The organism is Paenibacillus sp. CECT 9249 (assembly GCF_918697855.1).
GTDB lineage: Bacteria > Bacillota > Bacilli > Paenibacillales > Paenibacillaceae > MSJ-34.
Window position 1 is genome coordinate 1 of the sequence record NZ_CAKKLI010000029.1, and the last position, 57,671, is coordinate 57,671.

The window sequence follows — 57,671 nt, forward strand, 5'->3', positions numbered from 1 at the left end:
AAATTCAACAAATGGGTTATGAAGTAGAGCTACGTGAGATAGTCCCAGCATAACTGTAACTTTATGGATATTAATGTTGCTTAGGAAACCTTTTCGGTCCAAGGGACTTTAGCGCTTTAATGTTAAAGAGTTTATTTTCGTACAAAAAGTCGCGGTTTGTGCAATAGGGTTGCATCTAGAGATTGCTATCCGGACCGTACGGCCGTTATGATGCGTCCAAATCGCTTATTTGCTGTTTAGGCGGGCATTGGTTTCGTTATCCGTTCGTCGAGTGTTTGTTCTTGCACTTTTGCCGCGAATATAGGATCGTCTGTCCGCAAACGGTCCGAAATCGGGCCGTTTGTTACAATTAACTGATCCTGAATCTGCGAATTTGTAGAGGAGGGCGGTAGAATGAATGTGAAGAAGCACAGTAATCCATACAGCTGTTTTCGTATTGCTAAGAAAAGTTAACACCGATAGGCGCCAACAAGAAAAAACGACCGGCAACCATAGGCAGTTGCCGGTCGTACTTATTTACTCAGCCGATCGTACAGGAAATCGACGATATGGACGGCCTGCATTCGCTCCCCGAGCTTGGCCCGCTCGATGCCGAGCTTCATTTGCAACAGGCAGCCCGGATTGCTTGTAAGCAAATAATGCGCCCCGGTGTCGGCGACATGCTCCATCTTATGATCCAGTATTTGCGTCGACATTTGCGGCTGCAGCAAATTATAGATGCCGGCCGAACCGCAGCACGTATCGGCGCCGGCAAGTTCCACAAAACGAATTCCCTCGACCCGGCTCATCAGATCGCGCGGCGCGTTGCCTACTCGCATGACGTTGCGCAAATGGCATGAATCCTGATACGTGACGATCGTCGGCGACGGGGGAGCGGCGGCCGGAGGAGCGGTTGCCGCGGCCGCTTCGTTCGATGCTGCCGCCCGCCCTTCCACTGCCGACTCCCCAGCGGCATCCGCGAACTTCGGAATTCGCCCTTTCTCCATAATGATCTGCGACACATCCTTGACGCGGGCGGCGAACCATGCGCCGAGTTCGGCCCACTCCGGGTCGTCCCGCAGCAAATGATCGTACTCGATCAGCAATGCCCCGCAGCCGCCGGCGTTCGACACGATATAATCGACGCCCGCGTCGCGGAAAGCCCGAATATTCCGCTTTGCGAGTTCCTTCGCTTGCTCCATCTCGCCGCTATGCGCATGGAGCGCGCCGCAGCAGTTCTGCGTATCCGGGATGACGACGTCAAACCCGGCTTCGGTCAGCAGCTTGACGGTATTGACGTTCGTTTCCGCAAACAGCACGTCCATGATGCAGCCCCGGAACATTCCGGCCTTGCCCGCGGGACGCCCGCCGGTTGCAGGAACATGCGTGCCGAGCCGCTCCACGACGCCTTGGGACGAGGCGTCGGGCAAGATTGACTCCATCTCGCGCATCGATGGCGGGAACATGCGCAGCGCGCCCGATTTGCGCGCGAACCGGCGCAGGCCGGAGCGCTGGTAGAAAGCGAGCACGCCGCCTACCTTGCGCATGCGGCGCTGCTGCGGGAACAATTGGCGAAACGCCGTGCGGCGCAGCGCCCGAACCCACCAACGGCGCGGCTCGTGCCGCTCGATCGCATCGCGGGTTTGCTCCAGCAGATGCCCGTATTGGACATCGGCCGGGCAGACCGGCTCACAAGCGCGGCAGCCCAAGCATAAGTCCATCTGCGCTTGAAACGACTCGTCCGGGTCCATCATTCCGTCGACGACCGCTTTCATGAGCGCGATACGGCCGCGCGGCGACGCCGCTTCGATGCCGGTCTCCTGAAACGTCGGACAAGCCGGCTGGCAAAATCCGCAGCGCATGCAATTCGTCAACTCGTCGTAGCTCAACGTCAGCTTCATACGCTCCGCCAATTCCTTGTTCTTCCCCGTTGCAACGGAATTCGGCCTCGTCGTCGTATTCATCGCTGCACCACCACTCTTTTACGGGTTTCTTTGGCGAATATTTTGCCCGGATTCATAATATTGTTCGGATCGAACGCGTTCTTAATATTTTTCATTAATGCAATGCCCGCTTCGCCGACCTTCCATTCCAAATAAGGGGCTTTCACCGCACCGACCCCATGCTCCCCGGTGATCGTTCCTCCCATCTCGATCGCCGCCTCGAAGATTTCGGCGAAAGCGAGCTCCACCCGTTCGATTTCTTCCGGATCGCGGGCGTCGGTCGTACAGGTCGGATGCAAGTTGCCGTCGCCGGCATGGCCGAACGTGCAAATATGCACATTGTACTTGCGCGCGATCTCGTTAATGCGCACGACCATGTCGGCAATCCGGGAACGGGGTACGGTCGCATCCTCCAAAATCGTCGTCGGGCGGATCCGCGCCAATGTAGACAAGGCGCTGCGCCTTGCCTTCATCAGTTTCTCCGCTTCCTCCGCCGTCTCGGCAATCTGCACGTCCGCCGCCCCTTCTTCCCGGCAAATGTCCACAATCCGCTCGATGTCTTGAAGCACGGCCGCCTGATCGCCTCCGTCCTGCTCGATCAGCAATACCGCCTCCATCTCGACGGGCAGGCCGATGCGGTTGAACTCCTCCACGACCCGCAGCGTCGGATTGTCGATAAACTCCAGCGTGGACGGAATGATCCCGCTGCCGACGATGCGCGAAACCGTGCGCGCCGCCGCATAAATATCCTGATAGAGCGCGAGCATCGTCCGCTTATATTTCGGCGCCGGAATCAATTTGACCGTCGCTTCCGTCACGATGGCCAGCGTTCCTTCCGATCCGACCAGCAGCTTCGTCAAATCGTAGCCGGCCACATCTTTGTACAGCTTGCCTCCCGTTCGAATGATTTCGCCCGAAGGAAGCACCGCCTCCAATCCGATTACGTAATCTTTGGTCGTGCCGTATTTCAAGCCGCGCAGTCCTCCCGCGCATTCCATAATATTGCCGCCTAACGTAGATATCGTCATTGAGCTCGGATCCGGCGGGTAGAATAAACCGAGCCTTTCGACCGCTTCGTGAAACCGTTTCGTGTTCAGCCCCGGCTGAAACGTTGCGGTCAAATTATCGCGGTCGATTTCAACCAGCTTGTTCATCCTGCTCATCGCCATGACGATTCCGCCTTCCACCGGAACCGTGCCGGCGCATAAATTGCTGCCCGCTCCCCGGCCGACGATCGGAATTCGATGCTCGTTCGCCGTCCGCAAAATCGCGGCGACCTCCTCGGTCGTGCCGGGATAGATGACCCCGTCCGGCAAGCTTTGATACATAGGCGTCGCATCGTACGAATGGGTAATCAAGCTTTCCGCATCGTCCTTGAAATGCGCTTCGCCCACAATATCGCGCAGCCTCCGTTTGACGTCTTCGCTCAACATACCGTTTCCCTCCCCGTCTCATCCAGCCTTCTTCTTCGCTGCGGTTTATTTCCCGCTTCTTCCGGTCAAATCGTTGATCGCGGACCTGCTCTTCTCCAAATATTGCACCGAATGGTCGTAATCTCTGCTGGCCACGCCGAGATACAATATATCGACGACATTCAGTTGCGTAATCCGGGACGAGGTCGCGCCGCTGCGAATTTCGTTTTCCGTGGAGGACGTATACAGCGGGATGTCGGCGACCGTACTAAGCGGGGTCGTGCCGTACTTGGAAATGCCGATCGTTACGGCTCCCGCCCGCTTCGCGTTCTGCAAGCTCGCAATGACATGCTCGGTTTCCCCCGAATAGGAGATGCCTACCGCAACGTCCTTGTTCGTAAGGGCCACCGAGGAGCCGAGCTGCAAATGCGGATCCGCAAAACAAAGGCTTGTCTTGTTAATCCGCATAAATTTATGCTGCGCGTCCATGGCGATTAAATTGGACGCGCCCAATCCGTAGAAATAAATCCGCTCCGCGGCGCAAATCGCATCCACCGCTTTCGTAATCATGCCGGCGTCCAAAATTTTAACCGTATCGCGTATCGATTGAATGTTATTGTTGGACACATGTTGAATAATCGTTTCCATCGAATCGTGGGGGCGAATTTCCTGATAGGAATAGACCTGTTCGCCCCCTTGCAGATCTCCGGCCACCTTCAGCATTAAATCTTTATAGCCTTTCAAGCCCATCGACTTGCACAGCCGAATGATCGCCGCCTGGCTTCCGCCGCTGTAGCGCGCCAATTCGGCAACCGACATTCCGACCATCTTCTCGGGGTAATCCAAAATATATTGCGCCACTTTTTTCTCCGACGGTGTAAGATCCTCTATAATTTCCCTTAGTCTGACGAGTCCCCCATTCATTCGATTTTCCATTCCTCCTTCAATCGGCACAATCGTTTCGCTTATTCGAAAAATTGCACCCGCTTCGTCAATGCGCCCCGCGGGACGGCGAACGCTTGCGCCCGCTTGAATCCGGCCGGCGCCCCGCGCACGACGGTCAGCGCTTTATAATATTCGATGAACGGAAAGCCCGACGTCTCGCCGCGCGCATAAGCGTATACGTTCATCGCTTTGACCCACGCCTCGTACGCTTCTTCCGGAATGTCGACGAACACCTCGGGATGGAAATCGTACGGATCTTCCCAGTTGTCGGCATAATACAATTTGCCCGCAAAATGGGCCGGAAGCTCGCGCTGAATCGTTTTGAGCGCCGCGTAGAAACGCGCGTCTTCCACAATGTAATGCGTATTCGCGTGATCTTTATGAATGCTGCCTTTCCAATGCGTAATGATGATGTCGGGCTTCACTTCGCGAATGACGTCCGCCACTTCGTACTTCACTTCATCGTTCACCGGCAGCTCGGCATCCTTATAGGCCAGAAACCGCACGTCCGCTCCGACGATCTCCGCAAACCGATGCGCTTCTTCGACCTTCTGCTTGGCGTAATCCTCCGGCGACAGGCGGGGATGCCCTTTCTCTCCCGGCGTCAAATGCAGGAAGGTCGCCCGATGTCCCGCTTGCGTATATTTCGCGATGACCGCTCCCGCCGTCAAATCCATATCCCCGGCATGGCCGCCGATAGCCAAAATATGCAATCTTTTTTCGTTACTCATCGCAAAAACTCCTTTAGTATGAAATGTTTTTTACTTCATTCCGGAATTCATCATGCCGCGCACATAATACTTTTGCAAAAACACGAATACGATCAAAATCGGCAGCGTGCTGACGACAAGCGCCGCCATCACGAGCGGCTGCGTTAACGCAGGGTCCAGATGGCTTTTTAGCATTTGAACGCCGACCGGCAACGTCGCAAGGTCTTGATTGACCGAATACATAAGCAAGGACCAAATAAATTCGTTCCACGATCCGATAAATTCGAAGATCGCGAGCGTCGCCAGCGCCGGTCCCGTCATCGGCAGCACCAGTTGAAAGAAAATGCGCAGTTCCGACGCGCCGTCCAGCCTTGCCGCTTCGATATAGGCGTCATTGATGCCCATAATGAATTGCCGCATCAGGAAGATGCCGAACGCGCTCACCGCAAACGGCAAAATGAGCGCCAAAGGCGTGGCGGCCAGCCCCCCGTACCCGCCTTCGCCGAACAAATCGTTGCCGCCCGCCAGCGGGAAATGCACCATAATATAAAAATTCGGAATTAAAAACAGAAAAGCGGGAAACATCATCGTCGATAAGACAAAACGGAAAATCAAATTCCTGCCCTTGAATCTGAGCTTTGTCAGCGCGTAACCGCCCATGGCGCTCGTCAGCAGCACCAGCACGGTCGTCGAAACGGACTTGACGATGCTGTTCTTGAACAGCAGGCCGAGATTCAGCTTCTCGATCGCATTCGCATAATTGTCCCATTGAAATTGTTCCGGCAGCAGCGTGTAATGAATGTTGTTGTACTCCGCCGCCCCTTTAAAGGAAGAGAAGAGCATATCGAGAAAAGGGAATACCATCACGATGCTTCCGACGATAATGAACGTGTACGAGAACCATGGAAAAATTCGCGGTTTCATCAGTAGCTCTCCACTCCCCCCTGCTTAAAAAACGCAAGCTGAACGACCGTAATCGCAAATATGCAGACGAACAGGACGAACGCCATCGCGCTGGCCGTTCCCCAATTGCCGAAGGAGAAGGCTTGCAAATACATTTCCAGGCCGCCTACATTCGTCGCATTGCCCGGCCCTCCGTTCTTCGTCATCACCATCGTTAGCGTATAGGATTGCAATCCGCCGATAAACGACGTAATCAGGACGAACAAGATGGAAGGCTTGAGCAGCGGCAGCGTAATGCGGCGGAAGATCGGCCAGACTCCCGCTCCTTCCAATGTGGCCGCTTCGTAGAAATCGTCGGGTATCCCCTTCAGTCCGGCGGTTAGAATCAGCATGGAGCTGCCGATGCCGAGCCAGCCGCCCACGACGATAATCGAACCGAGCGCAATGTCGGGATTGTCGAGAAAATTGACTGTCGCAATGCCGAACCAGGATAAAATTTCGTTAATGAGGCCGTTCGTAGGATTGTACATATACAGCCAAATGTTCCCGATCGCAACGACCGTCGTCACGGTCGGCAAAAAATACAGGGTGCGCCAAAAACCTTCGAAACGCAGCCTCGTAATGGTATAGGAAACGAATAATGCGCAAAAAAACGAAATGGCCACCGTACCAAATGCAAACAAAAACGTATTCGTTAAAATCGGGTGCAAAAAAGTCGAATCGCCTGTCAAAATAGCCTTGTAGTTGTGCAAACCGACCCACTTCATTTCCGCCAAATCGAAGCCGCCCCACTCGTTGAAGCTCAAGTACAATGAAAATGCCAGCGGCAGCAGCAAAAAGATCGCGTAAAAAACGAGGATGGGAGACAAAAACGCATATCCGACAACGCCTTCCTTATTTCGCCTTTTGCCTGCCATGCCGTACCCCCTTCCCGCGGCCGTACGGTTGATCCGCTGTCGTCCGGCCGCGAATGTCATTCGCCTAACTTCGCTTGAATGTCCCTGTTGGCATTTTCCGCTGCTTCTTCGGGCGTGGTTTTGCCTGCCCACATATTCTCGATTTCCCGATACAAAATGTTTTGGATCTCCGAGCCTGTCGGCGGATTTTGCTCATGCACCGCATAGTCGAGCGCATCGGTAAACACCTTCATGATCGGATCGGTTTTCAACTTTTCCTGGATCGGAGCCGATTCCAAATCGCTTTTGCGCGTGGAGATCGAGTTGAAGGCATCGAGCAAAAAGCTTCCTTCCGCCGTCATGCCGTCCTTAAACGCTTCCGTATTGAACCATTTCAGAAATTTCCAAGCCTCTTCCTGATGTTTCGATTTGCTGTTGACGCCCCACGCCCAAGTGTAGGCGAGAGAGCCTTGCGCCGTACCGTCGGGCGAAGGAAGCGGCGCCGCGCCCACATTGGCGAAGTTTTCCTTCATTAACGTCTTTAACGATCCGGCCCACCAGCCAGCGCCTACGGTCATCGCCACTTGCTCGGTTCCGAACGCCTTCGTCGGATTGATGCCGATATCGGATATGCCGTTATTGCCGTATATTTTGGAGTATAATTCCAGCGTTTTTTTTGCAGCATCCGAGTTCGCCTGCGCCGTTGTCAAATCTTCGGAGAGCAGCGTTCCGCCCGCCGTCGCCATAAGGGCCATAAACGGTTGATCGACAATTCCCGCGTAACTCCGTTGGAAGCCGAATCCTTGAACCAGCGTTTTGCCGGATCCGTCCTTCCGGTTGATCTTCTCCGCCATAGCCAGAAGCTCATCCCATGTTGCAGGCGGATTATCGAATCCGGCTTCTTTCAACAGCTTCTTGTTGTAAAATAAACCGTATGTCTGCACTTCCGTCGGATAGCCGAACACTTTGCCGTTCAAGGAAGCGCCGCGGACGGCGGCGTCCGGATAATTCGCCTTGACATCCGTGACGACATCGTCGGGCGCGTCGGCGAGCACTTTATTTTTGATCAATTGCCCTCCCCACAGCGCGTAGACGTGAACGATGTCCGCCACTTGTCCGGCCGTTTGCTTGGACATGATCGTCGGCAGCAATTGTTCGAATTCCACCGGAGTCAGCTTTACTTGAATATCGGGGTTGGCCTTATTCCATTCGTCGATATAAGGCTTCAGTTTCTCCTCGTTCGATCCGGCATAATGCGAGAGCAGCGCAAGCGTAACTTTGCCCTTCTTGGCCCCCGTCTCCTTGTTGCCGCCGCAAGCGGCCGTGGCGATCATCAGTATAAGCGCCAGCACAGCGATAAACGTCTTTTTCATTGAGGCATTCCTCCGTTCCTCGATTAGGAAAATGAAAACGAGACGATCAAATCGGCTTCCATACAATATCGAAGCGACGGGTCGTACGAAAGCCGACCTTCTTGTAAAGGCGGCCGGCGGCGCTTTCTTCGCCGGTCCATAGAAACCAGGCGCCGTGCAAAGCTTGCGCCCGCATATTCGCCAAACAGTCGTACAGCAGAATTTTGCCGAGTCCTTTGCCTTGTTCTTGCGGATCGACGCCGAACGGCCCGAATCGTTCGCGGACCAATTCGTATCCCCCATGCATACAGAAGCCGACAAGCGTTTGTTGCCGCCTTGCGATCAAAATTTGTTCCAACGGCAAACCTTGCAAAATGCCTTCGCGAATCGCTCTCCCCCAATCCGGATTAAAGACGTCCGAGGCGAACCGGATCAATTCGTACAGGTCGCGGTCCTCCGCCTGCCGGAACGTATAGCCTTCCGCTATGCGAGTTCGCTTCAGTTCCGCCGCTTCGTCCGGAATTTCGAAATCCACGAGCGACATATCCATGGCGACGGCGGAATATTGCCGGGCAAATCCGTTCTTTTCCAAAAAAAGCTTGCCTTCGGGATAATGCTCGGCATCGATCCCGGGAACGACGTAATTGGGAGCGTAAGAGGAGAAGAATACTTTGGTTCGGCCGCATTCCCGTAAAAATTCAATAGCCTCCTGCAGCAGCCTGCCGGCAATCCCCTGTCTTTCGCGATGTTTCGCCGTGAAAAAGAACGGGATCCACCCGTGAGCCGGCTCGAGCTCCGTGCCGACCATCGGCAGCAATCGGCGGACGGCATAAAGGCAGCCGACCAGTTCCTCTCCCTCAAATGCAAGCCGCAGCCCTTGTGGATCGAAGTTCGGATCGAGCAGAACAAGGTTGCGGAATCTTCGGCGCGTCATCAAATCTTTCGTCAAACGCCGGTTCCATAAGGCGACAATCGCCGGCTCGTCGCCCGGTTGATACGTTCTAAAGCTTATTGCCTGCATGATGATTCCTCCTCGTAGTTACGCTTCCATCGCGGCTGCGATGGAGGCCGCCGCGTCGTGGAAATTTTGGCGAAGCTCGGCAATGGAGACATGCCTGCCGAAATGAACGCGGTTCGTTAACAATACGGCGGTAAACCGCTTGGCGGGATCGATCCATAGGCTCGTTCCCGTAAATCCGGTATGCCCGTAGCAGCTATCCGACATCGAACCGCCAGAGGCGTCCCACCGGTCGCCTTTGAGCACCCATCCGAGCCCGCGGTTGGCGCCCTCGATCGCTTGCGTCCACGATGCGGTTGCCAGCTTCACGGTTTCGCCCGAGAGAAGGCGCCCGCCTTCGCCTACTCCGCCGTTCAGCCACATGTCGGCATAGCGGCTCAGATCGAACGCCGTGGAGAACAGCCCGGCGTGCCCGCTGACGCCGCCGAGCGCCGCGGCATTGTCGTCGTGCACAACCCCTTGACGGTACGCGCCAGCCCGCTCGTCGAATTCGGTTGCGGCAACGTCTCCCCATCGCTCCGCCGCAGGGCAGTAGCAACTGTCCTTCATGCCGAGCGGTTCGAATATATACCGACTTGCCGCTTCCCGCAGCGGCAAGTCGAATAGGCGGGACGCGATTTCCCCGAGCAGAATGAAGCCGAGATCGCTGTAAATCATTGAGCGGTCAGGCTCTTCGTCCGGCGGCAAACCGCAAATATAAGCGATCGTTTCGTCCCGTGAAAGGCCGAGCGAATGGAGATCGCGGTGCGCTGGCAGTCCGGACGTATGGGTGAGCAGTTGCCGGATCGTAATTCGCCCTTTGCCGTGCGCCGCCAACTCGGGGATATAATCCGCCGCAGGTTGCTCCAGGCGGGCCATCCCCCGCTCGATCGCAATGAGAATAAGCGGCAGCGTCACGACGACTTTCGTTAATGAGGCGCAATCGTACAACGTATGATGCTGTGCGGGCACCGCCCCGGCTCCCGTCCGGGCATATCCGGCCGCGAATTCGACCCGGCCGCCGCGGCAGGATACCGCTGCGGTCGCGCCGGGAATGTGGCCGGATTCGATCGCCAGCTTGAGGACGTTCCATGCTTCCCGCAGCTTGCCAGAGTTCGTCGCTTTCGTCCCGTTTGCTTCGTATGGCGGATTCGTCATAGCATTCGATCCTTCCTTAATAGATAAGGAACGGTTTGCGCAGCTCGCTCCACCCGGCGCAATCCCGCTTCCAGCTTTCGACGATTTGCGCAAGTCCTGCTGCGGTATGCACTGTCGTGCGGACCGCATCGCTGCCTGACAATAAATCGATGAAGTATCGCGCGGCCGAGCGATCCGCCGGTTGGTTCGGCGCAAGCCATTCGAAACGATCTCCATGCAAATTGATCGTATGATGCAATAAGTGCAGCGCGGTAACGGCGGATTCATACGTTCCGGGATCGGTAACGAACGTCATCACTCCGTTGCACAGGTCTCCCTGATGTTTCGAGAACATCGGGGTGAACGTAACCGGGTGGAAACGTACGCCCGGCAACTCGAGCCCGTTCATCGTGCGGCATAGCTGCACGCTGTCCAGCCATGGCGCGCCGATCATCTCGAACGGCTTCGTCGTTCCGCGCCCTTCCGACAAATTCGTGCCTTCGAACAGGCAGTTGCCCGTATAGACCCGAACCGTCTCCATTGTCGGAATGTTGGGGGACGGCATCAGCCACGGAAGCCCCGTATCGGGATATTCCATATCCCGGTTCCAGTTTTGCAGCGGCACGATGTGCAAGTCGCAAGGAGTATCGGATTGACCGTTCACAAGCCGCGCGAATTCGCCAATCGTCAGCCCCGTGCTCGCCGGAATACGCCATGCGCCTACCATGGAACGGTATCCGTCCTCCAACAATCCTCCTTCGATGCGGTTGCCGCCGAGCGGATTGGGACGGTCAAGCACAATGAAGCTTTTGCCGTATTGCGCGCAGGCCTCCATCGTATAGACCAACGTCGAGAGATATGTATAGAAGCGGACGCCCAAGTCCTGTATATCGAATACGATGGCGTCGATATCCGCAAGCATCTCCTCCGTCGGTTTGCGATGTTTGCCGTACAGGCTGTACACCTTGATTCCGGTCTGCGGATCAATTTCGTCCTCGAACAACAAACCGGCCTGCCTCTCGCCGCGGATGCCGTGCTCGCAAGCGAACATCGCGGCAAATTCGGCTTGCTTCAAATGGGAACAAACGTCGATCGTCGACTCGAACCGGGAATTGAAACCCGTCGGACTGGTCAACAGCCCGAACCGCTTGCCTGCAAGCAGTTGTTCCCCGATATCTTGCCACTGATCCGCCCCGGTCAGAACGGTCCTTGTCACGGCGATCCCCTCCAAAATCGTAGTAGTCAAGCTATTTGTTTGCGCTTTCACCAAGATTATAATCGCTATAAAATAATATTTCAATAATTAATTTTGTTTTGAAATTTTATTTAATTATAAATATTTATTTTACAATTACTTATATTAGCGGGAACAGGCTGTTATTACACGAAATTTTATTTCATAGATTTATTGAATATATAAAATTTTCATTTTACATCTTGGCGGAGTTTCGCGTATACTCAAGTCAACACATTGCGTTTACGGGGGGAAATCAATGCGGTATGTGATCGGAATCGACGGCGGAGGGACGAAAACGGAAGCCGTCATCATGAATTTGTCCGGAGAAATCGCCGGCAGCTTCGAAGTCGGCGCCACGAATCCGAACGCGGTTTCTTATGACGTTGCCAGAGACAATTTATATCGTCTGCTAGATTGCTGCTTCAACGACGCAGGCATGGCCGCGGCCGACTGTTTGGCGGTAAGTCTCGGCCTTTCCGGCGTCGACCGCGCGGAAGAACGGGAGAAGATAGCGGCAAGCTTGCGCGAATACGGCGATCGGCATGGATGCTCCTGCGACATCCTGATTCATAACGATGCGGAAATCGCGTTAATGGCCGCTTTGGGCCATGCTCGGGGAATTATTGCCATCAGCGGAACCGGCGCGATCGTCTTCGGCGTTGCACCGGACGGCATGCGCTACCGCACGGGCGGCTGGGGTCATATTCTCGGGGACCAGGGGAGCGGTTACGATATCGGCCTTTCCGTGCTGCAGGCGGTGATGCGAAGCTATGACGGCGTATGCCCCGAGACGGCGTTAACCGGACTCGTGCTCGAGAAGCACGGATTCTCCAGTCCGGAACAACTGCGCACCTATATTTACCAACCGCATATTCAAAAAGCGAATATCGCCGAATACGCCCATCTATGCATTCGAGCGGCAGAGACGATGCAGGACGCCGCCGCCCGGCAAATCGTCGAGAAGGCGGCCCGGGAATTGGCGGCGTTAACCAACGCTTTGCGCGGCAAGCATCCGTACTTCGCAGACGCTCCGGTTGCGGCGACGGGTTCGATTTTCAAGCATTCCGAACTGTTCCGCGACACATATCGGCGCTGCTTGAACGAATGGAACGAGCAGCGCCGGCTCGGCCGCCGCACCGACGTCGCGATCTCCGAGCGCAAACCCGCGCACGGCGCCGCCTTGCTGGCCTTGCAAGCGGCCGCGCAGGCGGGCGAGCGCTAGGGCGGCCGCTGTCGCTCTGCCGTCTTGCACGTTGGCCGCACGCTAATGCCAGCCAGTGCCGAACGAGGCATGTTGTACGGAATACAACATACTAGAGCGAACGGCGCCGGATCCGCCCTCTATGTTGTATAAAGTGCAGCATAACCACGAATTTTCCGCCATTTTCCCTAAACGAAGCTTATTATGCTGTATTTTGTGCAACATGATCGCCGATCCGTTCGAAAAGAGCAGCTTATGTTGTACAAAGTACAACATAAGCCACCGCAATCGCATAATTCGGCCCTGTTCGATTCGGCATGCAAGTCGTTTGTTTCGGCAAGCACCTATATTTCTATATCATTCCTTCTCCTCCTCGCTTCCATTCTCGCTCCACTTTGGCTTCATTGCTTCATCTTCACACCCTAATCGCCATTTCCCCTCTCCACTTCCGCTACTTTCATCACCCATTTTTTTACACTAACTTCAACTTCGCTTCATCTTCGGTTCTGTTTCGGCCCCTTTTCCGTTCCACTTCCGCTCCATTCCCTTTCTTATATCACTTCTTTTCTACTCCTTATCCACTTATTATCGCGCAAGCGTCAAAGTGCCCCCATCTTGAATTCAAGATGAGAGCTAAAATAAACTTCGACTATGATTTGAACACGCGGCAGGTCTGCGGAATGGAAGGCGACTATGACAAGAACCTCCAGCTCCCCCAGATATTTCAGATCCTCAAGTTGCGTCACCTGCTCGAGCAGGTCGCCAACTATGTTTCGGAAGACTTCCCCGGCTCGCGCAGCACCTGCAGGCATCGTCTCGCCAGCATACAGGAAGTCATGATTCAACAGCTATTCAGCGCGTGCGATCGGTTATCGGCGACAGCAAACGTGTTCGTTTCGTACATCATCCAGTTCGCCAATGTTTGACGCGGGATCGCCAGTCCCATGTGGGCGAAATGCTCCTCTTGCCGGTAAAGCGGCTAGATAATCCTAACATAACGTAGATATAATGCCGGCTTAAAAACGACCGATCGCAACGAATACTGTTAACGCGAAGAAGACAAGATTCACGCCGATCTCCCGGTATTCCTTACGTCTAACATGGAACAAGGCGCCGAATAGAACGACTGCGGCAAGTCCGGTTGCGGCAATTGGCGTCAACACAGGCGCGATATTGACCGCTTGGGGCAGAATGATTCCGAGTGCCCCCAACAATTCCGCTAACCCGATAAAGACGACGAACGCTTTTGAAACATCTTTTACCCATCCCCAAGACTCCTTGGCTTTTTCATGCCGAAACGCCTTCATCCAACCTGAGTAGAGAAAACCTAGTGCTACAAGCCCTTGAACGATCCAAATTGCGATATTCATGAACGGTTCCAACCTCCTGACTGTTTTTTCGACATTCCCTAAAGGTATAATAGTCTGTAGCATTTGATTTAAGGAAGTAGGCACTTTATTTAAACCTGGTAAACAAAAAGTTACCTAACAGAGCAATGGGATGCAGGAGGTCTCAATGAAAGAATATTGTAAATTTGAATCGGCACTGGATATTCTAATTGGAAAATGGAAGCCTGTCATTCTGCTTCAACTTATTTCAAACGGTACAATGAGATTCAACGAGCTTCAAAAGGCAATACCGAATATAAACAAAAGGATGCTCACCCAACAATTAAGAGAACTTGAGCATCACGATATCGTACATCGCGAGGTTTATAAACAAATCCCTCCGAAAGTAGAATATTCGATTTCGGATTACGGCAAAGGTTTAAGCACGGTGTTGCAGGCATTGAACGATTGGGGAGCGGCTCATGCGGAGCATATGAATGCGCTATACGGGGGAGATCGGCCGGCGCTCTCCAAGTCATCCGAGGAAAAATAAACTAATAGTCTAATTTCCTATAGACTGCCATTACAAAGTCGCCTATAATGTGAGTATACTGGTGTGAAGGAGCGTGAACGCTTGAGCAAGCCGATGCGAAAAGCAACGCTGAAAAAGCGGGAATTCGTGACCGAAATCGCTTTGAACCTGTTCATCGAGAAAGGTTATGAAAACGTATCCGTCGACGAAATCATCGCTGCCACGAACACATCAAAAGGTACATTTTACCACTATTTTGACAGCAAAGAAGACATTTTGCGGGAGGTATTCCGTAAGCAGAATGCCGTAGTCGAAGCATGGCTGCATGAACCGCCGTCCAAAGTTCAGTCGCTGGAAAGCCATATTAACCGGCTATTCCTCAACTTGGCGCATAACATCGGCCAGTATCCGAAGTTAATTCGCAGCATGACGACGCTGACGTTGCAGCATCCTGAAAGCGATTCCGGCGAGCGGGATCCTTACCGCTACTTGTACAACAGCATTTTGCACTGGCTCCCCGATCCGCGCAAAGCCAATTTGCTCGTTGCCGCCTATGTGGGAACGCTAACGTTATGGTGTACCCGGAACGGCGCCGACTTAACGTCGCTGATCCGCGACAACTTGGCGATCGTTTGGGCAGGGCTAAGGTCGGAAGAACCGGTAGCGCCAATTTACATCGAGGAGAACGCGAAGGGAGATTGTAAAATGAAAGTTGCAATCATCGGCGGAGGATTGGCTGGATTAACGGCTGCCGCTTATTTATCAGACTGCGAGTCTATTGAAGGTGTATTATTCGAGCGCAGCCCTCATCTAGGCGGGCGTGCCTTTACTTACGAAAAATCCGGATTTACGTTAAACTACGGCGCCCATGCCATTTACGGCATCGACCGGCATACGATTTCCGCGCTGGAAAAGGAATTGGGCTTATCCTTCAGCAGCAAGCAAGTCGACAAACGGAAAGTCATGTATGCGAAAATGAACAAAATTACGCCGGCGCCGCTCGATTTCGTCAACATCATGAAGACCGAAATTTTAAATCCGATGGAAAAAATGCGTTTCGTCGGCGAAATTGCGGCGATTATCGGACATATCCATCAATTGAAAAATTACGAGACGCTCGGCGATTACTTGGCGGAATCGAATGCCAGCGAAGAAGTGAAGGAACTGTGGGAACATCTTGTTTGTTCGAATTTTTTCATTGCGCCGGAAGACGCCCGCAAAGTGCCGGGCCCGGTGATTAGCGAATACTACCATAACCTGTTTCTATCGCAGCGTCCCGTCAACTACATTCTCGGAAGCTGGGCCGTCATTACGAACCAGTTAAAGCAAAAAATCGAAAGCTCCGGGCGCTTCGAAATCGCCCTGCAGGAAAGCGTCGACAATATTCGCTACGAGAACAGGCAATATATTTTGAAGACGAAAAACCGGGAGCTTACATTCGATCGCGTCATCTTCGCCATGCCGGTGCAGCAAGTTACGAAATTGTTGAAAAACACGCCGTGGGAACCGTTCCTCGCGCCATACGAGAACAATACGGCAACCGAAGTCATGGTGTACGATATCGGGCTGTCGCGCGTCGTCGCCAAGCCGTTCCATTATATTAGCGACATGAACAACAAAATGTTCATCAGCGACGTGTCGGCTACCGACCATACGCTCGTTCCGGAAAACGGCCAATTGCTGCAAGGCATCGCGTATTTGAACGATAACTTCGAAGATGAGAACGAACGCAAAGCGTATTTGGAAGAAAAAGTGCAGTTGATGGAAAGTTTATTCGACCAGCATTATCCGGGCTGGCGCGAAGCGATCGCCGTCAAACGGATGTCGAAAAAGGCGATGGTTGCCAGCGTCAAAAATATCGCGACAAACCGGCTGCTGCCTACTCGTCTCGAGAGCGTTCCTTTCTACTTCTGCGGCGACGGCTGCAACGGGAAAGGCGAACTGGCCGAACGCGCGTTTTTCACCGCCCGCGAAGTCGGCCGGACGCTCGTCAAGGAAGCCGAGCAGATGAATCAAGAACCTGTACTATCGCGATAAAATGAATTCAAGAAGAGCCTTTCGGGGCTCTTCTTTTGCGTCGTCCGGGCAACAGTCCCACTGACCTTTCGAATCCTCCTTATGCCCCCTTCTGTCGATATCCCGGTCATTCAGAACGAGTCGGACGCCCGCAATCCGACGGCTTCGGCACGCTCAATCGCTGTATCTGCAAGTTCAAAATGAAGGTTTAAAGGTCCGGAGCATCCGTCTTCTGATCAAAGGGGATATCGACAAAAGGGAAGAATGATAAGAATTTCTCGAAACCGTGGGCCAATCTTGCAAGCCTCGGTAGCCGCTTATTGGAAAACGTACAGTAGAAATTGGAAATCTGTTGCGTAAATCAAGCTTTGGTTGGAAAATATCCAATGAAATTCGCGCAGTTTTCCGATTTTCGCCTTTGTTCTATAGATTTCGTTGGATCATTTCCAATGAAAGGGCGAATTCCTCGTCCCAAACGAAGAAAACATTGGATAAATTCCAACACAGGCACTATTTCATGACCGATTGAGATCGCTCAAAGAAACAAGCGACCCCCTCGTTTTTCCCGAAGGGGCCGCATACCCGTTACTTCAAACTCTCCCAAGTTTTCTGGAATTCGTCCAGCATCTGATCTTTCGTTAGTTGTTTGCCGATATAGCCTTGCATAATATCCCCGAATTTTTTGCTCGACGCTTCGCCGCCCGGGAATTTGAACCAGTTCCAGGTCAACGTTTTATCCTCGGCCACATATTTCATAATATCCGCGGCAAGCGGCCCTACTACGTTCGCATCGACCGGAATCGATTTGAATGCCGGAATAAATTTGAATTCGTCGGTGATGAACTTTTTGCCGGTTTCGGATGTGACCATCCAGTTCAGGAACGCTTTCGCTTCTTCCTTGACCGGCGAATCTTTGTAAATGACCCAGTTGTTCGGCACGCCGACTTGAAGCTTATCGGAAGCCGCCGCATCGTCATTGATCGGCATCGGCAGGAAACCGATGTTAATATCCGGATTCGTGTTGGAGATTTGCACTTGCGTCCAGTTTCCTTGCTGCGTCATCGCCGTTTTGCCTGTGGCGAAATCGGTCACCTGCGTGTTGTAATCCGTTTGCAGCGGGTTTTTATTGCCGAATTTCAACGTCAAATCGAACAGCTTCACCCAATTTTCGAATACCGGGTTGCCCGGAATTTTTTCCGTACCGTCATACAAGCCTTGTATAAATTTATCCGGATCCGGCTGGTTGGAGAACGGAACGTTCACGAAATGGTTCCCGAGCACCCACCACTCGCCGTATCCGTTTTCGAACGGCGTAATTCCATTGTCCTGCAGCTTTTGCGCAACCGCTTCAAGCTCGCTGAACGTCTTCGGAAGCTCTGTAATGCCGGCTTTGGCGAATAAATCTTTATTGTAAATATAGCCGTATCCTTCCAAGCCGACAGGCATGCCGTACAGTTTGCCATCCTTCGTCATGCCGTCTCCCGAGCCTTGCGCCAAGTCGCCGATCCACGGCTGGTCGGACAAATCTTCCAAATGCTCGAGCCACAAATCGAGATCGGAAAATCCTCCGTTATTGAAAATATCCGGCCGGTCCCCAGAGTTAAACTTCGCTTTTAACGCCGCGCCGTAATCCGCGCCTCCGCCGACCGTTTCGACTTCAATTTTGACGCCGGTTTCTTTCTCGTATTCGGCCACTAAGCGGGATAACTGTTCGGCAATTTCCACCTTGAATTGGAACATTCTAATTTTGACGTCTTTTTTCTCGCCGCCGCCTTCCGTCCCAACGGTTTCAGGTTCCTTGGCACCGCCGCCGGTCTCGGGCGCGCCTCCGTTGCTCGCGCCTTTGCCGCCGCAAGCCGCAAGCAAAGCAACCACCATCGTCAAAACGAGCAGCATCAACGATGTCTTTTTCACTGATGAAAACCTCCCTTTATTCTTGACTATATTATATCGTTAACCCCAAAACGACTGGAGGATTAACCCAAACCTTAATCTTAATCTTAACCTTATCCTTTCACCGAACCGGCCGTAATGCCGGCGATAATATGCTTTTGCAAGGACAGAAAGAACACGATGATCGGTAAAATACCGAGCGTTAACGCCGCCATAGCCAAATCCCATTGCTTCGTATATTGGCCGAAGAATGCGTATGTCGCCAGCGGGATCGTCCGCAGGCTCGGACTATGCATCATCAGCGACGGGAGCAGATAGTCGTTCCAAATCCAAAGCGTGTTCAAAATAATGACCGTAATCGTAATCGGCTTCAGCAGCGGGAAGACGATTTTCCAGTACAAGCCGTATTTGCTGCATCCGTCCACGACGGCCGCCTCCTCGACTTCCAGCGGAATGCTTTTCATAAATCCGTGGTATAGGAACAGATTGAGCGAGACCCCGAATCCAAAATAACAAATGATCAGTCCGTACATGCTATCCATCAGTCCGGCGATGTTTGCCACGCGCACAAGCGGGATCATAATCGATTGAAACGGGATGACCATGGCGGCTACGAACAGCAGAAATGCGATACGGTTGAACCGCGACGGATAGCGCAATATCCGGTAAGCGGCCATCGAGCTAATTACCGCCAGGCCAATGTTGCTAAGTACGGTAATAAGCAAGGAGTTGGTAAATACTTTCGGAAAGTCGATAATGCTCCAAACTCGCGTATAGTTATCCAATGTGAAGTTGGTCGGCAAACTGGCCGTATTGACCTGCAAATCCGCAAACGTCTTAAACGAGTTGACGATCAGAAAGTAGAACGGAACCAAAAAAATGAGAGCCAGCAATACGCCCGCGATTTCTAGAATGAACTTGTTTACCGTATATTTGCCTTCCCCCAGCATTACACCTCAACCTCCTTTTTCTTCGTGTACGCGACTTGGATCAAGCTGATCAGCGCCACGGCGACGAAGAAAATTAAGGATTTGGCGGTGCCCAAACCGTACTTGTCGTTGCGGAACGCTTCCTGGTAAATATTAAGCGCCACCGACTCGGTCGAATTGAACGGGCCGCCTTTCGTGAGCGAGAGGTTCAGGTCGAACATTTTGAACGCCCACGAAATCGTTAGAAACAAGCAAATGGTAAACGCCGGCATAATGAGCGGAATCGTTATGCGCCGCAATACTTGCCAGCGGTTCGCCCCGTCGATCGTGGCCGCTTCCAGCATATCTTTCGGAACGTTGCCGAGCGCCGCGATATAGATGATCATCAAATACCCGGCTCCTTGCCATACGGCTACGATGACAATGCCCCAGAACGCCGTCGGCGCGTCGCCCAACCAAGGCAGTTCGAAGAATCCCCAACCCGTCGCTTCGCCGATCGCCGAGAATCCTTTGACGAAAATAAATTGCCAAATAAATCCGAGCAGCAAGCCGCCGATGACATTCGGCATAAAGAAGACGGTGCGCAGCACATTTTTCGATTTCAACGCTTGCGTCAGCAGCAGCGCCAGGGCGAAGCCGACGACGTTGGTCAGCACGATCTCCGCGACGGAGAACCGGATCGTAAACCAGAAGGCGTTGCGGAAATCGGTATCGTTCATAATGATGTGCTTGTAATTGTCGAATCCGATGAAGTTCATATTCGAGCTGATGCCGTTCCACTCCGTAAACGAATAGTAAATATTCATCAGGAAGGGGATGATGACGATGACCGCAAAAAACAACAACGCCGGACCGACAAACACCCATTGATGCATAAGATTTCCTATTCCAGGCTTCCCTCTATTCATTAGAAGCGCCTCCTTATCGAGAATTGGGAGGTATCGAGTATGTTCATTGTAAAATGTTTCTTGCCGGTAAAACACCTCCTCCTTTGCGCATATGGTGCACTATTTTGTTATAATGTAAGCGATTGCTATACATGGAGGAGCCTGTAGTGTTTAATAGAGGTTGCATTAATAAGAAATAAGGCGAACTTAGACGGAGGGGATCCCATGTTTACGGGTAGTCTGCGCAACAAATTGATGCTCTTGATGCTGATCGCCACCGTAGTGCCGCTTGCCACCTCGATCCTCATTACCCACTTGTTTACGCAGGAGCGACTGTCGGAGAAAGCGGTGAAAGACAACTCCAACTTGCTCTATCAAGGTAAAACGAATCTGGTCAATTATTTGCAAACGATGCAGCTCATGCCCAAATCCATATACAACAACGAGCCTTTAATGGAAATTTTGAAAAACCGCACCAAAAATTTTTTCTCCGAACTGGAATTGTATAATACGGAACGCGAAATCTTGATGGCGCTGCATGCGATCGAGTTTTCGCTTGCGGACGTAAGGCAAATCTATCTCTATTCGGCTCAGGCGGACCGTTCGTATCTATATAACAAGCGATTGATTATTCCCGATGCCAATGGTTCTCCTTACCGGCAGCCCTTTGTGACCGAGCGGCAAAGCGAAGTAATTCCGCCGCATCCGATGCATACGTATGGCAAAAGCTATCTGCAAACGAGCAAGCCGCAAGTCATTACGTTTCATCACGCCTTGTACGATCTGTTTCCGAAGACGGCGCTCGGCACGCTGTCGATCGATATTAGCACCGATACGATCAAACGAATCTCCGAGGAACTGTATACCCGCGGCGAAGAGGAACTGTACATTATCGACGCGGCCGGTTCCGTCATTTACGCCCCCGATGCGGGCATCTTCGGCCGGCAGTTGACCGATCCATGGGTTCGGCGGCTGCAGCAGGAAACGAAAGCGGGCGTCAGCAATTCGTTCCGCATGGAGGACGGCTCTTATGCCGGCATCTATATTTTCGAGAATATCCATCTTCCCTACTTGGATTGGACGATCGTCAAGCGCATACCCGACTCGATACTGTATAAAACGGAGCGGCAGCTCTCCAGCATCAACCTCGTCATCGGCCTGATCTTTCTCATCGTCGCCATGATCGTGACGGTCTTCATTTCGATTAAAATGACGGCTCCGATCGGGCAATTGATCGGCTATATTAATAAAATCAAGCTTGGGAATATGAATGTGGACATTCAGATGAACCGCAACGACGAACTGGGCACGCTCGCCTTGCGCTTCAAATCGATGATGCATACAATCAACGAGTTGGTGCTGAAAGAATATAAATTGGAAGTCGCCAACAAAACAAATGAACTAAAGGCGCTGCAGGCGCAAATTAACCCGCATTTTTTGAACAATGCGCTGCAATCGATCGGCGCGCTCGCTTTACAGCAGCAAAACCGCGAGGTGTATTCCCTCATCTCCTCGCTCGGCAGAATGATGCGGTACAGCATGAATACCGACGAGACGATGGTGCCGCTCAAGAGCGAGATCGATTACGTGAAAGCGTACTTGAAATTGCAAAAGCAAAGGTTCCGCGATCAATTCGCCGAACAGCTCGAGGTCGAACCGGAGACGGAACAGCTTCTTATTCCGAAGATGATTATCCAGCCGCTCGCCGAAAATTATTTTAAACACGGTTTTATGGGCGGCAATGAAGAAAACCGCATAAGAATTCGTTGCTTTATTTCACCCGAGACCGGCAGGCTGCATATTGAAGTTTGCGACAACGGCTTCGGCATCGGCGAAGAGGAATTGAAGGCGATGCGGCGGCGATTGGAGGACTTCAAACGGGAAGCATCCGATCCGTCCGAACATATCGGGCTAGTCAACGTATTGTCGCGGCTCAATCTCTATTACCGTGAATACGCGCAGATGACGGTCGAGCGCGCGGAGCCGCAAGGATTCCGCGTCGTGCTTATCATTCCCGTCTCGCATACGGAAGGAGGAGTCTAACCTATGAAAATTTTGATCATCGACGACGAGCCTCCCGTTCGGGAGTCCATCCGGCTTCTGATACCGTGGGATCGGTATGGAGTGCAGGAAGTCATGGAAGCTTGCAGCGGCATGGAAGCGATTGAAATCATGCAAAGGGAAAAACCGCAAATCGTCTTCACCGATATCCGCATGCCGGGGATGGACGGCATTGAAGTGTTGAAGTGGATTCACGAACACGACGAACGGATGAAAGTCGTCATTATTAGCGGCTACAACGATTTTCATTATGTACGCAGCGCGCTGAAATTCGGCAGTTTCGATTATATTCTGAAACCGATTGACGAAGAGGAGTTAACGGAAGTATTCGAGAAGGCGCTCGCCTGCTGGAACCGGGAAGAGCAGACGAGAACGAAGACCCAGGAGATCCATATGCGGGCGAATCAATATAAGCCCGTATTAGCCGACAATTTGTTCTCGCGGCTCATTCAAGATCCCGACCAGTATAGCGCGGTCTCCCGCACGCTGCAGGAAGAATACAATATCGGGCGCGAGACGCGCCAATGCCGCGCGGCCGTCATTACGCTCGATGTGCTCGATTTCGGGTTGCGCCGCAAATTCGCCTTTGCGCTTGATCTGCTCATCTTTTCGATTGCGAATATTTGCAATGAACTGATGCAGAAAGACAATACGGGGCTCGCTTTTCAAAATTGGAACGACAAAAACGAAATCGTGCTGCTGTTTTTCAAACGTTTACCCGATGTGCCGCAGTTCGTCGCGCAAATTCAGGAAGCGTTGTATACGGCGCTGCGCGGCCGTTTCTATATCGGCATCGGACGAACGTCGCCATTTCCGCAAGGCTTGCCCAGAGCGTATTCCGATGCGCGAACCGCATTGAAACAGCGCAATTTGCTGGAACGGTTCCAGTACGAGCATTATTACAACGACCAGCAGTTCGTTCCGCATCAGGTTCCTTTATCCGATTATGCCGATCGGCTGCTGTTCGCAATCCGGCGCAACGACGCCGATTCCGTCCGGGCATTGCTAATGGAGTGGGCGCGGAAAGCGGGCGAACTGCCTTCGATCACCGTGCGGCAGCTCGAATTGTGGTGGCAGGAGTTCGTATTGCTGCAGTCGAAATGGGCCAAAGAGATCGATACGATGCCGGATCCGACGGACCCGTCGGTCGGGTCGGACCTGCCGATGCTGATTGAGGCCGATCTGTCCTTTGCCCTTCCGTTAAACGAATGGGAGGAGCTGTCGCTGGAAGTATGGGTCGACAAAATGGCAGAGATGTTAAGCGAAACGGGCCGTCTCTTCGAACGGCGCCAGCAGGCGAATACGATCCACGAAATTAAACAATATATTCGCGCGCACTACTGCGAGGAATTGAATTTGCAAAAGTTGGCGGAGCAATTTTATTTAAGCCCAAGCCATATTTCGCGCACGTTCAAACAACAATTCGGCGAAAATTGGACCGATTTCGTCTCCCGCCTGCGGATCGACCGCGCCAAGGTGCTGCTCGCCGATTCGGAACTGAAAATATCGTCGATCGCCAGCAGCGTCGGCTACCAGGACGAGAAATATTTCAGCAAGGCGTTCAAACGTTTCGAAGGGCTGTCGCCGAAGCAATTCCGCAAGCTGCATTTGAAGTAGCGGCGCGCGTGGGGGGCGAGAGCGCGTGGCTCGCGCGGGGCTGCTGCGCAGAGCGCACGGGGCGCGGCGCGATAGGGGCGCTGGGCCGGCGGGGGGCGCACGAGGCACTGCAAACCCACGCGAGGCGGATGCCGGGCGCCACGGGGGCGCAGGACGAGCGTGTGCCGCGCTCGGGTTGCGCCGGGCGCACGAGGCGCGGCGCGCGTGGTGGGCGAGAGCGCGTGGCTCGTGCGGGGCTGCTGCGCAGAGCGCACGGGGCGCGGCAGGAGCGCTGGGCCGGCGGGGGGCGCACGAGGCGCGGCACGGCAGGGGCGCTGGGCCGGCGGGGGCGCGGGGCGAGCGTTTGAACTTGCGCCGGCAACGGGCGACGCCATGCGCCCTGCCCGCGAGCCCAGAATCGCCGGTCGAGCAATGTGAACGGAAGCGAGCGCCCTTATTTTCGTTTTTTTAGCACAATTGAAATTTTAACGGAAGCAGGAGACGCTATTTGCTTGTAAATGGGTCAAAAAGACGTTCTATCCGCACAATAACGTCCCCTAGATCCGTTACATGTTGCAAACCCCCTATTGAGCTGAAATAACGGCTGTGAGTTCCGCTAGAAGTTCAACGACATCGAACAAGCCGTGCGAAAAGCGAAACGGGCCCAAGCGCCGTTGGATTTGATCCAACGGTTTTTCCGTCTGAATTGAAATGTCCGTCCTTTCGTTGGATTTTGTCCAACGAAAACCGCATAATCGCACCCAAATAACAAAACTAAGCCTCATACGTTGGACATTTTCCAACAGAGACCCGCTTCAATCGAAAAATCCGCGTTTTTGACTGGACGATTTCCAACAGACGATAAACACTCGGTGCAAAATCCCCATGTGGAAAATCCCCAGTTGACAATCGTATCGAATGGGCATATACTGAAACAACACATTAGTTGTGTTATATGAAATGAATACAAAAACGCCGTAATTACTGCAAACAAAACTCACAACACATTAGTTAAGTTATATCAAATTCATTTCGTTCACACAGCTACTATTTTCTACAGGGGGGAATCACAAATGGACACGACTTTCGTCGCGGACCCAACCAGACTGGTCATTGTTGCATTACTGGGGCTTGCATTGCTTTTGTTTCTAATTATCAAGCTCAAACTTCACTCTTTAATTTCCATCTTGATCGCCGCGGCATTTATCGGTTTCGGCTCCGGCATGCCAATCGACACGGTTTTGAAAGCGTTCTCAACCGGAATCAGCAACACGCTCGGCTCCATCGCGCTGATCGTCGGGCTCGGTTCCATGTTTGGCGGATTGCTTGCGGCTACGGGAGCCGCCGAGGTGCTGGCCAACACCTTGATCGGCAAATTCGGCGAGAAAAGAGCGGTTTTCGCCATCGGCATTACTTCGCTGCTCGTCGGGATCCCGGTCTTTTACGACGCCGCATTCATCATCCTGCTGCCTCTTGTCTTTCAAGTCGCCAAGCAAACGGGCAGATCGGTCTTGGCATTCACCATACCGATGATTGCCGGCATCGGCTTGTCCCAGATGATCGCCCCGACTCCCGGTCCCATTCTTATTTCCGGGCAGCTCGGCGCGAACCTCGGCATTATGACGCTTATCGCCGTTATTGTCGTTATCCCTTCCTGGGTAGTATCGGGTTATTTTTTGGGGAAAATCGTCGGCAATAAAATGTTCGTCCCGGTACCGGAGACGTTCCTTTCCAGCGAGAAAGACAGCAACGTCAAAGAGGTTTCGTTTGGCACCGTACTGTTCATTATTATCGCTCCCATTTTGCTCATTTTGCTTAATACGGGTTCGGCCATGATTCAATCCGAATCGGACGCCATCGTTGCGATCAAAGCGATTTGCAAATTTATCGGGCAGCCTTTCGCAGCGTTGACGATCGCCAACATTCTCGCCATTTACTTCTTGGGGATTCGGCGCGGTTTCAAAGCCGAGCAGATCGAGAAGATGATGACAAAAGCGCTGAACCCCGTTGCGGTCATTATTCTCGTTACGGCCGGCGGCGGCGTCCTCAGATATATGCTCGAATATTCCGGAACGGGAACGTTGATCGGCGACTTCGTCTCAGGCTTGAACATGCCGATGATCGTCGTGGCGTTCGTCATCGCGGTTGCGCTGCGAATCTCCGTCGGCTCCGCAATCGTCTCCATGACGATGACTGCGGGCATTTTGGCGGCTATGCCGCAAACGGCGGCGCTTTCCCCGACATATCTTGCGCTCGTAGGCCTGGTTATCGCCAATGGCGCTTCGTCGTTCTCGATCGTCAACGATTCCGGGTTTTGGATGTTCAAGGAATATTTAAATCTCGATATTAAATCTACCTTTAAATCCTGGACCGTCTTTACAGGCGTTTCGGCCCTTGTCACTTTTTTCATTCTACTGATTATCAGCTTCTTCGTTTCATAATTTCATTTTCATAAAAATAAAAGGATGGTTTTAAGCATGGCACTTATCAATTGCAACTTTTTTTCGTACACATTAGGAATGGACAGCTCCATGACAGTGCTTCTTCCGGAGAAGAGACAGCAGCCTCATGTCCCGAACCCGGACAAAAAATATCCCGTGCTCTATCTGCTGCACGGCCATTCCGACGACCATACTTCCTGGCTCCGCAAAAGTCTGATCGAACTGCTGGTGAGAGATTACGATATTATCGTCGTAATGCCGAACGCTCATCGAAGCTTTTATACGGATAGCAAACACGGCCACCGCTATTTCGAGTTTTTCTCGCAGGAACTGCCGATCGTGGTAAGCAATTTCTTCCCGGCCTCCGATAAGCGAGAAGACAATTATGTCGCCGGCCTGTCCATGGGAGGTTACGGAGCTTTGAAATTGGCGCTGAATTGTCCCGATCGTTTCGCCGCGGCCGGCTGCCTTTCCGGCGCAATCTCTCCATCGGAAGCTTTGGAGGCGGCAAGTCGGAACTCGATGTTTACCGTTTCGGATTTTGAGGATAATTTCTATAACGTTTTCGGCGGAAAAGAAGAATTGGCCCATACGGCAAACGACCTGTTCCACATCGCCGGCGAACTGGATACAAAGGACGTTCCCAAACCTATCATTTATCATAGCTGCGGAAAAAGCGACCCACTATATCAAACGAATATCGCCTTCCGCGATTTTATGCTGAAACGCACTTCCTTCGACTATACTTTCGAGGAAAGCGACGGCGGGCATGATTGGGCATTTTGGAATCGCGAACTGGCGGTAATGCTTCGAAAATTCGGCATCGTTAACGACGCTAAGGGGTTGGAGGATCCCTCTTTCCTATAGCCTTCCCTTTCATTGACTAGCTCCGGCTTTAATAGTATACTTCGGGTAAAGTTTCGGGGCGAGTCAGGTGAATGCAAGTTGGAAAATAAACGTCAAAGCATCGTTGACAAAGTCTACCATTATTGTTTGAATAAAATCGAAACGGGCGAATGGAAAGCCGGAACCAAAATTCCGTCGGAAAGCGAATTGCATGCCGAGCTTGGCATCAGCAAAGTCAGCATTCGCGCGGCTCTACAAATGCTCCGCACCATGGGACTGATTACGACGCATCAAGGGAAAGGCTCTTTTGTATCCAATTATATCAACCAAGCCGATTCGACGCCCAATCGCATTATTGTCAATTTTACCGACAAGGAACTGCTCGACATGACCGAGTTTCGGGAAGCGATCGAGGTCAAAGCTGTGGAGCTTTGCATTCGCAACGCTACAAGGGAGGATATGGAAGAAATTGAAGCCGCCCTCGCCGACATGGAGAAAAATACCCATGATTATAAAAAGTACTCCAAAGCGGACGTGCGATTCCATCTGGCTATTTTAAAAGGAGCCCACAATAAGGTCTTGTCTCATTCCGTCATGTCCATCCAAAGCGATTACGTCCATTATCTCGACGAGTTGAACAGGGTGTTCGCGGAGCATAATTTGAAAGACAGCTATAAACTGCATAAACAAATTTACGAATCGATCCGGATGAAGGACGAAAAACTTGCGGTTAGTCTGGTCATGTTAAACTTGAGACGAAACGTTCTGCGAATAAAAAGGAAATTATCCGGGGAAGATCTGAACGATTATCTCCATCTTTAAAAGAAGAGGAAGATGCTTGCCGGCCAGCAAACATCTTCCTCTTTGACCTTTCACGCACATCGCGCCGCCCCGCCCGCGCTTACATCGCCTTCACGACTCCGCCGTCAATCAAGAGCGCTTGCCCGGTCATATAGCTGTTGGCCGGGGAGGCGAGAAACGCCGCCAGCCGCCCGAATTCCTCCGGCTCGCCGTAACGGCCGAGCGGGATGCGGGCCGCTTCTTGCGCCTGAATCTGCGCGAGCGGCATGCCGGCCGCCTCGGCTTGAATGCCGTCCAAGTGCAATACCCGATCCGTCGCAAACCGGCCCGGACCGAGCGTATTAATCAAGATGCCGCTCGGCGCCAGCTCGGACGCGAGCGATTTGGCCAGGCCCATGACGCCGACGCGAAACGTTGTGGACAGCAGCAAATTGTCGATCGGCTGCTTCATGGACGTCGACGTGAAATTGACGATGCGCCCGAAACGCTGCTTGCGCATATAAGGCAGCGCCTCGCGAATCGAACGAACGAAACTGAGCAGCGTCAATTCGAAGCCTTGCTGCCACTGTTCGTCCGTCAACCGGTCGAACGTGCCCGGCGCCGGGCCGCCCGCATTGTTGATCAGAATGTCCACGGCGCCGAAACGTTCCGCCGTCTCCCGCACGATCCGCGCGATATCGTCCGCCTTCGTTACGTCGGCTTGTACCGCAAGCGGTTTCCGCCCGCCGGCCGCCGCTTCCAGCTCCTCCGCCGCCAGCCGCAGCGTCTCCTCGCTCCTGCCCGATAGCGTCACATTCGCGCCTTCCTTGGCCAATTGCAGCGCCGTCGCCTTGCCCAATCCTTTCGACGAAGCGAGCACGATCGCCGTCCGGCCTTGCAACTGCAAATCCATCGCTTTCACTCCTTGTCTGCTGAGTCGTTCATACATGTATTGTACTACGATTCCCGGAGCGCCGGAAATATATCTAATCCGAACCGGCATCCTTACGGAAACCGTCTCAAGGATGCCGTTTGCGAACGAGACATTTTCGGCATCCACAACACGACGGCCATAATCGTCCATAACAGCAGCGAGACGAGACCCGCTTCGCCCGCCACATAGTTCCACCCTTCCTGTTTCTCGTAAAAGACGCTCTCCCAAAACGTACGTTGATGATTGATGACCGCGTGAAACAGCACTAACGGCCAAATGCTGCCGCTCCGGATTCGAATCCAGCCCATAACGGCGGACAAAGGCAGCAGCGTCAACGTAAACAGGGCCATGTTGATTCCGACGTCGCCCGCATCGTTATACCCCGCGGCATAGAAGGGATAATGGTAGAACGCCCAGATCGCACCGGTAACAAAAACGGCCCCTCGCTCCCCGAAGATATCCGTTAGCCGCGGCTGCAAATATCCCCGCCATCCAACCTCTTCGGTCAAAGCGAATACTAGCGGCATGAGCAGGAACAACGGCGCGCTCGTCGCACGCAAAATCATCATAAAACGGTCCCCTTGCGTGACGCCTTCCGGCAACGAAGCGAGGGCGGGCAAATCCGCCAAGCCAAGCAGCCATGCCGTCAAAAAGCTGAACATAACGGGGATGCCGGCCAATAGAGCAAAAAGATGCCAGCGAATTCCCCCCAATTTCTTCAAGCCTAACGGCTGCGGCTTTTCTTCCCGCATGCGGAATAGCAGTCGCACCAATATGACTCCCAGCAGCGGCGTAGCCTGGCCGATCGCCTGAATCAACTCGATGCCGGAGAAAATGCACACTGTCGTCGCAATATATACAAAAGCGATAAAGACATACAAATCGCTGTACGATTTTTTGAACATATCCAACTTCCCCCGATTCCGAAACGGATTGTCTTCCTTCATCATAGCCGCCGTTCGCCAATTCATGTATCGATTTCCCTTACATTCGAACATTCGAAGCTTACATTATTGAAAGACGGCCTTTGTCTCCCCGTTGACTTTACGCCTTCCATAATGTTACAATCACGTTAACTGACCGACGGTCGGTCTATAGAGTGGGAGGAATACGAATGAGAATTACGAAAAAACCTGACGAACGAAGAAACGAAATATTGGACGCGGCCGAGTCGCTTTTTACCGCAAAAGGATATTCCGCCACGACCATTCAAGATATTTTGCAAAAGGTGGGAATTGCCAAAGGGACGTTCTATTACTATTTCCAATCCAAGGAGGAAGTGATGGATGCCATCGTCATGCGTTTCATCGACATGGGGGTCCACGCAGCCAAATCGATCGCCTCCGATCCCGAATGGAATGCGCCCGAGAAACTGTTCCGGATTCTAATGGCGCAGAAACCGGATACCGGACGGAAGGAACCGATGATCGAGCAATTGCACCGGATTAATAATGCGGAAATGCACCAGAAAAGCTTGGTGGAAACGATTCTTCAACTGACTCCGGTATTGACGGAGGTGATCGAGCAAGGCGTCGCGGAAGGCGCGTTTCAGACTCCTTATCCGAAAGAGACAGTGGAATTTTTGCTCGTATCTTCCCAGTTTTTATTTGATGAAGGAATTTTCAAGTGGGAGCCTCATGAGTTGATGCAAAAAGCAACGGCCTTTGCGTATCTGGTTGAAACGACATTGGGGGCAAAGAAAGGCAGCTTTCTTTATTTGCTTGACATGCTGGCGCAAGGTCCGAAGAATCCTACGGAAAGCGGGTAATCGGAATGGATCCTATGATTGTGGTCAAGGATTTTGTGAAACGGTACGGCGATTTCACGGCGGTCGACCGGGTTTCCTTCGAAGTGGAGCGCGGGAGCGTCTTTGCTTTTCTGGGACCGAACGGCGCGGGCAAAAGCACTACTATCAACGCCTTATGCACGATGATCGACAAAACTTCCGGCACATTGCTGATCGACGGCAAAGATGTCGGCCGGGAGCAAGACGCGGTCCGAAGCGTCATCGGCGTTGTGTTTCAAGACTCCACCCTGGACAACAAAATGACGGTGGAAGAAAATTTGAACATGCATGGCCATTTTTACGGCATACCCAAATCGATCATGCGCGAACGGATTCATTCCGTCCTGCGAATCGTCGACTTGACGGAACGGAAGAAAGCGATGGTCGGCAACTTGTCGGGGGGCATGAAGAGACGGGTCGAAATTGCCAGAAGCTTGCTGCATTCGCCAAAAGTATTGTTTCTGGACGAACCTACGACGGGGCTCGATCCCCAGACGAGAGCGAATATTTGGGAGTATATTCTCAAGCTGCAGCAGAAAAACAATGTCACGATTTTTCTCACGACTCACTACATGGATGAAGCCGAAATTTGCGATAAGGTCGCGGTGATGGATCATGGCCGAATCATTGCGTTTGACGAGCCGCAAGTTTTAAAAAAGCGATACACCAAAGATAAAGCGCATATCGTCACCGGAGATGAGCAAGCCTTAGAAGCCTTGCTGCGGGACTACCGGTTCGCCTTCCATCGCAATTCCGCCGCTTATGAAGTCGAGTTGAGCGATTTGTCGGGTTTCATGGACATCATCGAACGGCATCGGCCGGCGCTTCAAGACTTGGAGATTCGCAAAGGAACCTTAAACGATGTGTTCCTGGAATTGACGGGCAAGGATATAAGGGGGTAGGAACATGCGAGTTATTGCGGCATTATGGTTGAGAAACGTGAAGCTGTTTGTCAGAAATCGGGTACAGCTTGTGTTGATTTTGATCATGCCTTTTTTCTATTTATATTTGTTGAGCAATATCTTTCAAAGCACCGCGATTGACAACCCCGTTCCTTATGTGTTGGCCGGCATTGTCATCATCGTCGTGTTTCAGACGTCGCTCAATATCGCCTCTTCAACGATTGAGGATATCGTTTCCGGTTATATGAAAGAAGTGTTGGTCAGCCCTGTCAAGAGAATCCAGATCGCGGTCGGCCAGATGCTGTCCTCGACAACGATCGCCACATTCCAAGGGATTATGATTTTGATCGCAGGTTATTTTATCGGCTTGAAATATTCGTCCGTCCTTACCCCATTGGCCGCCGTCGGCTTCATGATCGTCGCGGGGCTTGTCTTTTCGGCATTCGGATTGTTTCTCGCAGCATCCGTGAAACAATCGCAAACGTTCCAGATCGTGTCGATGGCCGTGACGACGCCGATTACGTTTCTATGCGGCGTGTATGTCCCCTTAAGCCTGCTGCCTCAAGGCCTGCAAATTCTCGCCCTATTGAATCCGATGACCTATGCGGCGGCCTTTTTCAGAGCGCTTAGTTTGGAAAAGATGTCATTGCCCGCAGACGACTTAATCGCGGAACAGTTGGCGTTCCAGATCGAACGTTTCGTCATTACGCCGCAGGTAAGCGCCGTCATCGTATTGACATTCGGCATATTATTCGTGCTGCTCTCGACGATTGCCTTCTCCAGGGCGGACTTCACCAGCATCAACCGCACCAAAGGGAGCAAAGATATTTTCCAGCAGTAGGAAGGAGCCAAGATCGCCGCATGCTAATCAACCTATTGAGAAAAGACACGCTCAGACAAAAAGGCGTCATTTTCGCCTTGCTTGTCTTTATTTCGTTATCCGCTTGTCTCGTTGCGAGCGGCTCGATCATGATTGCGGAATTATCCCGTTCGTTGAACGCGTTGTTCGCGAAGGCCGACGCCCCGCATTTTGTCCAGATGCATGCCGGAACCATCGATGAGGCCGATTTCGACGATTTCGCCTCCGGCAACCCCCTTGTAAAAAAGAAACAGATCGCGGAGATGCTCCTCGTCGACGGATCGAATATAACGATCGGCAGCGGCGCCGCGACGGAAAAAACGAGCGTTATGGACCATTACTTTGTCAAACAAAATCGTTCCTTCGATCTTTTGCTCAATCTGGACAACGAACCCGTACGGGTTTCGCCGGGAAGCATTGCGGTTCCGGTCTACTACATGCAGCGGAAAAACTTGAATGTCGGCGATAAAGTCGCCCTCGCGGGCGCTTCGTTTCGCATGGATCTCACCGTTTCCGACTTCGTCCGGGACGTTCAGATGAACCCTTCGATCGTTCATTCCAAACGCTTTGTCGTCCATGAAGCCGACCTGGATACGCTCGCAAAGAATCTGGGCGAAACGGAATACTTGATTGAGTTCCAGCTTACGAATCCAGGCAAATTAAGCGAATTCAGGCAGGCGTACGAATCGTCCGGCTTACCCGGAAAGGGGCCGAATGTCGATGATCGATTGTTCAAAATGCTGCATGCGATTACCGACGGTATGGTCGCTGCCGTAATCATATTGGTCAGCTTGCTGCTGAATATCATCGCGCTTCTCTGTATCCGGTTTACGATTCTCGCGGTCGTTGAAGAAGATTATCGGGAAATCGGGGTCATGAAAGCGATCGGAATCGGGCAACGCGACATCAAGAAGATGTATCTGCTGAAATATGTCGCGCTCGCCGCTTTCGGTTGTGCGATCGGCTATGCGGCATCCTTGTTTCTCAAGCCGTTATTTACATCCAATATGATGCTGTACCTCGGCACGGCTCCGGGCAGCTTTCTCCCGCAACTCATTCCATTCGTTGCCGCGGCCGTGATCTTCTTCATTATCGTATCGTTCTGCAGATTTATCTTGAGGAAGTTCGATCGCATCTCGGCCGTCGAAGCGTTGCGGTCGGGAAACGTCGGCGAGAGCCGGATTCATGCCGCATTCCTGCCTTTGCATCGAACGAAACGGGTGCATGTCCCTCTTTTTCTCGGGATAAGGGATGTTCTTCAGCGCTTCAAAATGTACCGACTATTGCTCTTTATTTTTTGCATATGTTCCTTTATGGCGATCGTTCCGCTCCATTTCCTGAATACGGTTCAATCCCCCGATTTTATCAAGTATATGGGAATCGAACGAAGCGATCTGCGAATCGATATGCAGCAAGCGGACATTGGAGCGTTTCACAGCATTGTCGACTATATAAAGAACGATCCGGATATCGAGCGTTTCTCGCCGAAAGTCACCAGCCGGTTCGAGGTCGTCCGCGAGGACGGCATCCGGGAAAATATGACGGTGGAAACCGGAGATTTCTCGATGTTCCCGCTGGAATATGTGCAAGGGGGCCCTCCCCTCCGCGACGAAGAAATCGCGCTCTCCTACCTGAACGGCAAGGAATTGGGGAAACAGGTGGGCGATCGCCTCCGGCTCGTTGTTCATGGGCAAGAGAAGGAAGCGGTCGTGAGCGGGATTTATCAGGATGTGACGCACGGCGGACGAACGGCCAAAGCGATATGGCCTTTCCGGCCCGAAACGGCGCTTCGGTATGAAGTCAGCTTGGATGTGAAACCGCATATCGATGTCGGCGCTAAAACGGACGAATACGCCAAAGCCTTCTACCCGGCCAGAGTAACGGATTTGAAGGGATATTTAACGCAAACTTTCGGCGGTACGATACGACAGCTCAAACTGTTTACGATGATCGCTTTTGCGGTCGCCCTGTTCGTCGCCATTCTCATAACCTCCTTGTTTCTCAGGATGGTATTGGCCAAGGACGAGACGCAAATCGCGATTATGCGAAGCATCGGCTTTTCGTTCAACCATATTCGAACGCAGTATTTGGCCAGGACGCTGCTGCCGCTCGGGATCGGGATCATTCTCGGAACCGTCGTCGCCAATACGCTCGGGGAACGAATGGCCGGCGCACTCATGTCGTTCATGGGCGCCGCCCGAATCGAGTTTGCTATCGATCCGGTTCAAGCTTATCTTGTTTGCCCGCTCATTTTCACGCTGGTTGTGGCCATTGCCGCGTTATTGAGCCTATTATCGATCGAAAAAACCAGCATCGCGAGAATCATTGCAAATTAGGAGAGGGATTGTATGGGGATTGTATTGGAAGCGAGAGCGTTGCATAAAACGTATGCCGTCGGCAAGCAGAACAAACAGCATATCCTGAAAAACGTGAACTTGCAGATGAAGAAAGGAGAGTTTGTCGCGGTCATGGGGCCGTCCGGGTCCGGAAAGTCGACGCTGCTGTACAACGTCGGCGGCATGGATCGAATGACCTCGGGAAGCGTTGCGTTGAACGGGCAAGAAATTACCGGGCTGTCCGAACGGGAGTTGTCCGAACTTCGTTTGCATTCCATGGGATTTATTTTTCAACATCATTATCTATTAAAAAACTTAACTCTTCTCGACAATATCATTCTGTCCGCGTATATGGCGAAAAAAGGCAGCCGACGCCAAATCAACCAACGAGCGATGGAGCTCATGCGCAAGACCGGCATTGCCGAGCTGGCCGATCGCGATATCACGCAAGCTTCCGGCGGTCAGCTGCAGCGGGCGGCCATCTGTCGGGCGCTGATCAATCATCCTGATATCGTCTTCGGCGACGAGCCTACGGGCGCGCTCAATTCCAAAGCCGCCGGCGAAGTCATGGACATATTGGCCGATTTGAACCGAACCGGAACGGCGATTCTATTGGTGACTCATGACGTCAAAGTCGCAGCCAGAACGGAACGGGTTCTTTATATGCTGGACGGAAGCCTTGTCGGCGAACTGCCGCTGGGGAAATGCGGCGCAGGAAACCGCGATTTGAAGACGCGGGAAGAGAAGCTGTCGCGCTGGTTGATGAAGATGGACGAGTAGAGCCGTATACCACACGTATGTGAATCATAACGCTGGTGCAAAAAATGGGAACCGCAAGCGAGAGGCTAATCTCGTTTGCGGTCCTATTTCGTTCCATCAAACCGGCTGCATCGCCTGCATAAACTTTCCCATCCGCTCCAGCGCCTTCTCCAAATCGACAAGCGAGGTCGCATAGGAACAGCGAATAAAGCCCTCTCCGCCCGATCCGAATACATGTCCCGGCACGACCGCCACCTTCGCTTCCTTAAGCAGCCCAAGAGCGAACTGCTCGGATGACATGCCGGTAGAAGCAATGGAGGGAAAGGCATAGAAAGCCCCTTCAGGCTCATGGCAAGCCAGCCCGATTGCATTCAAGCCGGCTACAAACAGCTTGCGGCGTTCATTGTAGCTCGCCATCATCTCATCTTTGGCAGCCAAGCCATGACGCAACGATTCCAGCGCGGCGATCTGTGCAATGGTAGGGGCGCACATGATCGTGTACTGGTGGATTTTCAGCATGCCGGCGATCAACTCGCGCGGGCCGCAAGCATAGCCTACCCGCCAGCCTGTCATCGCAAACGCTTTGGAAAAGCCGCTTATAACGATCGTACGCTCCTTCATGCCTGGCAAGGAGGCGATGCTGACATGCTTCCTCCCATAAGTCAGTTCGGCATAAACTTCATCCGAAATGACAACCAAATTATGTTTGATAATGACGTCGACAATCGACAGCCAATCCTGCTCTGTCATCACTGTTCCGGTCGGATTACACGGATAATTGATCATCAAAGCCTTCGAATAGGGAGTAATCGCCGCTTCCAGCGCTTGCGGAGTCAGCTTGAACCGGTCCGCTGCCGTTGCCGCCACTTCCACGATTTTACCGCCATGCAGATGGGCAATCGGTTCATAGGCAATATAGCTCGGCGCCGGAATCAGCACCTCATCGCCCGGATCGATCACCGACCGCAGCGCCAGGTCGACGGCTTCGCTGCTCCCCACCGTCACGATAATTTCCTGCTCAGGATCGTAGGAAAGCGCGAAGCTGCCGGCATAATAAGCCGAAAGCTCCTCCCGCAGCTCCATCAGGCCGGCATTTGAAGTATATTTCGTGCGCCCTTCGCGCAATGCCTGAATGCAAGCTTCGCGCACCATTTCCGGGGTAACGAAATCCGGCTCTCCGACTCCAAGGGCGATTGTATCTCCGCCTGCCGCATTCAGATCGAAAAACGCGCGAATGCCCGATGGCCGAATATCCTGTACACGCGAGGATAAAAACCGCCCTGAACCCTCTTCGTTACGCATATTGCACCATCCCCCATTCCTGTGTCCGCTCATGGAGCGAGGCGGCGATAATGCGGTCCAGCAGTTGTGCAAAGGTCATACCCGCTGCGGCTGCGCTCTTCGGAAGCAGGCTGCCTGCGGTCATTCCCGGCAAGGTGTTTACTTCCAGCACGTAAGGAACATCCTGATACAAAATCATATCGACCCTTGCGTAGACCTTGCACTGCAACAACCGGAAGCTGACAAGCGCTGTCTCGCGCACGCGCCGCTCTATAACGGGAGGAAGCTGGATTACCTTCTCCTCGGCGCCGTCGATTTCATATTTCGCTTTGTAGTCGAACCACTCCGAATGCGCGGGGCGAATGCCGATCATCGGCAATACCTCGCCATCCACAATCGAGCAGGTCAGCTCCGTACCTTTCATATAGGGCTCAATCAAGATCGCCTGATCCAAACTGCAAGCCTCCCGAACAGCCGGCAGCAGTTCCATCTCATGATGCACAAGCCGGATGCCGATGCTGGATCCCCCCGCATTCGGCTTCACAATAACCGGGTAACCCAGTTGCTCCACCGCCTGCGGATCATAATCGTCCATCCCCTGCCAGCAAAGTCCTGCAGGCGTATGCACGCCCGCTGCCCTCAGCAACATCTTGGATAGCTGCTTATTCATGCATAAGCTGCTTGCAAGAACACCGCTTCCTGTATACGGAATGCCCAGCGTCTCCAGCGCTCCCTGCACCGTACCGTCCTCGCCATATCGTCCATGCAGCGCCAATAGCGCAAGATCGATGCCTGCCTGTTGAACTTGCGCGATGAGATCCGCTCGCCGATCGATCACAATCGGAATCGCCTCATAACGGCTGCGATCCAAATGATTGATCATCTCTTGGCCTGTCTTCAGCGAAACCTCGCGCTCGGAGGAAATACCGCCCATAATCACGCCAACTTTCATCACGACACCTCTTCTTCTTTAAAAATCGTTACACGCTTACGGATTGTTCTTCCGACTGCTGTTATGCCTTAAGTAAATGACGCGCCTGTTCGCCGATGATTCGAATGCCCCGCTCGATATTTTCATCCGATACTCGTGAAAAACCAAGCCGCAAAGTATTCGTCCCTTCGCCTTCTTGAATAAAAAACTTGTCTCCCGGCGTAAAAATAACGCCCTGTTCTACGCAAGCTTCCAGCAGTTGGCGTGTACTTACGCCTGACGGGAAGGTAAGGAACAAATGCAAGCCCCCGTCGCCGGACAGCTTCGCCTCAGAGAGATACGTTTCGCAGCATGCCTTCGTAAGCTCATATTTGCGTTTATATTCCATGCGGGCTTTTTTTACATATTTATCGAAATTCCCATTGAGCAAATATTGATATAATATCGATTGATCGATTGTTGACGTATGAATGGTGCGAGCACGCTTAATGCTTTCCAGAGAGTCGATCAACGCCCGGTCTCCAAGCACCCAGCCCACTCGCAAGCCAGGAAACAGCACCTTGGAGAGGCTGCCGATATAGATGACTCCGTTCCCTCGCCCTGCTGTCGCGATTAACGGCGCAACATGCGCTCCCGAGTAGCGCAGTTCCTCGTTGAATCCGTCCTCGATCACCGGAATCCGATAGCGCGTCATTAATTTCATAACGGCGCTGCGCTTCGCCGGCGACATGACGATGCCCGTAGGATTGTGATAGGAAGGGGTCAAATAGGCCAGATCGAAGCTGTTTGTCTGTTTCCGCAATACCGCCTCAAGATGCTCTACATCAATACCGTCAGGCTCCATCGGAATGCCGGTAACCGCGAATCCTTGCAGCTTCAAATTTTTGATCGCCGTATGGTGGGTCGGATTTTCACAAATTGCCGCTCCGCGGCGCGCAGAAGGGCGCAGCGCCGACAGCACAATGTCAAAGCCTTCCGTAAACCCGCTTGTAATCAGCATATCCTTGCCGCTTATATCGACGCCCTTATTCTCCATGTAACGCATCAAGTAATCGATCAGCGGCTTGTAGCCTTTGGCGTAGCCGTAGTTAAGCAGCACCTGCCCTTCGATAGCCATCCGATCCATAAAGGCTCGCCTTACAGCCCCCAGATCAAACAGTCGCTCATCCGGAGCGATGCTTGTGAACGAGATCGTTCCTTTTGGGGCGCGAATGCCCTGCTTCATCATATCCAACTCTACGGCCGATACGGCATACTCGTTCATTCTCGCCTTCCAGTCGATCTGCCAGGCGGCGGAGCCGTTAGCTCCTCCGTTATCTGTTGCCAAATGGCCCGCCATCGCGGCCACATAGCTGCCTTTGCCGGGAATCGCATACGCGAATCCGTCATCCTCCAACCCTTCATAGGCGGCAATGACCGTATTGCGGCTCACCTTAAGCAAACCGCTCATTTCTCGTGTAGAGGGCAGCTTCTGATCCGCCTGAAGCGCCCCTTTTATAATTAAACGTTTGACGTATTCTTTCACTTGTATCGCAACCGGACGGTCGCCGCCGAGCTTAAAATCCTGGAACATTCTTCATCGCCCCCATTTATAATGATGGCATAGGAAATGAGAGAAAAAAAGAACCACCGTACTGGATTTTTCATCCTTTGGCGGTTCTTCCGCATAAAAAACCACAAGCGATAGTTAGCCGCCTGTGGTTTCATTCTATTACTTTGATAAACTAATTGCAGACCTGATTGCTCGGGCTAAATCCCCCGCATGGAGTTTTTTTCCGATGCTTATGGCCTCTTCCTCTAAATGAACAAATCCCTTCTTGCCAGAGTTGATAGTTGGGACAATATTGTAGCCTTCATCAATACCCCATTCAATACTAACATATCTCATTTGTTTGACTGCTTTTAAATATCCCTTAATTTTAAAGATTTTTTCTATTGCTGTAGGTTTTTAATGCAACTCGAGATCGATTACTGCCCCACCCCACTTTTTAGATACACCTCTTGGAAGTATAAATAAATCATCATTAGTTGTTACATAAATGCTTACTGATTTAAAATCTATATTCATATGTCCTCCGGTAGTATTTACTGAACAATTTTCACAACAATTGTGAGGTATTTCCCGTCTGCCTGAGTATTCTCCGTTCTCTTTGAGATATTGTAGAAGATCATCTACGCCCATCCTTTGATTTGTTGGCGTCGATACTTTTTTTGTTTTATTTCAACTTATTTGAGATTAAAGATAAATAAAGGGCAACATCCCTTATTTTTTCGTCTGTTTCTGCTTCGATTAACTCTCGTTCTTTTGTATAAGAGTAAAGCGTATCTCCTACCATTAAATGGTCTGATAGATTTAACAAGCCAATCGCCTTTTTATCAAACCTTTTCGCTACTGCCAATGTTGTTGCTGTTTCCATATCCACTCCCAAATGGCCGTTCAAACCCCATTCGCTAATCAATTCTTGTGTTTCAAGCAGTATTGCACTTGTAGAAAGAACACTTCCTACCGCATATGAGTATCCCTTTTTTTCGCAATAATCTATGGTTGCATTTAGTAATTGTTCGTCTGATTTCACTGTCTTACGATTTGGAAGATACCAGTGTGATGCTCCATCTTTCATTTCCGCTTCTGAAACAATAAGAATATCGCCATATGTAACATCAAAAGACAAACCTCCAAAATATCCGGTTTGGATAAATTGATTGGTGCCCGCCGAAGCAAATTGATGTGTAATCATAGCTGCAATAGGGCTGCCATATACATTCGCAAAACCAATATTCTTTCCTTCGTATTTCCCGATTACAGTGTTCCATTTTGGCAGCCACAATTCTTCTTTCAGGGTATCTTTCCATAGGTTTAGATTTTCTTCGTGGTTCCACTCGCCATGAATGATACACGATAATGGAATTTGATTTTCTTCTACACCAAAAACATCCAACCAATCTTTCTTTGTAAAATCACCATAAAGTTTCAACTTGCCCACTCCCTTCGCCAATACAACTTATAAAAAATATATTAATTTACTATATTGTAGTAATTATTTAAGAAATAGGTTATATCTTGATGTCAAAACCCTTCACTAATAATGTCGAGTAATGCCGAGTCGTTGGATCGGGTTAGTTTCTTTCCATCGGCAGACTTGTAAGGTAAGCAAAATTCGCCGTACGCGAATCAAATCGCGGCACGGCATAAAAAAGAACCGCAAGCAAGAAATCTGTCTCGTCTGCGGTCCTCCATCTCGTATAATTATTCCTCTATCACCTTTCCATTTAAGGCTTTATATGTTATAAACCTATCTTTCCGAAAGAAAATTCTGCCCGAAACGAGAACTCCCGGATTCAGTTGGCTAAGTTCAAGCACTTGTCCATTCTTCAGATTGGAGATATGAAGTTCCTTCAATTTGGGGAAATGGCGTTTCAGTTCTGTTGTATCGACTTGAACCTTGGAATGAATCAGCGAAAGACTTTCCAATTGCTTGAATGTTCCCATTTCGGTCAGACCAATTTCGTTAGGAATACTATTTACGATTAATGTTTCAAGTCCTTGAAATGTTTGAACAGTACGCAAATCGAGTTTTTTACAATCATCAATCAATAATCTAATTATTTTACTATTGTCTCCTGTGAACCGTTCTAGGCTGCGGCAACCTAACACCCACAACCATTTTAGACTTCTGACATCCGCAGTGTTCCCCAGTTCTATGAATTTGCCTTGTTTAAGTCTAAGCGATTCCAGAGGAACCCGACTCCACTTCGAAAATTCCAGATCGCTGCTGCGAAACAGTTCAAGTTCGTTCAACGTTAAGCATTCGCCAACAGCGTCTAAATCTTCCGGCTGAGCAACTTGAAGAGACATTTGCTTGATGGGGGCCCGTGATATTTGAGCAATCTTCCGACGACGATTTTTCGATTCCGTACTGATCTTAATAGACTCGCCACGTTGAAACCATTCCAGTCCGTCCAGCGAATCGATCCGATATCCGTATACAGCGATGTAACGTAAATTAGGAAACGCTCTAACGACCTGGAGATCTTTTAATTGAGAATTGAAGCTTATGCTAAGTTTTTCTATTTTTCCTCTTCCTTCAAGCTTGCTCATAAAATCCACAAGCTCAGACGAATCGACTTCCATCCCCACACTATTCATGAATGCAATGGAGTCATAATCCGACTCTATTCGTCGCAAATCACGAAAATTAGGTTCTTCTAAGATTAGTTCCAGTCCCATACGATATCTTGATTCCTCCGGATTCGTTGTTTATTGAATACCATTCAATCTATATTTCGAGTTTGGCCGTAGGTAATTCTGGATTAAGCAATCCCGGCACGAAGTTCCCCCAAAAATCGAGTCTTCCCCATAGAGCTTCTGCCTCTTTTTTCCAAAAATTGAATTCATCTTTCTCTATATATACTTTCTGCCCCTCATTTGGACCTGATTGATAAGTTTTCCAATATTTCATACTAGAAAACCAGCCGTTTTTTCCATAACCTATTGTAAATATACCGTCTAGATCCTGCAAAATATAAGGTGCCCACTCATATTGGGATTCCTTTAAGTCTCGGTACAAGATAAACGCATCCAATAAAGCGAAACCGGCAAAACTATTCACTCGAAGACCACCTTTTAAAGACAGTTTGGGGGAATTCACGTCAATTTCGACATTGTGTCTTTTAGTCCAATTTATCCTCTTTGCTTCTATCGCCGCATTCCTTTTATTTAGAAGTTTATCTTTACCACCAAATTTATCAATAATTAATTGTTCGGCTGCACGAAGAGCTTCATTAATTGCACTTCTTAGTGTTCCTTTCCCAGATCCCGCTACATCCAACTCAGCCTTCACTTCGTATGTCGTCACTATAGTAGATTTAGCTGTAATAAATTCGTTCCATTTGTGTTTTCCCATACGTTCGAGGAGTTCCTGTGCAGTGGATCCCACATATCTTTCAAATTTCCCCTTATAAGTTCCTTCAACTACATAAACATGTCCAATCGGCACAGGGGCAAATCCGTCAGGATCAATCCATAAGAGCGGATTGTTCCAAACATACCCATAAAAGGTTATGACTCTGCGGAACCCATATGCTTCCCTCATACGCATCCTCGCTCACAAACCGCCCGATCTCCGCCTTATAATACCGCGCTTGCGCAAAATAGAGACCATTGCCCTCGTACGGATACCCCGTATAGGCAAAGTTCACGGCGCGGTCGCGCTGGGGCGGGTTTTGCAGAACGCCGAACTCGTCATAGCGGTAGGTCTCGGTCAGGTTGCCTTGGCTGTCCTGCAAGCCGACGATGCTGCCCAGATGGTCGTAGGAATACGTCTCGCTTTCGCCGTCCGGGAGCAGGGCATGCAGCCGATTGATCCCGTAGCTGTAGCTGGCTTGCAGCGATTCCCCTTCGTACACCGCCAGCAGGTCGTTATAGGCCGAGGTCAGGTCGGTGACAAAGTCCTGGGTCTTATCGGCCGTTTTGCTTTGGATGCGTACGCCTTGGGCGTTGTAGCGGTAGTCGTACGTTTTTCCGTCCTTTACCGCTTGCACGAGCCGGTTCGTTTCGTCGAAGGAATAACGCTCCAGCAGTTGGCCCGTGCTATCCTTCACGCCGGTTAGGTTGCCGCGCAAGTCGTACTCATATTTCTTCTGCACGCCGGCCGCTTTTTCCTCTAGCAGTTGGTTTGCACCGTTGTAAGTGTACGCGATTGAGCCGTTACCGTCCGTTTTCCCAATCCGGTTGCCGAAGCCGTCGTACCGGTACGTGCGGGCTTGTCCGTTATCGATTGCTTGAATCAATTGGTTCAATTCGTCGTAGGTGTACGATTTCTCGCGCCGCTCGCCGCCGATCGTTTCGATCCAGTTCAAGATGTTGCCTGCGGCGTCATAGCGGTATTCATGCCGGTTGATCGCTTCGCCCGCCTGGTTTTGTTCGCTCAGTTGCTGCAGTTGGCCGCGCGGAGTGTAGGCATAACGGGTGATGCTGCCGCCCGCCGCCGTTTTCTCCGTTACTTGTCCGATCGCGTTGTACGCATAGGTCGTGGTGCCCGCTTGATCCTTGACGGCGATTAACCGGTTTAAAGCGTCGTATTGATACGTCGTTTCCCGACCGTCCGGCGTCGTTAGGCTCGCTTTCTGGCCGGTTGGCGTCCAAGTATAGTGTACGCTGCGGCCTTTCGGGTCGGTGACGCCGGAGATTTGCCCCAGCGTGTCGCGTTCGATCTGCGTGACCCCGTTCCAATCTTCCATGCGGATCAGTTCGCCGCGCTTATTGTAAGCGAAGCTCGCTTGCTTCCGATCGCTATAGGCGATCTGCGTGACACGATCGTTAGCGTCATAGGTTTGCCGCGTCGTGACGCCCGCGGGATCGACCGTTTCCGTCAGGTTGCTGTTGGCATCATAGCGATAATGCGTTTGCAGGCCCAACGGATTCGTTTCTGCGATACGGCGCCCTAATTGATCATAGGCGTATTGGGTGACTTGTTCTTCGCCGCCCTGGCCCATCCGGATTTGCTTGATCAGATTGCCGACCGCATCGTATTGGTAAAGCGTCCGATAGCCGAGCGCATCTTGCACTTCCGTCAGTTGGCCGAGCGCATCGTAAGCATAGGCTGTCGTGCGGCCCAACGGATCGGTGATGCCGGCGATTTGGCCGTGTGGCGTATACGAATAGCGGGTCGTATTGCCGCCCGGGTCGGTCACGCTCAGCCGCTGCCCGAGCGCATCGTACGTATAGGCCGTCGTTTGGCCAAGCGCGTTGGTCTCTGCGGTCAAGCGGCCGCTGGCATCGTACGTATAGACCGTCTGCTGGCCGAGCGCGTCGCGGATCGCAGTCAGGTTGCCGGTTGCGTCGTACTCATATTGAGTCGTGTTGCCGTTCGGGTCGGTCAGGCCGGCTAACAGACCGGTCGGCGTATAGCTGTACTTGATGGTATGACCGAGCGCATCGGTTTCGCCGATCAGTTGCCCCGCGCCGTCATAGGCGTAACGGGTCATTCCGCCTTCGGCGTCCACGCTCTCGATCAACTGGCCTGCGGCATCGTAACGCAGGATGCGAACCGCGCCGTCCGGTTGGATCGTTTCGACCAATTGGTTTAACAGATCGTAGCGATATTCCGTCACGCCGCCGCGGGCGTCCGTTTCGCGAATCCGGTTGCCGTTTGCGTCATATTGGTAGCGGATCGTCTGCCCCTCGGCATCGGTGACGGCGGCAACGCGATTCCACAGATCGTATTCATAGCTCGTTTGGCCGCCGTCCGCCGCGATCATATGCTGCAGTCGCCCTTGGTCATCGTAGCTGTAACTTGTGACATGACCGAGCGGATCGACAAGTTCGCTGACCAATCCCTGTTCGTTATAGCGGTACACGGTTATGCCGCCGGCTTCGTCGATGAGATCGGTCAGTTGCCCGAACCCGTTATAGCGAAGCTGCCGCGTTTGGCCCAAGGGGTCGATGGTTTGCTCGATGCGGCCGCCGGCGTCGTACGCGAAACGATACGCCGACCCTTGCGGATCGATCTGTTCCACCAAACGGTTCAAGTCGTCATAACGCTGTTCGTAGATGTTGCCCTTGCCGTCTATGATGCGGACCGCGTTGCCGCGGTCGTCGTACTCCGCCTTCACTTGCGTGCCGTCGGCCAAAGCAATCTCCGTCCGCAGTCCTTTGTCGTTATAGGCGTAGCGCGTCGTCCGGCCTGCGCCGTCGGTCGCCGCCAGCAGGTTGCCGCGATCGTCGTACACATAGGTCGACGTCCGCCCGAGCGCATCCGTCAGCGAAGTGAGCCGGTTTTGTTCGTTATACGTATAAGCGGTCGTATTGCCGAGCGCATCGGTGAACTGCAGCAGGTTGCCGCGGTCGTCATACACATAGTGCGTCTTGCCGCCGCGCGCATCGCCGCTCTCCACAAATGTCTTCTTGGAATGGTAATCCGGAATCGTCAATTCGGGCTCGGCAGCCGGCGGCTCCACTTCGAGGGCGGCCGCGATCGGCATGCTGCCCCATACCCACTCGCCGCGTACAAAGACAGCGATCCGGTTCCAATCGTCAAAGTCGGTATCGTCCGGGTTGAACGAATAATCGTTGGATTGGGCAAAGTCGGCCCAACGCTCTTTGGAAATGCGGGTATGCATTTCGACGTATTGTCCCGGCTGCAATACGCCGGAACCGGGTTCGAAGCTCATTTCCAGCACGGTGTCGACGCTGACGCCCGGCGCTTGCAGCGGAATGAACCGCCCGCGAAAACGCTGCTTGCCGTCGATATGAATGCTGCCGATGCTGGCCCAATCGCCCCAGAAGAGCAGTTTGTCCTTGCTGTCGGCGGTAAAGAAGTAACGGATGCGAATGTCGGACAAAGCGATCGGCCGGTCGGACACGTTGTGGAGCCGGTACCATGGATACAGCGTGTTGTACGGATCGCTGCGGTCGAAGTTGAACATTTCGGCGCGCAGGATCGGGATGCCGTTATCCGGGGCCCAAATGGCTTCGTCCAGTTGCGGATCGGGCTCAGCGGGTTCGCCGGGCTCGCCTCCGTTGCCGGGTTCGCCAGGTCCCCCAGGTTCGCCGCCGCAATCGCTCCGCTCCTGCCAGACGCCCCATTCGCTATCGCGTCCGGGTTCTTCGCCGAGCGTCCACCACTTCGCTTGCCATAAGCGGCCGCGATAGGTAACCAGATCGCCGTTATTATAGACTTTCTGCGCATCCCAAGCCGGGGCGCCGCACGGTCCGGGCGTCGGTTCGGGCGCTTCTCCGCCGCAAGCGCCGCCGTCTTTCCAAGCGCCGATGATGCCGGGCTCTTCGCCCTGCGTCCACCATTGCGCCTGCCATGTGCGACCGTTATGAGTCACAAGGTCGCCGCTCACATACACTTTCTGCTTGTCCCAAGCGGCGGCGCCGCACGGATTGGGCTGCGTTTCAGGAGCGGATCCCTCGTTGTTGCTGCCTTCGTTGCTCTTATCGTCCTTATTGCTGTCGTCCTGATTGTTTCCGCTCTCGCCGCTGCCATCGTCTTCGCTGCCGATCCCGCACGCACCTCGGTCTTCCCAAGGCCCCCACTCGCCGGCGGTACCGGGTTCTTCGCCTTGCGTCCACCATTTCGCCTGCCACATGCGGCCGTTATGGCTAACAAGGTCGCCGCTCACATAGGCTTTCTCCTTGTCCCAAGCCGCAGCAGCGCATGCGGACGCCGCCGCGGCGCTTAATGCCCGGACTTGGCCCGAAGCGTAGACCGCATCGGTAGCAGACTCGTTCGTCCACTCTTCGTCAGACGACACGGTAAATTCATTGGCGCGGGTGCGCACGTCATCGTAACGGAACGTCCGCTCGCCGGCCGCATCGACGATTTTCGTCAAGCGCAAGTCGGCATCGTAGAAATAGCGCGTTTCAAGGCCCGCACCTTCCTTCATCGTCACGATTCGCGCCGCTTCGTCGTACGCATACGCACGGCTGCTGCCGTCGGCAAACCGGATCTGCGTCAGCCGCCCTTGGCCGTCATACTCCATATGCCGCATGACCGTCCCGTCGGAACGGATCACGTCCGTCAGCCGCCTTGCATCGTCATAACGGTAATCGTAACGGGTGCCGTCCACGTCGGTAAAGCTTGCGGTCTCCCGGCCTTCGTTCACGTAAGCGACGCTGCGCCCCGTCTGATCGCCGATCCGTACGAGCCAGCCTTCGTCGTTATAATGGAACTGCAGTTTGTTGCCTTCCCGCTCGACGCTCTCCAGCCGGGTACCGTCATAGGTAAGCCGCAGCTCGACGCCGCCGGCCGTCACATGCCGTACCGGCAACCCTTCCTGGCTAAACAACAATTTCGCTTGTTCCGGGGTAGTCAATTCGAAGCCGCCGCCATCCAGCCGCGTCAAGCGGTTGTAAATGCCGTCCCCGGCGCGGTATGAGCCGTCGCTTTGTTTGTCGTACCGCTCGATATGGCCGTCCTCAAAGCGAACGAGCACCGCCTTGTCCAGATCCCGCAGCCGTTCGCCGAACGTATGGCTCCAGCGGCTGCCAAGTTCGGAGAAATACTCGTCGCGCGAGTTGTACGTCCGGGTGAAGAACAGCGGAAAGCTGCCGCCGATGTATAAATCGCTAGCGATGCCGACATTATTGCCCATGCCCATATGGGCCGGCGTGTTCGTGTTCATGCCGGAAAACAGGTCGATGATGCCCATATTGCCGCCCAGCACCGGATCTTGCGAATCGATGCGCACCGGATAGGCTTGGTTGATCATCAGTATATTTTGACCGACGAGGCGGGAGGCTTCCGTGGACGCGGATAGCTGGTTGTCCAGCGCAATCGCGTCCTGAAAACGCGCATCGCCGTAATATTGCAGCGCCAAATGCGATAATTCGTCGAAGAAGCGGAACGGATGATTCGTCACGTTCAGGCTGGCCTGACCGGGCCGCGCGCCGCGGATGTCCGCCTGGATCGACGTTTGCGTGTACGGCGTCAGCGCGACGTTAGCGAGCCAGCGTCCGTCTTCGACGGTCGCTTCCACTTGCCGCGAAGACCCGTCGCCGGCGACGGTCAAGGTAACGCCGGTTACGCCCTGCGCTCCGCCAGGCTGCCCGTAGACGACAAAGCGGTCGCCGCTAGGGTTCGGAATAATGGCGATATCTTTGGCTTCCTCACCGAGAATCGTGACCGGATGGACGGAAGCATACGGCTTAAACCGGTCCTGCGGTTCGACGAGGATGTCGTACGTCCCTTCGGGGACCAGGTTCCCGTGCTCGTCTTGGCCGTTCCACACGAACTCATGCGGCACGTAACCGCCGGCATATTCCGTCTCCCCCTGGATAATCGCGACGGTCCGCTCGCCGCTGATCAATTTGATGACGGTGAGATGGTCGATCTCCCAGTTCCAGCGGATGGTCGTCGTCTCGCCGCGACTCGGTTGGAACACGGTCGGCTCCACGCGGATATACCGCTTCTGGTCGACTGTCTCCGCCGCAAGCGCCTGCCCCTGCAACGGCAACGCCTGCACGACGAGCAACAGCGTGAGCACCATCGCGCACAAGCGCCTCCAACGAATGAAATGCTTCATAAAAAATCCCTCACTCTCCAAAAATAGATATAAGAGAGTCGAGTCTAGCTGTGGAATAAATGGCGTTTCGACCCTTATATCCCAAGATTCTACAGATTGTATCATTTTTCCTTTTGCAAATATGGAAGAAAAAGGGGGAATTTTCTCGATTTTGGGGGGATAAATCTCTAATACGACAAATTTCCTCTTCGATGCGATGAACAAGATTTGGGAAAAAGCAAAAAACCCCGTTCAAGACAGGGCTAGCGAATCGCGGAGGCACAAGGCGCGCAACACGAAAGCCGCCCCTCTCGGGACGGCTTCAAACACACGTTTATTGAAATTTCGGCAGCCAGTCGCCATGCGCTGCGATCAAATCGTCGCACATGGATATAATGTCATCCATCGACAACTCCGCCGACGTATGCGGGTCGAGCATCGCCGCATGATAGATATGCTCCTTCTTGCCGGTGACGGCCGCTTCGATCGTCAATAGCTGCGTATTGATGTTCGTGCGGTTCAAGGCGGCGCATTGCGGCGGCAAATCGCCGACGAATGTCGGAGTAATGCCGCTCCGGTCGACCAGACACGGCACTTCCACGCACGCCTCTTTCGGCAAGTTCGTAATGAGGCCGGTGTTCATCACATTGCCTCCGATTTTGTACGGACGGTTCGTTTCCATCGCTTCGAAAATATAACTGGCATACTCATGCGACCGTTCATGCGTCAAGTTTTGATTACCCACGAGTTCGTCACGCATCTTCTTCCAGTTTTCGATTTGCTCGACGCAACGGCGCGGATACTCGTCCAGCGGAATATTGAACCGTTCGATCAGTTCGGGGTAATTGCGCTTGATGAAATACGGATGGTACTCGGCGTTATGCTCGGAAGATTCCGTAATGTAATAGCCGAATTTCAACATCATTTCATAGCGTACCATATCGTGATGGATTTCCTTCTGCTTCTCCGCCGCGCGGCGTTTAATTTCCGGATACAGATCTTTGCCGTCTTTGGTTGCTTCGAGCAGCCAGGCCATATGGTTGATGCCCGCGATTTTCCATTGCACGCCCTCATCGTCCATGCCGAGGTCCTTAAATAGATGCGGCACGCACACTTGCACGCTATGGCACAGGCCGACCGTTTTGACGCCGCCGTACGTATTCATTACGTTCGTCAACACCGCCATCGGGTTCGTATAATTGAAAAACCATGCATCGGGACATACTTCGCGCATATCTTTGGCAAAATCGAGCATGACCGGGATCGTGCGCAAATTGCGGAAAATGCCGCCGATTCCAACCGTGTCGGCTATCGTTTGCCGCAAGCCGTATTTTTTCGGAATTTCAAAGTCGGTAATCGTGCAAGGATCGTATCCTCCCACTTGAATGGCGTTGACGACATATTTCGCTCCGCGCAGCGCCTCCTTGCGGTCCGCATACGCTTTGACGGTACAAGTGCTTCCCGTTGTCTTTTTCAAGTTGTTCAACATATTTTCCGAATCCCGCAAACGTTCCGCGTCGATATCGTACAAAGCCAATTCGAATCCTTGCAGCGCCGGCGTCAGCATACAGTCGCCCAGCACGTTTCTCGCAAATACGGTGCTTCCCGCTCCTAGAAATGTAATTTTGGACATCGTTATTCGCCTCCATCGTTTCCATGAAATGATTGTTTCGCTTACGTTCAATATACATGGCGGCGGGAATAAAGCGTATGGCGGGAAACAACTTGAATATGGAGAAATGCAAGATAAATCCGGGAACCGGCTTGAACCGGGCAGTAGGCAATGATACCCTAATCTTGAGAGAAAACAGCCGATATCGTACAAGGAGGCGGGTCGCCATGCAGGAACCGTTAAAATTTCATCGCGTTGCCATTAATCCCTATCCGTCCAAAGACGATTTCATCGTCTTGTTCGGCGGCGAATCGCAGACGGAGCCCGGCCATCGGGCAGGGCCGGCCGTGCTGGACTACTTGCTGGTGCATTACGTCATTTCCGGCAGCGGCATCTTCAAAATCATGGGCAAGGAGTATGCGCTCGGGGCCGGAGACAGCTTCTTCATTTTTCCCGGCGAGTTATATATGTATGAAGCGGATCAGGCGGAGCCGTGGCGCTATTGCTGGATCGGCTGCAAAGGCCAGGGAGCGGAGACGTTGCTTAGCTCGCTTAACATATCCGCGCATCGGCCGGTCGTTCGCACGCAGCCCCGCAAACGAATCCCGACGCTGTTCCGGCTGGTCCAACAAGTGTTCCGTAACGGCGGCGCTTTCAGCAATTTGCAGGCCAGAGGATATATAGACCTGTTGCTGGCGGAATTCGCCCGCCACAACCGGGCGGCGGGGGAAAACGACGCGCACGAGAACGAACCGGAAATTACCCGGCAGATCAAACAGGCGATCCGTTGGATGACGCTGCAGTACTCGCAGCCGATTTCAATCGAGGATATGTCGCAATCGCTGGGGTACCACCGGATCTATTTCTCGAAAATGTTCAAAGAATATACCGGCATGGCGCCAACGCAATTTTTGCTCAAAATCCGGATGGAACGGGCGAAGCAGTTGCTCGCCGGCCGCCTGACGATCGATCAGATCGCCACTTCCGTCGGATTTGCGGACGCGCTCTATTTCTCCAAGCAATACAAGAAATGGTTCGGCGTGCCGCCGACAGAGCATCGCAAATCGATGCAAGGCAAATCGCCATTCGATTGCAAAGTATGAAGGTGGAAGCTTAAGCTTCCACCTCCAGTTTAAACTTCCACCTTGGGATCCGTTTTTTTGTTTCTGGACCACGGCGTGCCGAGAAATGGCAGCGCCCAACGATCCAGGCCGTACCAGCCTGCGACTTTCCATGCCAATACAAGCCAAGTGGCCAAAATAAAGAGCAGCGGATTCGTGCTTACCGTTCCCGCGAACAGAAAGCTGGCGTTCATCACTCCGCCGAAAAACGCGGCGATCCCCGTCAACAAGCCGAGAATTAAGCCAAGCCCGACCAACACTTCGCCGATCGCGACCATATACGCGAATACTTTGGCGTTCGGCAATACCGCATTCTCCAGAAACCAGGCGTACCAGCCCGTCACGTCCTTTCCTTCCTCCGCTTTGGCCAAAGCGCCTTTGACAAAGCCTTCGATGGCCGCCCCGGCTTTCGCTCCCGTCCAGGCTTCCGACGTCAGCTTGCCGTATCCCGCGGTAATCCAGGCATACCCGACATATAAACGGATAATGAGCCAAATCCACGCCGAACTCGTGCTGCTGAACAAAAAGCGGGATACCGGATTTTCGGGAATAATGATTTCCTTCGTCCTTGCCATGTTTTCATCCTCCTTTTTTGTAAAATCCCATTTTCACAGTAAAATAAGACCCCTGTAAATGAGACTATTTACAAGAGTCTTATTAATCGACATTATATCACATTGACTGTGAAAGTGGGAATGATTTCTTTTCAATCCGCATGAATGCGCAAGTTATTGAATCGTCAAGACGTCGCTATCCGGTAGGACAACTATTTTGGAAGGTCCGCTATCTACGATCGTTCCTCCCGTAATTTGGACTTCCCTGTCCTTGCTTTCGAACATGATCGTCAAGATTCGCCCCGGCCGCACCCGAACGTATAACGGAACATGAGGCGTCCGGGACAAGCCTAATATATCGAACCGGTCGCCCAAGCTCTCAAAGATACCGTCAGCCGTGTAACGTCCGTTTATCGCGATTCCCTCTTCCATCTTCAAGCCGCTTATACGATTCCAGTATTCGGCGGCCTTGATTAAATAATAGTTGCCGCTCGCAGAATAGGTTTTCGCCGGATATCCGTTAGCCAGCGGAATCGAAGTCGCCAGCAAGTCGGGCTCCTCCGACTCCGATCGTTCGTACGGCATATGAGGCGTGGCCGGGATCATATCGGGCGCGAAGGAACAGGTCATGCCGCCGTTCTCCTCTACTTTGCGCATATTCGCCACAAAAGCGTTACAAGCTTCTACCATCCACTTCATCTCCGCGGTCGCCAAAAATAGCAGAAGTTTCGCTTCGGCGGTCCAAATCGCCCAGCCGTGTCCCGCATTAATGGAAGGCCCCCAGTCGCGAGTTTCGTATTGGGTCTCCCAATAACGCAAGGTGGAACCCGTCATACGGCAATCGAATCCTTTCATTTCGAGGGCGTCATGAAATTCCAGCAAGTCGGCGCCTTGCCGCAGAAACGTTTCGTTCGCTTCCAACTCATGATACGCGTATAGCAACGACAGCGCCGTACAGGCCATGGAAGCTTCTTCCGTGCACGGATCGCCTTCCGTTGGAAATTCCAGGCCGCGTCCCGACAAATGATATGCCATTCGCAAGGCAGCCTGCAGAAACAGATCGCTGTCCGGGTGACCTTCCCGTTGCAGCAGCTTGCCTAATTTCGTCAAATGTACTAACGGTACGTCAACCGTTGTGTAATCGACTTTCTCGCCGTACCGTTCGTTTTGGCAAACCGCCATTCCCGTTGCGGGATCGATATGGTCGGCGATATAATGCTTGCCAAGCCCGATCAAGTCGTTAAGTATGTTTCGATCTCCCGACAATTCGTAATAATCGATCAGTTGGCCGATCAGCCATGTCTCGTATTGCGGGTAATTATATTCTTGAAACAGGTGATATGCGCTATAATTTATGCCGAACATGCTGACCGGCTTCTTGCTTATTGTGCCGTAGTTCGGACGATCCGGCCGGTTTTCATTCAGCGCCCACCCACGGATATAGCGATCGACGGAATCGCGGAACAACGCATGAAATTCCGATTTGGAACCGAACCACAGCAAATTTTTCAAGATAGCCCATCCCGCAAAACCGCCGAATTCGCCGGTTCGGCAAGAAACTTGCTCTTCCGCATCGCCGAAAGCCTCCCCGCCGAATGTCCGCCCCTGCTTCGGACTTAACGTATCCTTCCATATCACTCGCGCGAACGCTCCGCTTTCCAACTGAAAATATTTGCTATAGAAACGGTTGATAAGATCGAATTGCTTATCCCAGGCATCGTGGCATAACATTCGGCTCACATGGACGCGGCCATTTGGGGAGATTGCGCTCAAACGATATTCGCCGATTTTGTTTAATGCCAATGAATGCGCATCTCCTGCAAATTCCGCTTCCTCGCTTTTGCCTTCCGGATCGAATATTCGCAATCGATCGGCGTGCCCGACTACTCGAATTGGGACGACAGACTGCCGTATACCCCCGGATACGGCGAATTGCGCCATGCCGATGCCAAGCAACTTGCAAATGTTTAGATATGCCTGTTCCAACGTTTCGGCGAACGCGATCTTGATCCGCATCGTATGTACCCGATTCAATTTCCGTTCGTCCGTAATAAGCAAATCGTCGGCCAGCGACAATAGCTGCATACCGGTCATTTTATGGCCGCTGTTGTTGTACTTGGCCCTCCACGCGGCAAACGGGCCGTCCACGGCCAAACATAAAAATCCTCCCGAAGGCCGTTGGAAAATAAAATAAGCGTACTGTTGCCGTTCATCGGTATATATCGTGTTCAACGCGACTTGGTTCGTCCAATGATCCCCTGTCGGCATGTCGATAAAGTGAAAATCCAGCTCCATCCCCGCTCTGGGTCCGCATTCGTCCGGCAGCATAGCCGTCATCTCGATATGATCGTCGGCAAAACGATAGGAGACTGACGTTCTCCCCGACTTCGACGCAAAACGGTACAGTTCGGAAACCGATCGCTCGTCTTCGGCCGTGTTTTCCCGGGACGCTTCTTCCTCGGGTCTCCCCGGAAACGGGATGCGATGCTTGCATGCTTCCCATATCGTCGGGCGAACCGGCCAAATGTGCGCTTCTTTGCATTGGACGAATGTTTCATTCAACTGTGACCCGTTAACAAAAGGCGCGCCGAATCTGGATGATGAATGGGATGAAATCCAGTTCGCCGTCGGGTTCGGCCGATCCGATAATTCGGCCATGGTTCCATCGGCTCGAAGCAGCACGGTATAATCTTTTTTTACAATTCGCACGCCGCTCACCTATCCCTTCACCGATCCGGCAGTAATTCCGTCGATAATATATCGTTGCATGAAAATATAAAATAGCAAGAGCGGCAAAATCGCCAGAAACATCATTGGAAAGAAATTCGTCCAATCGATCGAGAATTGCCCGATATTGCGGAACAATTCCAGCAGCAGTACGGAATTGCTTCGCGATTGCAGAAACAATAACGGAGTCATAAAATCGTTCCACGTATTCAGGGCGGTTAAAATCGCAACCGTCGCCACAATCGGCTTCAGCAACGGAAAAACAATCGAGAAAAAAGTTTTCAAGACGCCGCAACCGTCGATCCATGCCGCTTCTTCCAATTCATGCGGCACGGTCGAACTGATGAACGATGTAAACAAAAAAATGGAAAGCGGAAGATTGTAACAGATCATGATTAAAATAACGCCAATCAACGTATTCATTAGCCCCATCCCGGTTACGAGGCGGTATAGAGCCAAGATTCCCATTTGATACGGCACCATCATCCCGACCAGAAAAAAAACGAATACAAGGTTATACGCTTTATGCTTTCTTCTCGAAAAGCTGTACGCCGCCATCGATCCTGTCACGATAATCCCGGACACCGCCGCGACGGTGATGATCAGATTGTTTTTTAAAGCGCCCCAATAATTCATTTTCTCGAACACTCTTGCATAGTGGGACAATGTCCATTCCTTCGGTAGAGATAATGGGTAGGCGACCGCTTCCGCCGGCGCTTTAAATGTAGTCACGAACAAGTAATATATAGGAATGATGAATACCGCCGCGACCGCCAGCATGACGATTTCCCATACGATAAGATTCAACTTCCGTCTTGTGGAGCTTTTGATCAAAGTCGAGTCCGTCATTGATGATCCCACCTGCTAATCAATTTCATCTGAATAAAAGTTATGATGCCGACGATACATACGAAAACCATGCCGAATGCCGCCCCATAACTATAAAATCCTTCCGTAATTCCCTTCTTGATCATTAACGATATAATCGTCTCCGTAGCATAACCGGGACCGCCGGATGTAAGGGAATAAATGATATCGAACACTTTCATTCCGTTAATCATGCCTGTCACCGTAATGAATGTGATGGAAGGCAGCAGCAGCGGCAAAGTAATAAACCGAAAAGATTGAAAGCCGTTTGCGCCGTCGATCGTTGCGGCTTCGTAATAATCTTGCGGGATGCTCTGCATATTGGCCAATATGATGACCATATTGTAGCCGACCCATTGCCATATTTGGGTGAAAATAACGGAATAGAGAGCGAGCTTGGGATCGCCCAAGAAATTAACCCTCTTCAACCCTACCCATTCCAAAGCCTTATTGATCAGACCGAAATCGGACGTAGAGTACATGTAATTCCACAAAAAACCGATGACGAGAACGCTGAAAACCGCAGGCAAAAAAAATACGGATCTGAGGACGTTTCTTGTAATCAATTTCTTATTCAGTACAACAGCCAACGGAACAGCAAGCACGCTTACGATCAGCGTAGTCATCACGGCGTAGATCAACGTATTTTTAATCCCTGTCAAATATAACGAATCTTGAAATATTACTTTATAGTTGTCCCAGCCGACAAATTTCACGTGCACCGGATTCACGTCCGACCAGTTCGTAAAGCTGTACCAAAACGTGTTGATTGTAGGAGTTGCGAAAAAAATACAGTAAATAACAAGCGCCGGTACAACGAAAAGAATATAACTAAACTCCCTGCGCCAGCTCCGGGATATGATTTTCATGATAAATCAGCCTTTGCTCCGTTTTTTGAAAAAAAAGGGGCTGCCGCCCCTTATTTCGATTTTGCAAGCAGTTCCGCTTGTTTCTTGTCTGTCGCCTCTAGAGCGGCTTTCGGCTCTTTGCCGGAAATGAGCACTTCTTGCAATTGCTTGCCAAGTTCGGCAAACGTAACATCGCGTCCGATTCCCCAACTGTCGGGCGGAAACATGATATGCCCGGCCTTAAACGCCTCTTGAGCGCTATCGTATTCTTTCGGCATTTCGAATTGCACGCCCTTCACATAGGAGGAAACGCCTTTGTTGTCTTCCCAATACGCTTGCTGTCCTTCCGGAGAAGAAAGCAAATCCAAAATTTCGTACACGGCTTCTTTGTTCTTCGATTTCGCATTGACTCCGAACGACACGCCCGGGCCGCCGACCATCCATCCGATCGGATCGCTTGTTCCCAAGTTCGGGAACATATCGATGTTCATGTCAGGAGCTTTCTGCTTAAATGTTTCCATATACCAAGGCCCGGATTGGAACATCGCAGCTTTGCCGCTTGTAAACTCGTCGATCGCTTGCTCTTCTTCCAATCCCAGCATATCTTCGGTGAAAATTCCTTTATCCATATTGCTCTTCCATTTCTCCAACACCGGAACGAGCACATCCGCCATCTTGGCTTCGCCGTTTTTAAACTTTTCGTTGAAATCTTTCCCTTCCGGCGTTCCCATATAATCGTTAACGGCGAGTGCAATGAACGATTGAGCGGCAACAAGCGGGTTTTTCAGCCCGATCGCCTGCGGCTTGATGCCGTTTTTCAGGAAGACTTCGCTAACCTGATAATACTTGTCCAAATTCGTAGGCACTTCCAGACTGTATTGCTTGAACAAGTCGACATTGTAGAACATGCCGTTAAACCAGCTTCCTTGCGGCAAACCGTATAATTTCCCTTCGATTGTATACGTTGCCGTGCCTGTTTCTTGATATTTATCCGCATATCTCTCCGTCAAATCCTCGAAATATCCCAGCTTGACCGTGTTGTCGTTGATCAGGCCGCCAATGATATCCGGTCCTTCCCCCGCTGCAAGCTGCGTCTTAATGACTTCGTCATATTGCTTGATAT

At 52.1% G+C, this 57,671-nt stretch carries 44 protein-coding genes (1 of these 44 running past the window's edge); 15 read left to right on the forward strand and 29 right to left on the reverse strand.

All coding sequences use genetic code 11. The features are described from left to right. Positions 1 to 512: 512 nt before the first annotated feature. Genes LQ229_RS18330 through LQ229_RS18375 form a run of 10 tightly spaced genes read right to left on the reverse strand, consistent with a single transcriptional unit; the run spans position 513 to position 11,520 of the window. Positions 513 to 1,880 (reverse strand): (Fe-S)-binding protein, encoded by a 1,368-nt coding sequence (locus LQ229_RS18330; protein ID WP_230192521.1) that lies wholly within the window; start codon positions 1,878 to 1,880, stop codon positions 513 to 515. Positions 1,881 to 1,939: 59 nt separating this feature from the next. After that, positions 1,940 to 3,355, reverse strand: a complete 1,416-nt coding sequence (locus tag LQ229_RS18335) for an FAD-linked oxidase C-terminal domain-containing protein (protein WP_230192498.1) — start codon at positions 3,353 to 3,355, stop codon at positions 1,940 to 1,942. 45 nt (positions 3,356 to 3,400) lie between these two features. Further along, positions 3,401 to 4,258 carry a MurR/RpiR family transcriptional regulator gene (locus LQ229_RS18340; protein ID WP_230192522.1) on the reverse strand — a complete coding sequence of 286 codons (858 nt, stop codon included), beginning with the start codon at positions 4,256 to 4,258 and terminating at the stop codon, positions 3,401 to 3,403. 41 nt (positions 4,259 to 4,299) lie between these two features. Beyond that, a complete protein-coding gene (locus LQ229_RS18345) occupies positions 4,300 to 5,010 on the reverse strand; it encodes a PIG-L family deacetylase (protein ID WP_230192499.1) in 711 nt (236 codons plus the stop codon). 30 nt (positions 5,011 to 5,040) lie between these two features. Continuing rightward, positions 5,041 to 5,913, reverse strand: coding sequence for a carbohydrate ABC transporter permease (locus LQ229_RS18350; protein ID WP_230192500.1), 873 nt, complete (start codon positions 5,911 to 5,913; stop codon positions 5,041 to 5,043). Continuing rightward, positions 5,913 to 6,869 (reverse strand): sugar ABC transporter permease, encoded by a 957-nt coding sequence (locus LQ229_RS18355; RefSeq protein ID WP_230192501.1) that lies wholly within the window; start codon positions 6,867 to 6,869, stop codon positions 5,913 to 5,915. The genes LQ229_RS18350 and LQ229_RS18355 overlap by 1 nt, the downstream gene beginning before the upstream one ends. Further along, entirely contained in the window at positions 6,866 to 8,161 is a 1,296-nt protein-coding gene (locus tag LQ229_RS18360; RefSeq protein ID WP_230192502.1) for an ABC transporter substrate-binding protein, read from the reverse strand. Before LQ229_RS18360 ends, LQ229_RS18355 begins: the two co-directional genes overlap by 4 nt. A 46-nt stretch (positions 8,162 to 8,207) precedes the next feature. Beyond that, a complete protein-coding gene (locus LQ229_RS18365) occupies positions 8,208 to 9,161 on the reverse strand; it encodes a GNAT family N-acetyltransferase (RefSeq protein ID WP_216539690.1) in 954 nt (317 codons plus the stop codon). An 18-nt stretch (positions 9,162 to 9,179) separates the two neighbouring features. After that, complete coding sequence (locus LQ229_RS18370; RefSeq protein ID WP_216539689.1) at positions 9,180 to 10,295, reverse strand: serine hydrolase domain-containing protein; 1,116 nt, start codon at positions 10,293 to 10,295, stop codon at positions 9,180 to 9,182. Positions 10,296 to 10,311: 16 nt separating this feature from the next. Next, positions 10,312 to 11,520, reverse strand: coding sequence for a DUF1343 domain-containing protein (locus LQ229_RS18375; protein ID WP_356711253.1), 1,209 nt, complete (start codon positions 11,518 to 11,520; stop codon positions 10,312 to 10,314). Positions 11,521 to 11,767: 247 nt separating this feature from the next. Here LQ229_RS18375 and LQ229_RS18380 point away from each other — a divergent pair, with 247 nt between their 5' ends. Beyond that, positions 11,768 to 12,733 (forward strand): BadF/BadG/BcrA/BcrD ATPase family protein, encoded by a 966-nt coding sequence (locus LQ229_RS18380; RefSeq protein ID WP_230192503.1) that lies wholly within the window; start codon positions 11,768 to 11,770, stop codon positions 12,731 to 12,733. 605 nt (positions 12,734 to 13,338) lie between these two features. After that, entirely contained in the window at positions 13,339 to 13,638 is a 300-nt protein-coding gene (locus tag LQ229_RS18385) for a hypothetical protein (RefSeq protein ID WP_230192525.1), read from the forward strand. Positions 13,639 to 13,728: 90 nt separating this feature from the next. Here the strand turns inward: LQ229_RS18385 and LQ229_RS18395 are convergent, their stop codons facing one another. Beyond that, positions 13,729 to 14,082 (reverse strand): DoxX family protein, encoded by a 354-nt coding sequence (locus LQ229_RS18395; protein ID WP_216539685.1) that lies wholly within the window; start codon positions 14,080 to 14,082, stop codon positions 13,729 to 13,731. Between the two features lie 145 nt (positions 14,083 to 14,227). Here LQ229_RS18395 and LQ229_RS18400 point away from each other — a divergent pair, with 145 nt between their 5' ends. Next, on the forward strand, positions 14,228 to 14,593 hold the full coding sequence (locus LQ229_RS18400) for a helix-turn-helix domain-containing protein (protein ID WP_230192504.1): 366 nt from the start codon (positions 14,228 to 14,230) through the stop codon (positions 14,591 to 14,593). Between the two features lie 81 nt (positions 14,594 to 14,674). Continuing rightward, the gene (locus LQ229_RS18405) at positions 14,675 to 16,609 is read left to right on the forward strand and encodes an FAD-dependent oxidoreductase (RefSeq protein WP_230192505.1); all 1,935 of its coding nucleotides are present in this window, start codon (positions 14,675 to 14,677) and stop codon (positions 16,607 to 16,609) included. 564 nt (positions 16,610 to 17,173) lie between these two features. Here the strand turns inward: LQ229_RS18405 and LQ229_RS18410 are convergent. The 3 genes from LQ229_RS18410 to LQ229_RS18420 all read right to left on the reverse strand — a co-directional run bounded on the left by LQ229_RS18410 (position 17,174) and on the right by LQ229_RS18420 (position 20,318). Continuing rightward, positions 17,174 to 18,502, reverse strand: a complete 1,329-nt coding sequence (locus LQ229_RS18410; RefSeq protein WP_230192506.1) for an ABC transporter substrate-binding protein — start codon at positions 18,500 to 18,502, stop codon at positions 17,174 to 17,176. 92 nt (positions 18,503 to 18,594) lie between these two features. Continuing rightward, positions 18,595 to 19,431 (reverse strand): carbohydrate ABC transporter permease, encoded by an 837-nt coding sequence (locus tag LQ229_RS18415; RefSeq protein ID WP_216539683.1) that lies wholly within the window; start codon positions 19,429 to 19,431, stop codon positions 18,595 to 18,597. Further along, complete coding sequence (locus tag LQ229_RS18420; protein WP_216539682.1) at positions 19,431 to 20,318, reverse strand: sugar ABC transporter permease; 888 nt, start codon at positions 20,316 to 20,318, stop codon at positions 19,431 to 19,433. The genes LQ229_RS18415 and LQ229_RS18420 overlap by 1 nt, the downstream gene beginning before the upstream one ends. Positions 20,319 to 20,522: 204 nt before the next feature. Between LQ229_RS18420 and LQ229_RS18425 the strand changes: the two genes are divergently transcribed. From LQ229_RS18425 to LQ229_RS18445, 5 genes are all read left to right on the forward strand, one after another. Continuing rightward, on the forward strand, positions 20,523 to 22,340 hold the full coding sequence (locus LQ229_RS18425) for a sensor histidine kinase (protein WP_216539681.1): 1,818 nt from the start codon (positions 20,523 to 20,525) through the stop codon (positions 22,338 to 22,340). Positions 22,341 to 22,343: 3 nt separating this feature from the next. Continuing rightward, complete coding sequence (locus LQ229_RS18430) at positions 22,344 to 23,975, forward strand: response regulator (RefSeq protein WP_230192507.1); 1,632 nt, start codon at positions 22,344 to 22,346, stop codon at positions 23,973 to 23,975. 1,052 nt (positions 23,976 to 25,027) lie between these two features. After that, positions 25,028 to 26,395 carry a gluconate:H+ symporter gene (locus LQ229_RS18435; protein ID WP_230192508.1) on the forward strand — a complete coding sequence of 456 codons (1,368 nt, stop codon included), beginning with the start codon at positions 25,028 to 25,030 and terminating at the stop codon, positions 26,393 to 26,395. 36 nt (positions 26,396 to 26,431) lie between these two features. Continuing rightward, positions 26,432 to 27,262, forward strand: a complete 831-nt coding sequence (locus tag LQ229_RS18440; protein ID WP_230192509.1) for an alpha/beta hydrolase family protein — start codon at positions 26,432 to 26,434, stop codon at positions 27,260 to 27,262. 78 nt (positions 27,263 to 27,340) lie between these two features. After that, entirely contained in the window at positions 27,341 to 28,063 is a 723-nt protein-coding gene (locus tag LQ229_RS18445) for a FadR/GntR family transcriptional regulator (protein WP_216539677.1), read from the forward strand. Positions 28,064 to 28,142: 79 nt separating this feature from the next. On the opposite strand, the gene LQ229_RS18450 is transcribed toward LQ229_RS18445, so the two are convergent. Together LQ229_RS18450 and LQ229_RS18455 are read right to left on the reverse strand one after the other, a co-directional pair. Continuing rightward, positions 28,143 to 28,934: an SDR family oxidoreductase gene (locus LQ229_RS18450; protein WP_216539676.1), complete on the reverse strand. Its 792-nt coding sequence runs from the start codon at positions 28,932 to 28,934 to the stop codon at positions 28,143 to 28,145. Positions 28,935 to 29,026: 92 nt separating this feature from the next. Beyond that, complete coding sequence (locus LQ229_RS18455; RefSeq protein ID WP_230192510.1) at positions 29,027 to 29,926, reverse strand: type II CAAX endopeptidase family protein; 900 nt, start codon at positions 29,924 to 29,926, stop codon at positions 29,027 to 29,029. Between the two features lie 143 nt (positions 29,927 to 30,069). Between LQ229_RS18455 and LQ229_RS18460 the strand changes: the two genes are divergently transcribed. Genes LQ229_RS18460 through LQ229_RS18480 form a run of 5 tightly spaced genes read left to right on the forward strand, consistent with a single transcriptional unit; the run spans position 30,070 to position 35,618 of the window. Next, positions 30,070 to 30,723 carry a TetR/AcrR family transcriptional regulator gene (locus LQ229_RS18460; RefSeq protein WP_216539674.1) on the forward strand — a complete coding sequence of 218 codons (654 nt, stop codon included), beginning with the start codon at positions 30,070 to 30,072 and terminating at the stop codon, positions 30,721 to 30,723. Between the two features lie 14 nt (positions 30,724 to 30,737). Then, a complete protein-coding gene (locus tag LQ229_RS18465) occupies positions 30,738 to 31,643 on the forward strand; it encodes an ATP-binding cassette domain-containing protein (RefSeq protein WP_356711263.1) in 906 nt (301 codons plus the stop codon). Between the two features lie 4 nt (positions 31,644 to 31,647). Then, positions 31,648 to 32,484 (forward strand): ABC transporter permease, encoded by an 837-nt coding sequence (locus LQ229_RS18470; protein ID WP_230192512.1) that lies wholly within the window; start codon positions 31,648 to 31,650, stop codon positions 32,482 to 32,484. 35 nt (positions 32,485 to 32,519) lie between these two features. Next, the gene (locus LQ229_RS18475) at positions 32,520 to 34,838 is read left to right on the forward strand and encodes an ABC transporter permease (protein WP_230192513.1); all 2,319 of its coding nucleotides are present in this window, start codon (positions 32,520 to 32,522) and stop codon (positions 34,836 to 34,838) included. A gap of 12 nt (positions 34,839 to 34,850) precedes the next feature. Beyond that, positions 34,851 to 35,618 carry an ABC transporter ATP-binding protein gene (locus LQ229_RS18480; RefSeq protein WP_230192514.1) on the forward strand — a complete coding sequence of 256 codons (768 nt, stop codon included), beginning with the start codon at positions 34,851 to 34,853 and terminating at the stop codon, positions 35,616 to 35,618. A gap of 96 nt (positions 35,619 to 35,714) precedes the next feature. Here the strand turns inward: LQ229_RS18480 and LQ229_RS18485 are convergent, their stop codons facing one another. The 8 genes from LQ229_RS18485 to LQ229_RS18530 all read right to left on the reverse strand — a co-directional run bounded on the left by LQ229_RS18485 (position 35,715) and on the right by LQ229_RS18530 (position 50,452). Then, positions 35,715 to 36,899: an aminotransferase class I/II-fold pyridoxal phosphate-dependent enzyme gene (locus LQ229_RS18485; protein ID WP_230192515.1), complete on the reverse strand. Its 1,185-nt coding sequence runs from the start codon at positions 36,897 to 36,899 to the stop codon at positions 35,715 to 35,717. Next, positions 36,892 to 37,830, reverse strand: a complete 939-nt coding sequence (locus tag LQ229_RS18490) for a D-alanine--D-alanine ligase (RefSeq protein ID WP_230192516.1) — start codon at positions 37,828 to 37,830, stop codon at positions 36,892 to 36,894. Before LQ229_RS18490 ends, LQ229_RS18485 begins: the two co-directional genes overlap by 8 nt. A 61-nt stretch (positions 37,831 to 37,891) precedes the next feature. Then, positions 37,892 to 39,382 carry a PLP-dependent aminotransferase family protein gene (locus LQ229_RS18495; protein ID WP_216539667.1) on the reverse strand — a complete coding sequence of 497 codons (1,491 nt, stop codon included), beginning with the start codon at positions 39,380 to 39,382 and terminating at the stop codon, positions 37,892 to 37,894. Positions 39,383 to 40,025: 643 nt separating this feature from the next. Continuing rightward, positions 40,026 to 40,793 (reverse strand): uridine phosphorylase, encoded by a 768-nt coding sequence (locus tag LQ229_RS18500; RefSeq protein ID WP_230192517.1) that lies wholly within the window; start codon positions 40,791 to 40,793, stop codon positions 40,026 to 40,028. 263 nt (positions 40,794 to 41,056) lie between these two features. Next, complete coding sequence (locus LQ229_RS18505) at positions 41,057 to 42,037, reverse strand: hypothetical protein (RefSeq protein ID WP_230192518.1); 981 nt, start codon at positions 42,035 to 42,037, stop codon at positions 41,057 to 41,059. Positions 42,038 to 42,086: 49 nt separating this feature from the next. Next, the gene (locus LQ229_RS18510; protein WP_216539665.1) at positions 42,087 to 42,806 is read right to left on the reverse strand and encodes a hypothetical protein; all 720 of its coding nucleotides are present in this window, start codon (positions 42,804 to 42,806) and stop codon (positions 42,087 to 42,089) included. 19 nt (positions 42,807 to 42,825) lie between these two features. Continuing rightward, positions 42,826 to 48,840, reverse strand: a complete 6,015-nt coding sequence (locus LQ229_RS27155) for a carbohydrate-binding protein (RefSeq protein ID WP_290370055.1) — start codon at positions 48,838 to 48,840, stop codon at positions 42,826 to 42,828. 313 nt (positions 48,841 to 49,153) lie between these two features. Continuing rightward, a complete protein-coding gene (locus tag LQ229_RS18530; protein WP_230192519.1) occupies positions 49,154 to 50,452 on the reverse strand; it encodes an alpha-glucosidase/alpha-galactosidase in 1,299 nt (432 codons plus the stop codon). A 206-nt stretch (positions 50,453 to 50,658) separates the two neighbouring features. Here LQ229_RS18530 and LQ229_RS18535 point away from each other — a divergent pair, with 206 nt between their 5' ends. Next, positions 50,659 to 51,534: an AraC family transcriptional regulator gene (locus LQ229_RS18535; RefSeq protein ID WP_216539651.1), complete on the forward strand. Its 876-nt coding sequence runs from the start codon at positions 50,659 to 50,661 to the stop codon at positions 51,532 to 51,534. Between the two features lie 29 nt (positions 51,535 to 51,563). Here LQ229_RS18535 and LQ229_RS18540 read toward each other — a convergent pair whose 3' ends face one another. The 5 genes from LQ229_RS18540 to LQ229_RS18560 form a co-directional block, all read right to left on the reverse strand. Next, on the reverse strand, positions 51,564 to 52,127 hold the full coding sequence (locus tag LQ229_RS18540) for a DoxX family membrane protein (protein ID WP_216539650.1): 564 nt from the start codon (positions 52,125 to 52,127) through the stop codon (positions 51,564 to 51,566). Between the two features lie 153 nt (positions 52,128 to 52,280). Beyond that, positions 52,281 to 54,815: a hypothetical protein gene (locus tag LQ229_RS18545; RefSeq protein WP_216541392.1), complete on the reverse strand. Its 2,535-nt coding sequence runs from the start codon at positions 54,813 to 54,815 to the stop codon at positions 52,281 to 52,283. A gap of 9 nt (positions 54,816 to 54,824) precedes the next feature. Next, the gene (locus tag LQ229_RS18550; protein ID WP_216541391.1) at positions 54,825 to 55,682 is read right to left on the reverse strand and encodes a carbohydrate ABC transporter permease; all 858 of its coding nucleotides are present in this window, start codon (positions 55,680 to 55,682) and stop codon (positions 54,825 to 54,827) included. Further along, complete coding sequence (locus LQ229_RS18555; RefSeq protein ID WP_216541390.1) at positions 55,679 to 56,569, reverse strand: sugar ABC transporter permease; 891 nt, start codon at positions 56,567 to 56,569, stop codon at positions 55,679 to 55,681. The genes LQ229_RS18550 and LQ229_RS18555 overlap by 4 nt, the downstream gene beginning before the upstream one ends. Before the next feature lie 50 nt (positions 56,570 to 56,619). After that, positions 56,620 to 57,671, reverse strand: the 3' portion of a protein-coding gene (locus tag LQ229_RS18560) for an extracellular solute-binding protein (RefSeq protein WP_216541389.1). It continues 253 nt past the right edge of the window; the window shows 1,052 of its 1,305 coding nt (coding positions 254–1,305); the start codon falls outside the window, past its right edge — the gene reads right to left on this strand; it ends in the stop codon at positions 56,620 to 56,622.

Bases quoted from the DNA above. Each gene is read 5' to 3' on its own strand.
- LQ229_RS18330 (WP_230192521.1), bottom strand. From the start codon at position 1,880: ATGAAGCTGACGTTGAGCTACGACGAGTTGACGAATTGCATGCGCTGC.
- LQ229_RS18335 (WP_230192498.1), bottom strand. From the start codon at position 3,355: ATGTTGAGCGAAGACGTCAAACGGAGGCTGCGCGATATTGTGGGCGAA.
- LQ229_RS18340 (WP_230192522.1), bottom strand. From the start codon at position 4,258: ATGAATGGGGGACTCGTCAGACTAAGGGAAATTATAGAGGATCTTACA.
- LQ229_RS18345 (WP_230192499.1), bottom strand. From the start codon at position 5,010: ATGAGTAACGAAAAAAGATTGCATATTTTGGCTATCGGCGGCCATGCC.
- LQ229_RS18350 (WP_230192500.1), bottom strand. From the start codon at position 5,913: ATGAAACCGCGAATTTTTCCATGGTTCTCGTACACGTTCATTATCGTC.
- LQ229_RS18355 (WP_230192501.1), bottom strand. From the start codon at position 6,869: ATGACATTCGCGGCCGGACGACAGCGGATCAACCGTACGGCCGCGGGA.
- LQ229_RS18360 (WP_230192502.1), bottom strand. From the start codon at position 8,161: ATGAAAAAGACGTTTATCGCTGTGCTGGCGCTTATACTGATGATCGCC.
- LQ229_RS18365 (WP_216539690.1), bottom strand. From the start codon at position 9,161: ATGCAGGCAATAAGCTTTAGAACGTATCAACCGGGCGACGAGCCGGCG.
- LQ229_RS18370 (WP_216539689.1), bottom strand. From the start codon at position 10,295: ATGACGAATCCGCCATACGAAGCAAACGGGACGAAAGCGACGAACTCT.
- LQ229_RS18380 (WP_230192503.1), top strand. From the start codon at position 11,768: ATGCGGTATGTGATCGGAATCGACGGCGGAGGGACGAAAACGGAAGCC.
- LQ229_RS18385 (WP_230192525.1), top strand. From the start codon at position 13,339: ATGAGAGCTAAAATAAACTTCGACTATGATTTGAACACGCGGCAGGTC.
- LQ229_RS18395 (WP_216539685.1), bottom strand. From the start codon at position 14,082: ATGAATATCGCAATTTGGATCGTTCAAGGGCTTGTAGCACTAGGTTTT.
- LQ229_RS18400 (WP_230192504.1), top strand. From the start codon at position 14,228: ATGAAAGAATATTGTAAATTTGAATCGGCACTGGATATTCTAATTGGA.
- LQ229_RS18415 (WP_216539683.1), bottom strand. From the start codon at position 19,431: ATGCTGGGGGAAGGCAAATATACGGTAAACAAGTTCATTCTAGAAATC.
- LQ229_RS18420 (WP_216539682.1), bottom strand. From the start codon at position 20,318: ATGAATAGAGGGAAGCCTGGAATAGGAAATCTTATGCATCAATGGGTG.
- LQ229_RS18425 (WP_216539681.1), top strand. From the start codon at position 20,523: ATGTTTACGGGTAGTCTGCGCAACAAATTGATGCTCTTGATGCTGATC.
- LQ229_RS18430 (WP_230192507.1), top strand. From the start codon at position 22,344: ATGAAAATTTTGATCATCGACGACGAGCCTCCCGTTCGGGAGTCCATC.
- LQ229_RS18435 (WP_230192508.1), top strand. From the start codon at position 25,028: ATGGACACGACTTTCGTCGCGGACCCAACCAGACTGGTCATTGTTGCA.
- LQ229_RS18440 (WP_230192509.1), top strand. From the start codon at position 26,432: ATGGCACTTATCAATTGCAACTTTTTTTCGTACACATTAGGAATGGAC.
- LQ229_RS18450 (WP_216539676.1), bottom strand. From the start codon at position 28,934: ATGGATTTGCAGTTGCAAGGCCGGACGGCGATCGTGCTCGCTTCGTCG.
- LQ229_RS18455 (WP_230192510.1), bottom strand. From the start codon at position 29,926: ATGAATTGGCGAACGGCGGCTATGATGAAGGAAGACAATCCGTTTCGG.
- LQ229_RS18460 (WP_216539674.1), top strand. From the start codon at position 30,070: ATGAGAATTACGAAAAAACCTGACGAACGAAGAAACGAAATATTGGAC.
- LQ229_RS18465 (WP_356711263.1), top strand. From the start codon at position 30,738: ATGATTGTGGTCAAGGATTTTGTGAAACGGTACGGCGATTTCACGGCG.
- LQ229_RS18470 (WP_230192512.1), top strand. From the start codon at position 31,648: ATGCGAGTTATTGCGGCATTATGGTTGAGAAACGTGAAGCTGTTTGTC.
- LQ229_RS18480 (WP_230192514.1), top strand. From the start codon at position 34,851: ATGGGGATTGTATTGGAAGCGAGAGCGTTGCATAAAACGTATGCCGTC.
- LQ229_RS18485 (WP_230192515.1), bottom strand. From the start codon at position 36,899: ATGCGTAACGAAGAGGGTTCAGGGCGGTTTTTATCCTCGCGTGTACAG.
- LQ229_RS18490 (WP_230192516.1), bottom strand. From the start codon at position 37,830: ATGAAAGTTGGCGTGATTATGGGCGGTATTTCCTCCGAGCGCGAGGTT.
- LQ229_RS18495 (WP_216539667.1), bottom strand. From the start codon at position 39,382: ATGTTCCAGGATTTTAAGCTCGGCGGCGACCGTCCGGTTGCGATACAA.
- LQ229_RS18505 (WP_230192518.1), bottom strand. From the start codon at position 42,037: ATGGGACTGGAACTAATCTTAGAAGAACCTAATTTTCGTGATTTGCGA.
- LQ229_RS27155 (WP_290370055.1), bottom strand. From the start codon at position 48,840: ATGAAGCATTTCATTCGTTGGAGGCGCTTGTGCGCGATGGTGCTCACG.
- LQ229_RS18530 (WP_230192519.1), bottom strand. From the start codon at position 50,452: ATGTCCAAAATTACATTTCTAGGAGCGGGAAGCACCGTATTTGCGAGA.
- LQ229_RS18535 (WP_216539651.1), top strand. From the start codon at position 50,659: ATGCAGGAACCGTTAAAATTTCATCGCGTTGCCATTAATCCCTATCCG.
- LQ229_RS18540 (WP_216539650.1), bottom strand. From the start codon at position 52,127: ATGGCAAGGACGAAGGAAATCATTATTCCCGAAAATCCGGTATCCCGC.
- LQ229_RS18550 (WP_216541391.1), bottom strand. From the start codon at position 55,682: ATGACGGACTCGACTTTGATCAAAAGCTCCACAAGACGGAAGTTGAAT.
- LQ229_RS18555 (WP_216541390.1), bottom strand. From the start codon at position 56,569: ATGAAAATCATATCCCGGAGCTGGCGCAGGGAGTTTAGTTATATTCTT.